Raw genomic sequence first — 54,126 nt, 5'->3', positions numbered from 1 at the left:
CGCCGTTTTTGCACCATCGGCGCGGCTTTTGTGCGCTTCTACCTGTGTGACACGTCACAGACGCCCCCTGTGATCAGCGCCGCCGTCGTGGTAAATCTTCACGACCGCCCGGCGAACACCACCCGAATGTTCGGCCGGGTGCGCCACCGAGCCGGCCGACCGCCGGCCAGGCACCGAGCGGGATGTGAGGCCCGCTCAGCTCCATCATCCGGGGGGATCGAGACCCGATCCGAGGCCGAGCGAAGGTCCGGATCGGCATGGAGAAAGGCGCACCACACATGACCTCTGCGCAGGTCGACACGGACAAGGCCCCCGAAGAGGGCTACGAGCGCGGTCTCAACAGCCGCCAGGTCCAGATGATCGCGATCGGCGGCGCCATCGGCGTCGGTCTCTTCCTGGGCGCCGGGGCCAACATCGCCAAGGCCGGCCCCAGCATCATCCTCATGTACGCCCTCGCGGGTGTGATCATCTTCTTCATCATGCGGGCGCTCGGCGAGCTGCTCCTGTACCGACCCGTCTCCGGCTCCTTCGCCGAGTACTCGCGCGAGTTCCTCGGTCCCTTCTTCGGTTACTTCACCGGCTGGACGTACTGGCTGATGTGGGTGGTCACCGGCATGGCGGAACTCACCGCCGCCGCCATCTACATCCACTACTGGTTCCCGGACATCCCGCAATGGGTCTCGGCCCTGGTCTTCCTGGTGCTGCTGTTCGTGGCCAACCTGATCTCGGTGAAGCTCTTCGGCGAGATCGAGTTCTGGTTCTCGATGGTCAAGGTCACCGCCATCATCGGCATGATCGTGATCGGCATCGGCGTCCTCACCTTCGGCTTCAGCCAGGCCGGCGACACCGCGGCCGTCTCCAACCTGTGGGAGTTCGACGGCTTCTTCCCCAAGGGCATCGGCTCGTCCCTGATGACCCTCCAGGGCGTCATGTTCGCCTACCTCGCCGTCGAGCTGGTCGGCGTCACCGCCGGTGAGTCCGAGAACCCGGAGAAGACCCTCCCCAAGGCGATCAACACCCTGCCCTGGCGCATCGCGCTCTTCTACGTCGGCGCCCTCACCGTCATCCTGGCGGTGGTCAAGTGGACCGAGTTCGCCGACGGCGTCAGCCCCTTCGTGGAGGCCTTCGCGGTCATCGGCATCCCGGCCGGCGCCGGAATCGTCAACTTCGTGGTGCTGACCGCAGCCCTGTCCTCCTGCAACTCCGGCATGTACTCCACGGGCCGGATGCTGCGCACCCTCGCGGACAACGGCGAGGCGCCCCGGGTCTTCAACAAGCTGTCCTCGACCAAGACCCCGGCCATCGGCATCGCCGTCTCGGTGGTCTTCATGGCCATCGGCGTGGTCCTGAACTACCTCGTCCCGGAGAAGGCCTTCGGCTACGTCACCTCCGTCGCCACCGCGGCCGGCATCTGGACCTGGCTGATGATCCTGATCAGCCACGTGCTGTACCGCCGGGGGGTCGTCGCGGGCCGGCTGCCCGCCTCCTCCTTCCCGGCGCCGGGCGGCTCGGTCTGCTCCTACGTCGCCATCGCCTTCCTCCTCTTCGTCACCTGCCTCATCGCCTACGACGCCGACGCCCGCGTCTGCCTGTACGTGATGGCCGGCTGGGCGGTCGCCCTCGGCATCGGCTGGGCGGTGCTCAAGAGCCGCAACCCGCAGATCACCGAGCGGCCCGGCGAGCCGGAGTTCGAGAAGATCGGCTGACGGACCCGTCGGCTGACAAACCCGTCGAACGCCGCTGACCAGCGCCTTCGCGCGCACTCCAGGACGTCCGGCCACCGGGGACGCTCGTGGCTTCCCCTACGGCCACCGCTCAGGATGTCCGGCATGTGGGCTCCTCCGTACCACCCACCGGTACGGGGGAGCCCGTCTGCTTATCCTGGCCGCATGCTGACCATCACACAGGCCCTGTACGACCAGATCGTCGCCCACGCGCGCGCCGACCACCCCGACGAGGCGTGCGGCGTGGTGGCCGGTCCCGTCGGCGAGGGCCGCCCCGAGCGGTTCATCCCCATGCTCAACGCCGCCCGCTCGCCCACCTTCTACGAGTTCGACTCGCAGGACCTCCTCAAGCTCTACCGCGAGATGGACGACCGCGACGAGGAGCCGGTGGTCATCTACCACTCGCACACCGCCACCGAGGCCCACCCCTCCCGCACCGACATCAGCTACGCCAACGAGCCCGGCGCCCACTACGTCCTCGTCTCCACCGCGGACACCGACGGCGCCGGTGAATTCCAGTTCCGCTCGTTCCGCATCGTGGAAGGTGAGGTCACGGAGGAGGAGGTCAAGGTCGTGGAGGCGTACTGATCCCGCACCTCGGACGGAAAGAGTCCACCAGGTGAGATCACACTCCGGATGCCGGACCGGGAATCGATACGATGAGCCCATGGTTCTTCTCGACGTGAGCGAAAAGGCGCCGGGCACGCTGCTCGTGGCGCGGCTGCACGTCGACCTGTGCAGGCTGAAAAGCGCCATCTGTTGATCTTCGTTGCCGCCGTACGGCCGTGCGCCGCGGCGTGCTGACGTGTGCCGCCGCGCGCCCTACGAACCCACGACATCCTTCCGACAGGAGCACTCAGCCATGGCCATCGAGGTCCGCATCCCGACCATCCTCCGCCAGTACACCGACGGCCAGAAGGCGGTGGAGGGCACCGGGGACACCCTCGCCAAGCTCTTCGCCGACCTCGAGACCCGGCACACGGGCATCCAGGCCCGCATCGTCGACGGCGACCAGCTGCGCCGCTTCGTCAACGTCTACCTGAACGACGAGGACGTCCGCTTCCTGGACGGCATCGACACCAAGCTGTCCGACGGCGACAGCATCACGATCCTGCCGGCCGTCGCCGGCGGTATGGCCTGATCGCCGATGCGTTACGACTCTCCGCTGGCCGCGGTGGGCAACACACCCCTGGTGCGCCTGCCGCGGCTGTCGCCGTCCGACGACGTCCGCATCTGGGCCAAGCTGGAGGACCGCAACCCGACCGGCTCGATCAAGGACCGCCCCGCGCTCCACATGATCGAGCAGGCGGAGAAGGACGGCCGCCTCACCAAGGGCTGCACGATCCTTGAGCCGACCAGCGGCAACACCGGCATCTCCCTGGCCATGGCCGCCAAGCTCAAGGGCTACCGCATCGTCTGCGTGATGCCCGAGAACACCTCGCAGGAACGGCGCGACCTGCTCGCCATGTGGGGCGCGGAGATCATCTCCTCCCCGGCCGCGGGCGGCTCCAACACCGCCGTCCGGGTCGCCAAGGAACTCTCCGCCGAGCACCCGGACTGGGTGATGCTCTACCAGTACGGCAACCCCGACAACGCCGGCGCCCACTACGCCGGCACCGGCCCGGAGATCCTCGCCGACCTGCCCTCGATCACGCACTTCGTCGCGGGCCTCGGCACCACCGGGACGCTGATGGGCGTCGGCCGCTACCTGCGCGAGCACAAGCCGGACGTGAAGATCGTCGCCGCCGAACCGCGCTACGACGACCTCGTGTACGGACTGCGCAACCTCGACGAGGGCTTCGTGCCCGAGCTGTACGACGCCTCCGTCCTCACCACCCGCTTCTCGGTGGGCTCCGCCGACGCGGTCACCCGCACCCGTGAGCTGCTCCAGCAGGAGGGCATCTTCGCGGGCGTCTCCACCGGCGCCGCCCTGCACGCCGCGATCGGCGTCGGCAGGAAGGCGGTCAAGGCGGGGGAGAGCGCGGACATCGTGTTCGTCGTCGCCGACGGCGGCTGGAAGTACCTGTCGACCGGCGTCTACACCGCCGAGACGACCGAGGCGGCCATCGAAACCCTGCACGGCCAGCTCTGGGCCTGACGGCTCCCTGCGCGCAACCGCCCCGCGACGCACGCGTCGCGGGGCGCTTCAGTTCCCGGGCCCGCCGGGCCCGTCCCGCCCGTCCGGCGGACGCCGCCCCCGGCCGCGGGGCCGCCGCCCCCGGCCCCAGCCGTCGACGACCGTGGCGACGAGCGCGAGCAGCACCACCGCCGCGAAGACGAGCCACCAGGACGTGCCCATACCGACGACGGTACCGGCGCGCGCCGCCGTCGCGCGCCCCTTCCAGGGCCCCGCACTCCCCGCTTCCAGCCGAACCGGTGATCCCGCAGGTGAGTTCGCCCACAACGGCCCCTGGTGGAGGAGCGACCGCAGGTTTTGCGCCTTACGCTCGACGGACCGCACGACCCCCGTCTCTCCACACGCGCCAGCGGAGGTTTCTGCTTCATGAAGCTCACCGTCGTCGGCTGCTCGGGGTCGTTCCCGTCCGCGGAATCGGCCTGCTCGAGCTACCTCGTCGAGGCCGACGGCTTCCGGCTGCTCCTCGACATGGGCAACGGTGCCCTCGGCGAGCTGCAGCGCCACTGCGGTCTCTACGACCTCGACGCGATCTTCCTCAGCCATCTGCACGCCGACCACTGCATCGACATGTGCGCCTATTTCGTGGCGCGCTACTACCGGCACGACGGCGGCCGCTGCGCCCCGCTCCCGGTCTACGGACCCGAGGGCACCGAGCACCGGCTGACCACCGCCTACGCCGACACCCCCTCGGCCTCCTCCATGAGCGAGGTGTTCGACTTCCACACGGTCAAGCCCTCCACCTTCGAGGCCGGCCCCTTCACCGTGCACACCGAGCGCGTCGCCCACCCCGTGGAGGCCTACGCCATCCGCGTCGAGCACGGCGGCCGTTCGCTGACGTACTCCGGCGACACGGGCGTCACCCCCGTGCTGGACGAACTCGCCCGCGACACCGACCTGTTCCTGTGCGAGGCCGCCTTCACGCACGGCAAGGAGAACATCCCCGACCTCCACCTCAACGGACGCGAGGCGGGCGAGAGCGCGGCCCGGGCCGGCGCCCGGCGCCTGGTGCTCACCCACATCCCCCCGTGGACCGACCCCGCGGTCAACCTGGCCGACGCGCGCGAGGTGTACGACGGGGCGGTGGAAGTGGCCACGGCGGGCGCGGTGTACGAGATCTGACCCCGCGACAGCCGCGACCCCGCGACAGCCGCGACCCCGCGACAGCCGCGACCCCGCGACGGCCGCGACACCGCGTCAGTCACGTCGGCCGCGACACGACGGAAAGGCCCCGGAACCTTCGCGGTTCCGGGGCCTTCGTCACGCCGTACGGCCGGGGCTCACGCCTTGGTGAGGTCCTCGACCTCCTCCTCGGGCTCGCGGCCCGGGGTCTTCAGGTTGAACTTGACGATCGCGAAGCGGAACGTCACGTAGTAGATCACCGCGAACACCAGACCGATCGGGATGATCAGCCATGGCTTGGTGGCGAGGTGCCAGTTCAGGGCGTAGTCGATGAAGCCGGCCGAGAAGTTGAAGCCGGCGTGCACACCCAGCCCCCACGTGACCGCCATCGAGATCGCGGTGAGCACCGCGTGCAGCACGTACAGGACCGGCGCGATGAACATGAACGAGAACTCGATCGGCTCGGTCACACCGGTGACGAACGAGGTCGCGGCCAGCGAGAGCATCATGCCGAGGACGGCCTTGCGGCGCTCCGGGCGGGCGGTGTGCGCCATGGCCAGCGCGGCGGCCGGCAGACCGAACATCATGATCGGGAAGAAGCCCGACTGGAAGATGCCGGCCGAGGGGTCACCGGCCAGGAAGCGGGTGATGTCACCGTGCACGACCTCACCGGCGGAGTTGGTGAAGTCACCGAGCTGGAACCAGGCCACCGTGTTCACGAACTGGTGCATGCCGACCGGGATCAGCGCGCGGTTCACGCCGCCGAACAGGGCCGCGCCGCCGGAGCCGAGGCCGGTCATCCACTCGCCGAAGTTGGAGATGCCGTCGCCGATGGGCTCCCAGACCAGACCGAAGAAGACACCCACGACGATGCCGACGAAGGCCATGATGATCGGCACCAGCCGGCGGCCGTTGAAGAAGCCCAGCCAGTCCACCAGCTTCTTGCGGTGGTACCGCTGCCACAGCACGGCGGCGAGCAGACCCATGATGATGCCGCCGAGCACACCCGGGTCGTTGTAGGTCGCGGCGACGTCCTCGCCGTTCTTGACCACCGCCTCGGTGACCGGGAAGGCCTCGAGCACCTTGCTGTAGACGAGGAAGCCGACCACCGCGGCCAGCGCGGTCGAGCCATCGGCCTTCTTGGCGAAGCCGATGGCCACGCCTATGCAGAACAGGATCGGCAGCGAGCCGGTGAGGGCACCACCCGCGTTGTTGAAGACGGCGGCGACCTTGTCCCAGCCGAGGCCGTCCTTGCCGAAGATGTCGTCCTGGCCGAGCCGGACCATGATGCCCGCCGCCGGAAGAACGGCGATCGGGAGCTGGAGGCTGCGTCCTACCTTCTGCAGCCCCTGGAAAAGACCGGATCCCCGCTTCTTTGCGGGGGCCGCCGTGTCGGTGGCGGTGCTCATGCTTCCTCCATCGGGTGGTGGTCTACACCACTCAGTGGTGTAGACCTGTTGTAGCACGATGAAGGCGGCGTAAGGAACCCGTGATTCCGCGACCGGGCCGCTACGCGCAGTACCCGCCCAAGTCCCCTGATCACAGGCGCCGGAGCGCGCGGAGAAGGCCCCCGGACCGACGGTCCGGGGGCCTTCGCGAGACCACTCCCAAAGGGTACGTGAGGAACGGGAGAGGTCTACACCTTGGTGACGTCCTCCACGTCTTCCTCGGGTTCCCGCCCCGGGGTCTTCAGATCGAACTTCGTGATCGCGAACCGGAAGACCACGTAGTACACCACCGCGAAGCACAGTCCGATCGGAATGATCAGCCACGGCTTGGTCGCCAGGTTCCAGTTGATGACGTAGTCGATCAGCCCCGCCGAGAAGCTGAACCCGTCCTTCACCCCCAGCGCCCACGTCACCGCCATCGACACACCCGTCAGCACCGCGTGCGCCGCGTACAGCAGCGGCGCGATGAACAGGAACGAGTACTCCAGCGGCTCGGTGATCCCGGTCACGAACGAGGTCAGCCCCACCGACAGCATCAGCCCGCCGACCTCCTTGCGGCGGTGCGGCTTGGCGCAGTGCGTGATCGCCAGCGCCGCCGCCGGCAGCGCGAACATCATGATCGGGAAGAAGCCGGTGGTGAACTGACCCGCCTCCGGGTCGCCCGCCAGGAACATGTTGATGTCGCCGTGCACCACCGTCCCGTCCGGCTTCGTGTACGAACCGAACTGGAACCACATCGGCACGTTCAGGAACTGGTGCAGACCGATCACCAGCAGCGCCCGGTTCGCCAGCCCGAACACGCCCGCGCCCCACGCGCCGATCCCGGTCATCCAGTCGCTGAAGCTCTCCAGCGCGTCACCGACCGGCGGCCACACCCACAGACACAGCGCCGCGAACACGATCGCCACGAACGCCATGATGATCGGCACCAGCCGGCGCCCGTTGAAGAAGCCCAGCCAGTCCACCAGCCTGGTCCGGTGGAAGCGCTGCCAGAAGTACGCCGTCAGCAACCCCATCACGATGCCGCCGAACACCCCCGGGTTCTGGAAGACGAACGCCGTCACCTCACCCGAACCGTCGGTCACCTGGCACCCGATCTGCGGGACGGCCTTCGACCCCTCCGGACAGTCCTCCGGGAACTGCCGCAGCACGTTGTAGTAGACGAGGAACCCCGCCACCGCCGCCAGCGCCGTCGAACCGTCGGCCTTCTTCGCCATCCCGATGGCCACGCCCACACAGAACAGCAGCGGCAGCCCCAGCGACCCGTCGAGCAGCGCACCGCCCGCGCCCGTCATCACCTTCGAGACGTTCGTCCAGCCGAGACCGTCGTCCCCGAACACGTCCGGCTGCCCCAGCCGGTTGAGGATGCCGGCGGCGGGCAGGACCGCGATGGGCAACTGCAGCGAGCGCCCCATCTTCTGCAACCCTTGGAACGCCGTGTTCCAGCGGGCGCGTGCGGGACTGACCGTGCTGTCGGCACTCATCCGGTCTCCATCCGGTCGCCGGTACACTGGTGTAGACCAGTTGACAGACGGCACCGCCGTCGTGACGCCATCATTCGGTACCCACCGCATGACCGCTCGCGAAGATGGGCCAACTGTGGGTTACTGCGACAAAGCGGTCCGGATCAGGGAGAAGGAACATGGCCAGCAAGGCTGAGAAGATCGTCGCCGGCCTCGGCGGCATCGACAACATCGACGAGGTCGAAGGCTGCATCACCCGCCTCCGCACCGAGGTCAAGGACGCTTCCAAGGTCGACGAAGCCGCCCTCAAGGCCGCCGGCGCCCACGGCGTCGTCAAGATGGGCACCGCCATCCAGGTCGTCGTCGGCACCGACGCCGACCCGATCGCCGCGGACATCGAAGACATGATGTGAGCCACCGGCTCACCGGCAAGGGGCCTTTCCCACTCCGGGACGGGCCCCTTCCCCATGGGCCGCTAGGCTCACCCGCATGTCACGAATCGACGGCCGCACCCCCCAGCAGCTCCGCCCCGTCACCATCGAACGCGGCTGGAGCAAGCACGCCGAAGGCTCCGTCCTCGTCTCCTTCGGCGACACCAAGGTCCTCTGCAACGCCTCGGTCACCGAAGGCGTCCCGCGCTGGCGCAAGGGCAGCGGTGAAGGCTGGGTCACCGCCGAGTACGCCATGCTCCCCCGCGCCACCAACACCCGCGGCGACCGCGAGTCCGTCAAGGGCCGCATCGGCGGCCGCACCCACGAGATCAGCCGGCTCATCGGCCGGTCCCTGCGCGCCGTCATCGACTACAAGGCGCTCGGCGAGAACACCGTCGTCCTGGACTGCGACGTCCTCCAGGCCGACGGCGGCACCCGCACCGCGGCCATCACCGGCGCCTACGTCGCCCTGGCCGACGCCATCGGCTGGGCCCAGGGCAGGAAGCTGATCAAGGCCAACCGCAAACCGCTCACCGGCACCGTCTCGGCCGTCTCCGTCGGCATCGTCGACGGCACCCCCCTCCTCGACCTGCGCTACGAGGAGGACGTCCGCGCCGACACCGACATGAACGTCGTCTGCACCGGCGACGGCCGCTTCGTCGAGGTCCAGGGCACCGCCGAGGCCGAGCCCTTCGCCCGCGACGAACTCAACACCCTGCTCGACCTCGCCGCCGGCGGCTGCACGGAGCTGGCCGAACTCCAGCGCAAGGCACTCGAAACGGTCCTCGAACGCTGAGCACCCGCACAAGGTAAAGAGAACGCCAAAGACCCTTCAAGGAAAGGCGGCCGCGCACGCAACTCGGCCGCCCGACGGCGCGTCCCTAGCAGTACAGCACCACGGGCGTACGGCAGCAGGCCTGCCGTACGCCCGACGCCGCACCGCACACGGGCCGCCCGGCCCTGTCCCAAGGGGAGGACCGAGACCCATGGCCGCGAGCCGCCACCGCAGCCTTCGCCGCACCGCCACCGCCGTCGCCACCGCGGCGGCCATCGCCCTGACGGCCGGCCTCACCACCGCCTGCGACGCCGTCGACAAGGCCCTCGACTGCGTACGCACGGCCGACGCGATAGCCGACAGCGTCACCGAACTCCAGCAGGCGGTGGAGAACACGGACGACCCCACCCAGTGGGAGGAGTCCCTCGACTCCATCGACAAGAACCTCGACAAGATCGGCGACCAGACCGACAACGCCGACGTCAACAAGGCCGTCGACGACCTCGGCAAGGCCGTGGACAACGTCCGCACCGCGGTGAAGGACGGCGACGAGACCCCCGACCTCAGCCCCGTCACCGACGCGGCGGGCGAACTGACGAAGGTCTGCACGCCGTAGGCAGGGCCCGGCCGGGCGGGGAGCGGGGTCCGGAATACTGGACGCCATGACCCGCCTCATCCTCGCCACCCGCAACGCCGGCAAGATCACCGAACTGAGGGCCATCCTCGCCGACGCGGGCCTGCCCCACGACCTCGTCGGCGCGGACGCCTACCCGCACATCCCCGACGTCAAGGAAACCGGCGTCACCTTCGCCGAGAACGCCCTGCTCAAGGCGCACGCCCTCGCCCAGGCCACCGGCCTGCCCGCCGTCGCCGACGACTCCGGCCTCTGCGTCGACGTCCTCAACGGCGCCCCGGGCATCTTCTCCGCCCGCTGGGTCGGCCGGCACGGCGACGACAAGGCCAACCTCGACCTGCTGCTCGCCCAGATCGGCGACATCGCCGACGAACACCGGGGCGCGTACTTCGCCTGCGCGGCGGCCCTGGCCCTGCCCGACGGCACGGAGCGGGTGGTCGAGGGCCAGCTGCGCGGCACCCTCCGCCACGAGCCCGCCGGCACGGGCGGCTTCGGCTACGACCCGATCCTCCAGCCGGACGGCGAGACCCGCACCTGCGCGGAACTGACGGCGGCCGAGAAAAACGCGATCAGCCACCGCGGCAAGGCCTTCCGGGCCCTGGTGCCGGTCGTGCGGGAGCTGCTCGGCTGAGCAGCGGAAAACGTACTGGTGCGGCCGGAGGGACTCGAACCCTCACGGGAGTTACCCCACTGGGACCTAAACCCAGCGTGACTGCCAATTCCACCACGGCCGCCCGGCGCTGCTGCCCGGCCATGCTACTGGTCGGGCAGCGCCGTCAGATCCCCAAGTCCTTGATGATCTTGGCTACGTGGCCCGTGGCGCGGACGTTGTAGAGGGCGCGTTCGACCTTGCCCTGTTCGTCGACGACGATGGTGGAGCGGATGACGCCCATGTAGGTGCGGCCGTAGTTCTTCTTCTCGCCGAAGGCGCCGTAGGCGTCGAGGACCTTCTTGTCCGGGTCGGCGAGGAGGGTGACCTTCAGGGACTCGGCCTCGCGGAACTTGGCCAGCTTCTCCGGCTTGTCGGGGGAGATGCCGATCACGTCGTAGCCGGCGCCGGTCAGCAGCTCCAGGTTGTCCGTGAAGTCGCAGGCCTGCTTCGTGCAGCCGGGGGTAAGCGCGGCGGGGTAGAAGTAGACGATGACCTTGCGGCCCTGGTGGTCGGAGAGGGACACCTCGTTGCCGTCGGCGTCCGGGAGGGTGAAGGCGGGGGCCGTGTCCCCGGGCTGGAGTCGCTCGCTCATCGATCCAGCGTAACGGGGGGTCCTGACAGTGCGGACGGGCAAGTAGCTGACAGACTGTCCGGGACAGCGTCAGAGCGGACTTCGGAGGCGTACGGTGGCGGACACGTCGGACATCAGGACCCCGGCGCAGATCGAGGCGGACATCAAGCGCCGCCGCGAGGTGCTGGCCGAGACGCTCGACGAGCTCGGGATGCGGGTGCACCCGAAGACGATCGTCGACGACGCGAAGGCCAAGGTCGCCGCCAGCGTCGATCACACGCTGGGGCGGGCCTACGTCCAGGTCAACCGCGTGGTGAGCGACGTGAAGGCGCAGTTCGTGGACGAGACCGGCGCCCCGCGGATGGAGCGTGTGGTGCCCGCCGCGCTGGTGGTGGTCGGGGTCGTGGGGCTGCTCGCCCTGGGCGGCACCCGGCGGCGCGGGCGCTGAGCGCGGGCAGGTAGGTTCAGGGCGTGAGCGCCAAGAGAAACGAGCACGGTCCCCAGGACGACAAGCTGCCCATCCGGATGCTGCACGACCGCGTGCTCGTGCGGCAGGACACCGGCGAGGGCGAGCGGCGTTCCGGGGGCGGCATCCTGATCCCCGCGACGGCGGCCGTCGGCAAGCGGCTGGCCTGGGCCGAGGTGGTCGCGGTCGGGCAGAACGTACGGACCGTGGAGCCGGGCGACCGGGTGCTGTACGACCCGGAGGACCGTGCCGAGGTCGAGGTGCGGGGCGTGGGCTACGTGCTGATGCGCGAGCGCGATCTGCACGCCGTGGCCGCGGACCGGTTCGAGGGGTCGGAGGACTCCACCGGGCTGTACCTCTGAATCACGGGTCCGTCTCGGACCGAAGGGGCTGGTGATCAAGGTCACCAGCCCCCTTCGCCTGTCTTTGCTACCTTGGGAAGCACCCCGACGAGACGCGCCGTACCGGGCTGAAGGAAAAGACGACGCACCACCGTTCAGTTCGTTCACGGAGGTGCCTGTCATGGCGTGGGTTCTGCTCGTCGTCGCCGGTCTGCTGGAGGTCGGCTGGTCGATCGGGATGAAGTACACCGAGGGTTTCACGCGGCTGTGGCCGAGCGTGTTCACCGGTGCCGGGATCGTCGCGAGCATGCTGCTGCTGTCGTACGCCGCCCGGACGCTGCCCATCGGTACCGCCTACGGCGTGTGGGTGGGCATCGGCGCGGCCGGGGCGGCGGTGCTCGGCATGGTGGTGCTGGGGGAGCCGGCGACCGCCGCCCGGATCTTCTTCATCTGTCTGCTGCTGGTCGCCGTGGTGGGGCTGAAGGCGACCTCCGGTCACTGACGCCGGGGTGTGACGGGGATGCCGGCGGCCGTGCCGACCGTGGTGCCCGTGCCGTCGCCGTCCCCGCCGCCCGCGCCCTCGGTGCCCCCGCCGCCCGGCCCCGTGCCGCCGTTCGAGGAGTCGTCCCCGCCCGAGTCGCCGCCGCCCGTGGGGCCGGGCTCGGTGCTGGGGCCACCGGTGGAGGGGGTGCCGCCGCCGGTGGACGGGGGGTCGGACTCGGTGCCGCCGTTGTCGCCGGGCGGGGTGCTGCTGCCGCCGGAGTCGCCGGGCGTCGCGGAGCCGGAGCCGTCCGTGTCGCCGGTGGAGTCCTCGTCCGCCTCGCCGCTGCCGCTCTCGTCGCCGTCGCCCGGTTCGTCCGAGGCGTCGCCGGAGGGGGGCGCGGTGACGTCGGCGCCGGCCTGGAGCTGGAGGTCGAAGTCGCTGACCGGTTCGCCCTCCAGGGCGTTGCGGGTGTACTGGCTCCAGATCTCGGCGGGGGCGCCGCCGCCGTTGATGCGGGCGAGGCCCATGGCGCCGTACAGGGACTTGTGGGCGGCCGTCTTCGGGTCCTGGCCCATGACGGCGACGACGGTGGCCAGGTCGGGGGTGTAGCCGGCGAACCAGGCGGCCGTGTCCTCCTCGGCGGTGCCGGTCTTGCCGGCCGCGGGGCGGCCGGCGGCCTGTGCGGCGGTGGCGGTGCCGTTCTGGACGACGCTGCGCAGGACGGACGTGGTGGTGTCGGCGGCCTCCCGGCTGACGGCCTGGTGCTCGCGCCGCTCCGGCAGTTCGACCTCCTGGCTGCCGTCCTTGGTGACCTTCTCGACCAGCGTGTAGGTGCTGTGCCTGCCGTGGTTGGCGAGGGTGGCGTAGGCCTCGGCCATGTCGAGGGGGCTGGCGGTGGCGACGCCGAGGGCGATGGAGGGGGAGGGGGTCAGTTCGGGCGTGTTCTTGGAGAGGCCGAGGTCGATCGCGGTCTGCTTGACCTTGTCGGAGCCGACGTCGACGGCCATCTGGGCGTACACGGCGTTGATGGACTTGTCGGTGGCCTCGCGGACGGTGACGTGGCCGTAGTCGCGGTGGTCCTCGTTCTCGGGGGCGTAGCGGCCGCCGCTCCAGCCCTGGACGGGGCGTTCGCTGGTGCCGTCGTAGCGCGTGTTCGGGTTGATCGTCTGGCCGCCCTGCGTCTCGGAGTGGTTCTCGACGGCGGCGGTGAACACGAAGGGCTTGAAGGTGGAGCCGACCTGGAAGTCGCGGCGGGTGGCGTTGGGCGTGTACTGCTTGACGTAGTCGATGCCGTTGTACATCGCGACGACCTTGCCGGTCTTCGGGTCGACGGAGGCGCCGCCGGCCCGGACGTAGGTGTCGACCTTGCGTTCCTTCTTGTCCAGCTGGGACATCAGCTTGTCGTCGACGGCCTTGACGAAGGCGTCCTGCTTGTCCTTCTGGAGGGTGGTGGTGATGCGGTACCCGCCGCGGCCCAGCTCCTCCTCGTCGACGATGCCGTTCTCGATCAGGTACTTCTTGACGATGTTGACGACGTAGCCGCGCTGCCCGGACATGCCGGTGGAGATCGTGGACTGCTTGGGCTTGGGGAACTTCGCGGCGGCCCGGTCGGAGGCGCTGAGCCAGCCCTTGTCGACCATGCCGTTCATCACGTAGTTCCAGCGGGCCTCGGCGGCGGGCCGGTTCTCGGGGTGGGCGACGACGTCGTACTGGCTGGGGGCGTTGAGCAGGGAGGCGAGGTAGGCGCCCTGGGCGGCGGTGAGGTCCTTGGCGTCGACGCCGAAGTAGGCCTGGGCGGCGGCCTGGATGCCGTAGGCGCCGCGGCCGAAGAAGCTGGTGTTGAGGTAGCCCTCCAGGATCTCGTTCTTGCTCTTCTCCCGGTCGAGCTTGATCGAGATGAAGAACTCCTTCACCTTGCGGGTGACGGTCTGCTCCTGGGCCAGGTAGTAGTTCTTGACGTACTGCTGGGTGATCGTGGAGCCGGACTGCTTGCCCTTGCCGGTGGCGGTGTTCCAGCCGGCCCGGACCATCGCCATGGGGTCGATGGCGGACTCGGAGTAGAAGTCGCGGTCCTCGGCGGCGAGAACGGCGTGCTGGGCGTCCTTGGAGATGCGGGCGAGTGAGACGCTCTCGCGGTTGACCTCGCCGTCGCGGGCGAGGACGCTGCCGTCGGCGTAGAGGTAGACGTTGGACTGCTTGGTGGCGAGCGCGTTGGCGGCCGGGATCTGGACGAGGTGGTAGCCGAGGAAGAAGCCGCCGACGATCAGCAGGAGGCCGACGACGACGGTGCTCAGCGCGATGCGCCAGGTCGGGATCAGGCGGCGCCATCCGGTGCGCTTGGGCCGCTTGGGCTTCTTCGCCTTCCCGGAGGCGTCCGGCGTTCCCGGTGCTCCCGGTTCCGCCGTGTGCCCCTCGCCGGCCGCCTGTGGCCCCCTGGAGGCCCAGCCCGGGCGCTGCGGCTGCTGCGGCTGCGGCTCGTCGCTCATCTCGTGCACGGACTCCTGTTTCGCTTCTGCTTCGCTTCGTACGGTTTTCGGAACGTCTGAGTTTCTTCTGAACAAGACTCTCGCACCGCGCGTTCCGTTCCCACTCGACGGCACACCCGTGAAATTCCGTGGCAGCAGTCCCCGTGGTCGCACTAGGCTCCTGCGCTTTGGTGCCGGTCGGACGGGGAGGGCAGTGCGTGTGGGCTCGTGGCGGTTGTACGTGGCCGTCGCGGCGGGCGGATTCCGACGGTACGCGACGTATCGGGCGGCGACCGCCGCCGGGGTGTTCACCAACACCGTCTTCGGACTGATCCTGGTGTACACCTATCTGGCCCTGTGGGACGAGAAACCGCAGCTCGGCGGGTACGACCAGGCGCAGGCCGTGACGTTCGTGTGGCTGGGGCAGGCGCTGCTGGCGGCGCTGGCGATCGGGGGCGGCGGGTTCGAGGACGAGTTGATGGAGCGCATCCGTTCGGGTGATGTCGCCGTCGATCTGTACCGTCCGGCGGATCTCCAGCTGTGGTGGCTGGCGGCGGACGTGGGCCGGGCGCTGTTCCAGCTGCTGGGCCGGGGCGTGGTGCCGTTCGTGTTCGGCTCGCTGTTCTTCCCGGTGGCGCTGCCGCGGGAGGTGTCCGTGTGGGCGGCGTTCCTGGTGACGCTGCTGCTGGCGATGCTGGTGGGTTTCGCGCTGCGCTATCTGGTGGCGCTCTCGGCGTTCTGGCTGCTCGACGGCACGGGGGTGACGCAGATGGCGTGGCTGGCGGGGCTGTTCTGCTCGGGGATGCTGCTGCCGCTGAACGTGTTCCCGGGGGCGCTCGGCGAGGTGGTGCGGGCGCTGCCGTGGTCGTCGCTGCTCCAGGCGCCGGCGGACGTGCTGCTCGGCGAGGCGGATCCGCTGGGGACGTATCTCTTCCAGGCGTCCTGGGCGGTGGCGCTGCTGGCGCTGGGCCGGCTGGCGCAGTCGGCGGCGACGCGACGGGTGGTGGTCCAGGGTGGCTGAGGCGACCGAGAGGACCGAGGCGACCGAGGTGACCGGGGCGGAGGCGCGGCGCGGGCGGGTCGTGGAGGGGGTGCGCGCGTACGGGCTGATCGCCGGGATGTGGATCAGGTCGACGATGGCGTACCGGACGTCCTTCGCGCTGACGACCTTCGGGAACTTCGCGATGACCGCGCTGGACTTCGTGGCGATCCTGCTGATGTTCTCCCGGGTCGACGCGCTGGGCGGCTGGCCGTTGCCCGAGGTGGCGTTCCTGTACGGCATGTCGGCGGTCTCCTTCGGGCTGGCGGACCTGGCGATCGGCTCGATGGAGCGGCTGGGCCGCCGGGTGCGGGACGGCACGCTGGACACCCTGCTGGTGCGTCCGGTGCCGGTGCTGGCGCAGGTCGCGGCGGACCGGTTCGGGCTGCGCCGTCTTGGCCGGGTGGTGCAGGGGCTGCTGGTGCTCGGGTACGCGCTGGCGGTCGTCGACGTCGACTGGACGGCGGCGCGGCTGCTGCTGGTGCCGGTGGCGCTGCTGAGCGGGGCCGGGATCTTCTGCGCGGTGTTCGTGGCGGCGGCGGCGTTCCAGTTCGTGGCGCAGGACGCCTCGGAGGTGTCCAACGCCTTCACCTACGGCGGTACGACGATGCTGCAGTACCCGCCGGCGGTGTTCGCGCTCGACCTGGTGCGCGGGGCGACGTTCGTGGTGCCGCTGGCGTTCGTGAACTGGCTGCCGGCGAGCTTCGTGCTGGGGCGGCCGTATCCGCTGGATCTGCCCGGGTGGGTGGCGTTCACGCCGCCGCTGGTGGCCGCGGCCTGCTGTGCGCTGGCGGGGCTGGCCTGGCGGGCGGGTCTGCGTTCGTACCGGAGCACGGGGAGCTGACTGAGATGGCGGAGATGGCGAAGACGACGCGGACGACGCAGGCGGACCCGGTGACCGGGGCGGAGGCCTCGGCCTTCATCGAACTGGACGGCGTCGAGAAGGTCTTCGACGTGCGCAAGAAGACCGGCTTCCTGAAGCGGGAGCGGCGGCAGGTGCGGGCGGTGGACGGGCTGTCGTTCACGGTGTCGCGCGGCGAGATGGTCGGCTACATCGGCCCGAACGGCGCCGGGAAGTCCACGACGATCAAGATGCTCACCGGCATCCTGACGCCCAGCGGCGGCCGGCTGCGGGTGGCCGGCATCGACCCGTCCCGGGAGCGGACCCGGCTGGCGCACCGCATCGGGGTGGTCTTCGGGCAGCGCACGACGCTGTGGTGGGACCTGCCGCTGATCGACTCCTACCGCCTGATGCACCGCATGTACCGGATCCCGGACGCCCGTTACCGCGAGAACCTGGACCGCTGCGTCGAACTCCTCCAGCTCGCCGAGCTGCTGGACGTCCCGGTGCGGCAACTCTCGCTCGGCCAGCGGATGCGCGGCGACATCGCGGCGGCGCTGCTGCACGACCCGGAGGTGCTGTACCTGGACGAGCCGACGATCGGCCTGGACGTGGTCTCCAAGGCCAAGGTGCGGGGGTTCCTGCGGGACTTGAACGCCGAGTGCGGCACGACGGTGCTGCTGACCACGCACGACCTCCAGGACATCGAGCAGCTCTGCTCGCGCGTGATGGTCATCGACCACGGGCGGCTGATGTACGACGGCGCCCTGGACGGACTGCACGAGGCGGGGGAGAGCGAACGCACCCTGGTGGTGGACCTGGAACGGGAGTTGCCGCCGATCGACGCGCCGGAGCCGGCGCGGGTGGTGCGGGTGGAGGGGCCGCGGCAGTGGCTGGCGTTCCCGGCGTCGGCGTCGGCGGCCGGGCTGGTGGCGCGGATCGCGGCCGAGTATCCGCTGGTGGACCTGTCGGTGCGGGAGCCGGACATCGAGTCGGTGATCGCGAAGATGTACGCGGAACGCGCGGGCGCGTAGTGTCCGGCGCGGTGACCTCGTAGGCTGCTGTACATGACCGACGACGCCCCGGAACTCCGCGCCTCCGACGCCGACCGTGAACGAGTCGCCGAGGTCCTGCGCGACGCCCTCGCCGAGGGCCGCCTCGACATGACCGAGTTCGAGGAGCGGCTGGAGGCCACCTACAGCGCCCGGACGTACGGGGAGCTGGCGCCGATCACCCGTGACCTGCCGGTCGGCGAGGTGGCCGCGGCGCCGCGGGTGTCGATGACCAAGGAGCCCGCGCGCAGCGGCGGCTGGGCGGGCCGGATCACCGGCGGCGAGGGCTCGTCGACCTGGGCGGTCGCCGTGATGTCCGGCTTCCAGCGCAAGGGGCGCTGGACGGTGCCGAGGCGGTTCAACTCCTTCGCGTTCTGGGGCGGCGGCGACATCGACCTGCGCGAGGCGGACTTCGCGGCCGGCGAGGTCGTGATCAACTGCGTCGCGATCATGGGCGGGATGAACGTGATCGTGCCGCCCGGTGTCGAGGTGGTCGTGCGCGGCATCGGCTTCATGGGCGGCTTCGACCACCGCGAGGAGGGCGTACCCGGAGACCCGGGCGCCCCGCGCGTGGTCGTGACGGGCTTCGCCTTCTGGGGCGGCGTCGGCGTCGAGCGCAAGGTGACGCGGGCGGAGCGGCAGCGGCTGAAGGAGGAGCGCCGGCAGGAGAAGCTGGAGCGCAAGGCCGCGCAGCGGGAGCTGCGCTCCTCGGTCCGGGAGGACGTGGCGGACGCGCACCGCAGGATGCTGGAGGGCCACCGGGACCTGGTGCGCGAGCACCACGAGGCCCGCCGCGAGCAGCGCGAACTGCGCCGCGAGGACCGTGAGCTGCGCCGTGACGACCGCGACCGCCGCAGGCGCGGCGAGGACTGACGGGGCTACGCCGCCACCGGCGCCGCGCCCTTCAGCGTGTCCAGGTCCAGGACCTGGCCCATGCGCGCGTACCCCTTGTCGCTGGGGTGCAGGTGGTCGCCGCTGTCGTAGTCGGAGCGCAGGCTGCGCGGGTCGTACGGGTCGCGCAGGGCCTTGTCGAAGTCGACGACCGCGTCGAAGACCCGGCCGGAGCGGATCTCCTCGTTGATCTCCTGCCGCATCGTCTCGCGGGCCTTGGTGTAGCCGCGGTGGCCGCCGAACGGCATGATCGTCGCGCCCACGACCCGCAGTCCCCGGGCGTGCGCCCGGTCGGTCAGGGTGCGCAGGCCGGTGAGGATGCCGTCGCGGTCGGCCAGTTCCGGACTGTTCAGGATGTCGTTGACGCCGAGGACGACGACCACGGCCTTGACGTTGGTGCGTTCCAGCACATCGCGTTGGAAGCGGCTCAGCCCGCTCGGGTTGTCGGCCGGGCGGCCCGACCTGCTGGTCAGGATGCGGTTGCCGCTGATGCCCTCGTTCACCACGCTGTAGCGGGGCGTGTCCCGGCCGGTGCCGGCCGCCTCGTGCAGGCGCGCGGCCAGGACGTCGGTCCAGCGGTGGTTGGCGTCCATCTCGGCGCCGAGGCCGTCGGTGATCGAGTCGCCGAAGGCCACCAGGGTGCCGTCGGCCTCGTGGCTCAGCACGTCCAGCGCGGTCAGGTAGCGCCAGTACGGCGTGGGCGTGGTGTACGCGACGGCGGTGACGTCCGCCGTGCGGTCGCCGTCGGCCAGGTAGCTGGTCTGCCGGGCCTGCGGGTGGTAGGTCACCGGCCCGGACGGGACCGGGGAGTACGTGGTGACCAGGACGTTCGCCCCGTAGGGGATGGCGATGCGGGCGGTGTCGCTCATCACCTGGCCGCCCGCCGGGATGATCACCCGGGTGCTGCCGCCGAAGGTCAGCCGGCGCATGGTGTCGGCGATCGCGGCGGCCGTGTCGGGCCCGGCGGCCAGGGCGATCGAGGCGTGCGTGACGGTCAGCGGCGACTGGCCGTACAGGTTGGACAGGGTGATCCGCGCGCTGGTGCCGCCGACCGAGGTGTGCACGACGTTGCGCACCGAGCGGCCCGCCATGCCGGTCGTCTCGGTGCCCGGCTCGGCCGCGGCCGGTGCGGTGGCCCAGGCGCCCACCCAGGCGCCGGTGGAGGCGGGGGCGGCGTCACCGCGCGGGAGACGGCCTCCGGCCTGCAGCGTGTGGCCCATGGTGCCGTCGTCCGCGGACGCTCCGGCGTATATGGCCGCGGAGATCGCCACTATCAGGGTGACGATCGCCGCGAGCAGGGCACGGTGCTTGGTGGGAGGCGCCCCCGCACCCCCGTCACGACCCCGGGTCATGCTGTGCTGTTCTCCTCGGGCGAGGGGAGCCCCGAGGCTCCGGTCCGATGAACCCATGATGCGTCATGGGCGGGGGAAAGGCCGCGGGAGCCCCGGGCGTTCCCCCTTCCGGGACAGACGCCGGGAACTTGTGTTCCGTTCCGGGAGTCGGTCAGGAAGGGACAATGTGTGAGGGACGTATCAGCGAACGGTGGAGCGGATGGAACGCACGAAGGCGGAACTTCCCGAAGGCACGGGGGGCACGGGTGGTTCCGGGGGCGTCGGCGCGGGCGCGGGGGCGGGCACCGGTGGTGCGGCCGCGGGGGCGGTCCGCGACCGCGCGATGACGTCCTTCAGCCCGGCCGACGAGGAAAAGCGCCGCGGCGTGCGCCGGATGAAGCTCACCGCCACCGGACTGCTGCTCTTCGTCGCCCTGGTCTACGTGCTGGCCGAGTGGGCCTCCCACCGGGGCGCGGGCGCCTGGGCGGGCTATGTGTCGGCCGCCGCCGAGGCCGGCATGGTCGGCGCGCTCGCCGACTGGTTCGCGGTCACCGCCCTCTTCCGCCACCCGCTGGGCATCCCCATCCCGCACACCGCGATCATCCCGAAGAAGAAGGACCAGCTCGGCGTCTCGCTGGGCGAGTTCGTCGGGGAGAACTTCCTCTCCGAGGCCGTCGTGCGCCAGCGGCTGCGCGCCGTCGGCATCGGCAGCCGCCTCGGCGCCTGGCTGGCCGTGCCCGAGCACGCCGACCGGGTGACGGCCGAGCTGTCCGCCGCCCTGCGCGGCGCCCTGACCGTGCTGCGCGACTCCGACGTCCAGGCGGTGGTCGGGGAGGCGATCACCCGCCGGGCCGACGCCCAGGAGATCGCGCCCGGCATCGGCAAGATGCTGGACCGGGTCGTCTCCGACGGCGGCCACAAACGCGCCGTGGACCTGATCGTCTCCCGCGCCCACGACTGGCTGATCCTGCACGGCGACTCCGTGATGGACGCCGTACAGGGCGGGGCACCCGGCTGGACCCCCCGGTTCGTCGACCGGAAGATCGGTGACCGGGTCTACAAGGAGCTGCTGCGCTTCGTCACCGAGATGCGCGACATGCCCGCCCACCCCGCGCGCGGCGCCCTGGACCGCTTCCTCACCGACTTCGCCGCCGACCTCCAGTCCGACACGGAGACCCGGGCGCGGGTGGAGCGGCTGAAGACCGAGGTGCTGGGCCGCGGCGAGGTCCAGGACCTGATCGCGTCCGCCTGGACGGCCGTACGGTCCATGATCGTCTCGGCGGCGGAGGACGAGCGCAGCGAACTGCGCCTCAGGGTGCGCGCCTCGCTGCTCTCCCTGGGCTCCCGGATGGCCTCGGACGCCAAGGTGCAGGGCAAGGTCGACCGCTGGGTGGAGAGCGCCGCGGTGTACGTCGTCACCACCTACCGCAAGGAGATCACCTCCCTGATCACCGACACGGTGGCGAGCTGGGACGCCGAGCACACCACGAAGAAGATCGAGGCGAACATCGGCCGCGACCTCCAGTTCATCCGCATCAACGGCACCGTCGTCGGCTCCCTGGCCGGGCTGCTGATCTACACGGTCTCCCGGGTCCTGGGGGCGTAGTACCGCCTTCTGCGGGCACCCCCCATGCCATGACAGGAGACTCGTCGGCCCCGGTGCCCGCCTCCACCGGTACGGTCACCACCGCCGTCCCGGCCCGCCTGGACCGCCTGCCGTGGTCGCGCTGGCACTGGATGATCGTGATCGGCCTGGGCACCGTCTGGATCCTGGACGGCCTGGAGGTCACGATCGTCGGCAACGTCGCCGGACGCATCGCCGAGGACGGCAGCGGCCTGGACATCAGCTCCGCCCAGATCACCGGCCTCGCCGCCGCCCTGTACGTGGCGGGTGCCTGCTCCGGCGCGCTGTTCTTCGGCTGGCTGACCGACCGCCACGGCCGCAAGAAGCTGTTCATGATCACCTTGGTGGTCTATCTGGCGGCCACCGCGCTGACCGCGGTCTCCTTCGAGTCCTGGTGGTTCTTCCTCTTCCGCTTCCTCACCGGCTTCGGCATCGGCGGCGAGTACGCGGCGATCAACTCCGCGATCGACGAGCTGATCCCCTCCACCTACCGCGGCCGGGTCGACCTCATCATCAACGGCAGCTACTGGCTGGGCGCGATCGGCGGCGCCCTGCTGTCGATCGTGATGCTGGACACCGACATCTTCGCCAAGGACCTCGGCTGGCGGCTCAGTTTCGCCCTCGGGGTGGTCCTGGGCCTGGTGGTGCTGCTGGTGCGGCGCCATGTGCCGGAGAGCCCACGCTGGCAGTTCATCCACGGGCAGGGCGAGAAGGCGGACGCCCTCGTCTCCTCCGTCGAACAGGAGATCGAACGGGAGAAGGGTGAGAAGCTGCCGCCGCCGGCCGGTGAGATCACCATCCACCAGCGCAAGTCCATCGGCTTCGGCCTGATCGCCAAGACCGTCTTCGGCCGCTACCCGCGCCGCGCGATCCTCGGCCTGTCCCTCTTCATCGGCCAGGCCTTCCTCTACAACGCGATCACCTTCGGCTTCGGCACCATCCTCATCACCTTCTTCGACGTGCCGACCGGCTCCACCGGCTACTACTTCGCCGTCATCGCCGCCGGGAACTTCTGCGGCCCGCTGCTGCTCGGCCACCTCTTCGACACCGTCGGCCGCCGGATCATGATCTCCGGCACCTATCTCCTCTCCGGCCTGCTGCTCTTCGGCACGGCGTGGCTCTTCGACCGGGGCTCGCTCACGGCGACGACCATGACGGCCTGCTGGTGCGTGGTGCTGTTCTTCGCCTCGGCGGGCGCCTCCAGCGCGTACCTGACCGTCTCCGAGATCTTCCCGATGGAGACCCGGGCCATGGCCATCGCCTTCTTCTACGCCCTGGGCACCGCCGCCGGCGGCATCAGCGGCCCGCTGCTCTTCGCCGACCTGACCGAGTCGGGCGTGGTCGGCGACACGGTCCTCGCCTTCCAGATCGGCGCCGGGCTGATGTGCGCGGCCGGCCTGGTCGCGGCGTTCCTCGCGGTGAAGGCGGAACGCCGCTCGCTGGAGGACATCGCCGAGCCGCTGTCGACGGCGGCACCGGAAGCGCCCGGAACGGCGGACTCCGGGACGCGGACCGCGTAGCGTCGCATCCGCCCGCCCGACCGGCACAGACGTCGAGGAGTCCCCGATGAGCATCCGCAGGATCGTCCCCAACATCCACGTCGAGGCCGAGGAGCAGTGGAACACGAGCCGTGAGTTCTACGGCCTGCTCGGCTTCGAGGAGGTCATGGACATGGGCTGGGTGACGACCCTGGCCTCCCCGTCCAACCCCACCGCCCAGATCAGCCTCTTCACCGAGGAGCGCACCGCACCCGTCGTCCCCGACCTGAGCGTCGAGGTCGAGGACGTCGACGCGGTCTACGACCAGGTGGTCGCGTCGGGCGCCGAGATCCTGCGGGAGCCGCGGGACGAGGAGTGGGGCGTACGGCGCTTCTTCGTGCGCGACCCCAACGGCCGGGTGATCAACGTGCTCACCCACCACTCCTGACCGGCGCCGCAGCCGTTCAGGCGCGCCGGTCGGCGACCGCCCACGAGGCCAGGGCCACGGCGCCCGCCACCCCGAACACCGCGGGCCAGGCGCCCACCTTCTTGGCCAGCGGGTGCGAACCGGCGAAGCCGGCGACGTACGCCGCCGTCAGCGCGCCCGCGGCCCTGCCGCCCGCCCGCGCCCGCCACTGCTGCGCGGCGGCGGCCCCGGCGACGGCGAGCACGGCCCCGCCGAGCTGCCGCTTCTTCGTCCAGCGGGCCACGCCGTACCCGCCGACGAGACCGCTCGCGGCGACCACCGCGCTGGGAACCTTCGCCATCTCTGCCTCCTGCTGCGACTGCGGCCGGACCGGCTCCGGCCGTACCGAGGTGTCGGGACCGAGGCTAATCCCCGCCTCTTTCGGCCGAACATCGAGCCCTGATCGTGACGCTCGCGGGTATCCGCCCCGTTGGGGAGACGAGCACCCCGAGGAGAGCGATGACCACGCAGCGTTCCGGCACGTACGACCCGCCGCGCCCCCGGACGGTCACGGTGGACGGCGCCCGCGTCGCCTGCTGGGAGTCCGGGCCGCCGGACGCCGAGCCCGTACTGCTCCTGCACGGCTACCCCGCCGACCACCGCAGCTGGCGCCACCAGGTCCCGCCCCTGTCCGCCCGGCACCGGGTCGTCACGCCGGACCTGCTCGGCTGGGGCGCGTCCGACCGCCCCCTGCACCTGTCCTTCGACTACGACACGGAGGTCGCCCGGCTCGGCCGGCTCCTCGACGCGCTGGAGCTGGACGCGGTGAACCTGGTCGGCCACGACTACGGCGGCTTCCTCTCCCTCGGCTTCGCCGAGCGGCATCCCGGCCGGGTCCGCAGGCTGGCGCTCCTCAACAGCCGCGCGCACGCCACCTTCACCCGCCGCTGGTACGCTGTGTTCAGCCTGCTCGGCCTCTTCGGACGCAACCCCCTGCTCCGCCGCCCGGCGCTGCACCTGCCCTACGCCGCCCTGCACCGCCGGTCCTTCGCGCCGCTGGTGCGCGCCGGGCGCCTGGAGGCGCAGGTCCTGGACGGCTACGTCGACTGGATGACCACGCCCGACGGACGCCGCTGGCTGCTCCACTACTTCGGCGAGTACCGCACCCCGGCCCGCCCCGAACTGCGCCGCCGTCTGCGCGACATCAGCTGCCCGACGGCGGTGATCTGGGGCCGCGCGGACCCGTATCTGAGCCCGGCGATCGCGACCGAGCTGGCCGGGACCGTGCCCCGCGCCGAGCTGACGATGCTGGACGACGCCGGGCACTGGGTGATGGACGAACGCCCGGCCGCCGTGAGCGGGGCACTGGGCCGACTGCTGGAACGCACCACCGCCAGCGGGTGAGACGCAGGTCACAAGCGGGTCGCACCCGGGCCTGTCACATCGCGCCGCCGGCATCCGTCGTAGCTGTGTAAGGCCAAGAAGCCGGACACCGGACAGACAACGACGGAGGACCCATCATGGAAGCGCGTCTCAACCTCTTCACCAACCCGCTCGCCGGCAAGCTGCTGCGGCACATCAACTCCGCGGGCAAGGCCGTGAGCGACTCGTCGCTGCCGGACGCGACCCAGGAGCTGGTCAAGATCCGCGCCAGCCAGATCAACGGCTGCGGCTTCTGCCTCGACATGCACACCAAGGACGCCGCGAAGGCGGGCGAGACCTCGCTGCGCCTGAACCTGATCGCCGCCTGGCGGGAGGCCAAGGTGTTCACCGACGCCGAGCGCGCCGCCCTGGAGCTGACCGAGCAGGGCACCCGCATCGCCGACGGGAGCGGCGTCACCGACGAGGTCTGGGCGAACGCGGCGAAGCACTACGACGAGGAGCAGCTCACCGCCCTGGTCGGGCTGATCGCCGTCATCAACACCTACAACCGCCTGAACGTGATCACCCAGCAGCCGGCCGGCGACTACGAGCCGGGGATGTTCGGCTGAGGCCGGCACCGCCCCGGCTCGTGGTCCCGGGCTGCCCGGTCCCGTCGCCCGCCGCTCAGCCGGCGTGCAGCAGGACCGGGAGCCGCTGGTGGCCGTTGCTGATCAGCGAGGGCACCGGCGGCAGCTCCTCGGCCGGATCGGCGAGGCGGATGTCCGGGAAGCGGCCGAAGAGGCTCTCCAGTGCGAGGGTCACCTCCATCCGGGCCAGCGGCGCGCCCAGGCAGAAGTGGACGCCGTGGCCGAAGGCGAGGTGCTCCTTGAGCGTGCGGGTGGCGTCGAAGGTGTCGGCGTCCTGGTGCCAGTCCGGGTGGCGGTTGGCGGCGGCGTACGAGGCGAGGATCGCCTCCCCGCGGGCGATGGTCCGCCCGTCCGGCAGGGGGATGTCCGTGACCGCGTACCGCAGCGGGAGGTGCTTGACCGCCGGTTCGTGGCGCAGCGTCTCCTCCACCACGTCCCCCCAGGTGACCTCGCCCTTGCGGACCAGCGCCAGCTGGTCGGGCCGGGTCAGCAGGGTGTGCACGGCCTGGTCGATGACGTTGACGGTGGTCTCGTACCCGGCGCTGATCATCAGCAGCAGGGTGTCGCGCAGCTCCTCGGGGGAGAGCCGGTCGCCGTCCCACTCGTCGTCCCGCGCGGCGATGAGCAGGGACGTCATGTCGTCGCCCGGCGTGCCGCGCTTGGCCGCGATGAGCTGGTCGAGCACCTCGTACAGACGCGCGGTGTTGGCCTGCGCCTCGGCCTGGTCCAGGGTGGTGTCGAAGACGCCGTCCACCAGGGCGCGGAAGCCCTCGCGCCGGTCCTCCGGCACGCCCATGAGGTGACCGATCACCGCGATGGGCAGCGGGTAGGCCAGCTCCTGCCGCAGGTCCACCGGCTCACCGGCGGGAAGCTCCGCGAGCCGGTCGACGAGCCCGGTCACCATGGCCGCGACGGCCGGCCGCATCGCCTCGATCCGGCGGGCGCTGAAGGCGGGCGCCACCAGGCGGCGCAGCTTGCGGTGATTGGGGCCGTACGCGGTGAACATGTTCTCCACCGCCACCCACAGCGCCAGCGGCCAGGTGGCGACGACCTCGCCGAACGCGGGCCAGTGCGCCCGGGCGTCCTTGGAGACGTCGGGGCTGGTCAGCAACTGCTTCAGCAGGACGGGATCGCTGACCGACCAGGCCGGTACCCCGAGGACGTCCACCCGGGTGGCCGGGCCGCCCTCCCGCAGGGCGCGGTGCTCGGCGTGGTGAGCGGCGCCGGTGGGGTCGAGGACGAGGGCGGGCTGCTGGGTCGCCATGGCCTGGCTCCTTAGTGTGCGGCGGGCTGTGCGTCGGTGTGCGCGGCGGGGAAGGTGACGGGCAGGGATTCGAGCGCGCGGTGGAACGGGCCCGGGCGCCAGGTCAGTTCGTCGAGGGGCCGGGCCAGGTCCGTCTCCGGCAGCGCGTCCAGCAGGTGGGTGACCGCGGTCTCGGCGATGAGGTAGGCGTGCGAGCGGGCGGGGCAGGTGTGCGGGCCGGCGCTCCAGGCCAGGTGGGCGCGGTTGCCGCCGAGCCGTCCGGCGGGCACGCCCTCGGTGAGGGCCGGGTCGTTGTTGGCGGCCGCCATCGAGATCACCACCGGCTGGTCGGCGGGCAGCAGCACGCCCTCCACGTCGATGGGGTAGGGCGGGTAGGAGATGCAGTAGTTCGCCATCGGCGGGTCGGTGTAGAGGACGGCGTCGAGCGCGTCGCGCACCGTGGACAGGCCGGCGTGCAGATCCGCGGAGAACTCCTCGTCGGTGAGGATCTTCAGGATGGTGTTGCTGATCAGGTTGGTCATGGGTTCGATCCCGGCGCCGTACAGCGTGACGAGCTGGTGGCTCATCTCCTCGTCGCTCAGCTCGACGGGGTGCAGGGCCAGCCGGGAGGTGATGTCGTCGCCCGGGTGGGTCCGCCGCAGGGTCACGAGGTCGGACACGGCCCGGGCGAGGATCACGTTGCCCTGCTCGGCGTTGGTGGTGTCGAAGATCTTCGCCATGCCGTCGGCGATGCGCTGCCCGATCTCGTCCGGGCAGCCGAGCAGCGCGCTCAGCACCCGGAAGGCGATGGGGAAGGAGTACTGGGTGAGCAGGTCCGCCGAGCCGGTGGCGCGGAACCCGTCGATGGCGCCGTCGGCGACCCGCTCGACGAGGGCGCGCAGCCCGTGCTGGTCGACCTGGTCGATGGCGTGGGTGTTCGCCGCCCGGTAGCGGGCGTGCTCGGCGCCGCCCGAGCGCAGCGCGTTGGGCCGCCACTCCATCATCGGCCGCACCGGGCAGGTCGCCGGGATCAGCTTCTCCCAGGCGCGGGGGTCGGCCGGGAAGTGCAGCGGGTCGTTGAGGATGCGGCGGGCCTGGTAGTAGCCGATCACCAGGGTCGCGGGGACGCCGGGCGCCAGGTCCACCGGGACCAGCGGGCCGTGGGTGCGGCGCATGCTCCGGTAGGCGGCGTGCGGGTCGGCGGCGAACTCCGGGGCGTACAGGGCGATCCGGCCCGACGGACCGGCCGGTGCGGTCTCGGCGGAGGGCAACGTCATCGGCGGGACTCCAGGAGGGCGGCTGAACGGTGCTCGGAGAGGTACTCCGTGAGCGTGATCAGGGCGTGCAGGGAGGAGGTGCGGTCGCGGGCGTCGCAGTACGTCAGCGGGGTGGCCGGGTCCAGGGCCAGCGCCTCGCGCAGCTCGGCCTCGGGGTAACTCGGGGACCCTGGGAAGGTGTTGATGGCGACGGCGTACGGGATGCCCGCACTGTCCAGCAGCCCGAGGGCGTCGTGGGAGGCGTCCAGGTCGCGGGTGTCGGCCAGGACCAGGCAGCCGAGGGCGCCCTCGGCCAGGTCCTCCCACAGCGGCTGGAAGCGGGACTGCCCCGGCAGCCCGAACAGGTACAGCGCGATCCGGCCGCCGGCCATGTGGATGCGGCCGAAGTCCATCGCCACGGTGGTCGTCGTCTTGTGCGGGGTGCCGCGCAGGTCGTCCACACCGGCGCTGGCCTGCGTGATCGGCTCCTCCATCCGCAGCGGCCGCACCTCCGAGACGCTGCCGATCAGGGTCGTCTTGCCGACGCCGAAGCCGCCCGCGACCACGATCTTGGCCGACCGGGTCACCGTGGCGGGGACGTAGGTGACGGACCGGTCGGCCCGGTCGGCGCCTTCGGCCCCGGTGGACTCGTCGGTCCGGTCGGTCCGGTCGGCCCGGTCAGACAAGGGAGCGAAGTCCACGGAGTACCTCCTGCAGCAGGTCGAAGTCGGGCTGGTCGTCGATCGCGGCGACCGGGCTGGAGAGGTGGCCGGAGTCCATCAGCGAGGAGACGAGGATCCGCACCGTGGAGGGCGGCAGCTCCAGCGCGGCGGCGATGTCGGCGACGGCCAGACCGCCGTCCGCACCCGCGAACAGCCGCATCACCCGGCGGGCGTCCGGGCCGAGGGTGTCCGTGGGACCGGTCGCGGCGATGACCACGCTCTCCAGGCGCACGTCCTCGCGCGCGCGGATCCGGCCCTGGGTGCGGACGTAGGGCCGGACCATGTCGGGATCGCGCCGCGGCCCGCTCATACCGGTGAGCCGCCGTCCGCGACCGGCACGCGCTCCTCCGTGGCCAGCTCGTGTCCCACCCGGGTGGCCAGCCGCACCATGTGGTGGGAGATCAGCCCGACGTCGGCGTCGGGGCCGGTCGTGCACACCGAGAGCATGGTGTTCTTCGCGGCGGTCGTCGTCAGGCCGATGCAGCCGACCGACTCGATCAGCAGCTGCCGCATCCCCGCGCCGCCGGTGAACTCGTCCCAGGCCTTGCCCGCCGCGCGCAGCGCCGCCGTCAGCGCGGCGAACTTCTCCCCGTCGTCCTGGCCGATCGTCTGGGTACGGGCCTTCAGCAGTCCGTCGCTGCTCATCAGCACGGCGTACCGGACGCCCTCGACGCTGCCGAGTTCCTGGTCCAGCAGCCAGCCCAGGCTGTTGGTGTGTGTGTCTTGCACGATCAGTGTCCTTCGTCGTCAGCGGCGTCGTGGGGGGCGGGGTGGGCGGCGGAGGTGCGGATGGCGTCGGCGGAGGCCGGCGCGGGCTGCTCCCCCTCCCGGCCGCGCCGGGTGCCGGCCGCCCAGGCGGCGGCGACGGCGGGGCGGCCGGGCCCGGTGTCCTCGGGGGCGGCGGGGCGGCGCGCCGGGGCGGGCGCGGGGGAGCGCCGGCGGACGGTCAGGCCGCTGGCGGTGGTGGCGGGGGCCGTCGCGGGGGCGGGGGAGGACCCGACGGGCTCGGGTACGGGTACGGCCGCGGGCGTCGCCGGGGCCGGTTCGGGGTCGGGCGCGGCGGGAGCCGTGGTCACCGCCGGGGCCGTGGCCTCTTCCGTGGCCTCTTCCGCGGCCGGGTCCGCCGCCCTCGCCGCCGGCTTCGGCGGCAGCGACCGGGCCACCGACTGCGGCACCGGCTGGGCCGAACCCGGGTCGACGATCAGGTTCTTCGGCAGGACGACCATGGCCCGGGTCCCCTGGTAGATGTTGGGCGCGGTCAGCTCGACGCGGAAGCCGTAGTTCTCCGCCAGCAGGGACGCCACCCGCAGTCCGGTCTGGGGGTGGGCGCCCAGGCGGGTGATGTCGTCGCGCTGTTCGCCGGACATCACGTCGCTGGCCCACAGCAGCCGCTCGTCGTCCATGCGCAGTCCGGCGTCGTCCACGATCAGGAAGCAGGCGTGGTGCCCCTGCTCCAGCGAGACGTGGACGCTGGCGGCGGGCGGCGAGTAGCGCAGCGCGTTGTCCAGCAGTACGGCGAGCGCGTGCACGACCGCCTCCACGGCACGGCCCTCGACCACCACGGACCCCATCTCGGGGTGCTTGACCCGCTCGTACCCCTCGATCCGGCCCATGGCCGCGCGCACGATGTCGGTCAGGGTGGTGGCCGGCCAGCGCCGGGAGAGCTTGTCCCCGGCGAGCACGGAGTACCCCGACGCCGTGAGCAGCATCTGCTGCGCGAGGTGGTCGATCTCCACGAGCGTCGCGTACGCCTCGTCCGAGATGTGCCGCCGCACGCCCTGGCTGACGGCCCGGCCCAGCCGCGCCGACCGGGCCACGATGTTGTTGGCGAAGCCGCGCACGGCGGCCCGGGCCACGCCGACGGACTCGCGCCGTACCTGGGCGAGCTGCCGCTCGGTGTCCTGGCGCACCTGGTCGGCGGCGTGGGCCGTGGCCCGTTCGGCGGCCGCCCGCTCCCGGGTCCGTACGTCCTCCACCGCCGCGGCGACCGCGCCGGGTACGGCGCGCAGCCGTTCGGCGAGCGGGGTCCCGTCGAGCTGCGCGGGTACGGGCAGCACGCCGGCGGGGCCCACGTCGCCCGGCCCGCCCTTGGCCACCGCCGGGATCACGGCGGTGGCGAGGTGTCCCACGCACTGCTCGGCCGCGACGAGCTGCAGGGTGAGCCGGTCCGCGTGCTCGCGCAGCTGCTCGGCCCGGCGCCGGGCCTGCTCGCCCTTGCGCCGGAAGTACCCCGCGGCCCCGACTCCGGCCACCGCCAGCACGGCGGCGGCGGCGATTATCAGTTCAGTCATCAGGTCCTCACGGATCGGAAGCCGTCGGTCGGGCTCTCAGCAGGCCGGAGCGGACCGGTGTCTTTCACGGTCACCCCGTGCCGCGGAGCCGGCAGCGATGCGGAGGACGGCGAAGGCGCACGACATGGATCTCCCGGGAACAGGCGAGGGCCGGTACGAAGCAGGGTGGAGCAGGGGGCGCCGATGACGCGGACTCGAAACAGCACGGGACCGCGCGCGTCCCGAGGCGTCTCGAACTCCCGTATCCACGACCGGCGTTCGACGTACGGATGGGACCATACCGCTTGTGCTCACGTTGTGCTCACGCGTCGTGTCGACCTCGTGACCATGATCCGGCGCCGTCGGGGGTTTGACGCGAAAAATGCCCGGATGACGGCCGAACCCCCTTGGCTGAAAAGGGAGTTGGCCTGGCGGGCGGAGCCCTGGTAAAGGCTCGGGCGGACGCCCGGGTGAGGGCCCGGCGCAGGCTCAGCCGCCGTCGGCGAGGCGCTTCAGCCACTCGCCCAGCAGCCGCTGCTCCGCCTCGCTGAGCGCCGTCTGCTCGGGGAGGGCGGCCCGCAGCGCACGGGCGGCGCCCGCCGGACCGGCGTCCCGCACGGCCGGGCGCTCGTGGGTGACGGCGGTGACCATGGACTCGCGCAGGGCGGTGAACAGGGCCGGGTCGCGCCGGTCCTCGGGCAGGGACAGCCAGGTGAGCACCGCGCCGCGCGCCGTGGCGTGGATGATCTGGGCCCCCAGCTCCTCGTCCACGCGGAGCCAGCCGCCGGCGGCCAGCCGCCGCATGCGGCCCATCAGGATCTCCAGGCCGGCCTTGAAGGCGGCCGATCCCGTCCGCGCGGGTTCGGTGTACATCAGCGTGAACAGTGCGGGATTGGCCAGACCGAACTCGACGGCGAGGTCCCAGCCGTTGCGCAGGTCCTCGATGGGGTCCGGCGGGTCCGGATCGACGTGCTTGGTGGCGAGGAAGCGCGCGAAGCCGTACTCGGCGACCGCGTCGAGCAGCCCGTCCTTGTCGCCGAACAGCCGGTAGATGGCCGGTGCCTGCAGCCCCGCGGCCTCGGCGACCGCGCGCGTGGTGACGGCGTCGCGCCCGCCGCGGGTCAGCAGACCGATGGCGGCCTCGATGACCCGCTGCCGGGTCTGGTCGGAACGAGAGGACATGTATCGACGATATCGCAGCCGTGTACTCATCGGAATTATCGGTGTTACTGTGAAAGTGGTTCCACTGGAAACATCGTTGGAAACATCGCTGGGTCCGTCACCGGGACCGTCGTCGGAAACACCACGAGTACTGGAGCGAGTCATGATCATCGTGACCGGAGCAACCGGAAAGCTGGGCCGCCGGATCGTCGAGCACCTGCTCACCCGCGTGCCCGCGGCGCAGGTCGGCGTCAGCGTCCGCGACCCCGGCGGTCCGCACGCCCGGACCTTCGCCGCCCAGGGGGTCCGGGTGCGCAGGGGCGACTTCACGGACGCCGAGAGCCTCGCCCACGCCTTCGAGGGCGCCACCCAGGTCCTCGTCGTCTCCGTGGACAAACTGGGCGAGGAGTGCGTCAAGCAGCACCGCACCGCGATCGAGGCGGCCGTCACGGCGGGCGCCCGCCGCGTCCTCTACACCAGCCAGATGGGCACCGGTGCGGCATCCCACTTCCAGGCCTGCCGGGACCACGCCGCCACCGAGGAGATCCTGCGCGGCTGCTCAGTCCCCTTCACCTCACTGCGCAACGGCTTCTACGCCGCCAGCGCCACGGGCTTCCTCGGCCACGCCCTGGAGACCGGCGAGATCCTGCTCCCCGCGGACGGCCCGGTCGCCTGGACCACGCACGCCGACCTCGCCGAGGCGACGGCCGCCGTACTGGCCGACGAGGGCCGGTTCGAGGGCCCCACCCCGCCCCTCACCGCCTCGCGGGCGCTGACCTTCGACGACATCGCGGCCCTGGCGTCCGAGCTGACGGGCCGGCCGTTCACGAGGAGCGTCGCGTCCGAGGGGGCCTTCCGCGACCAGCTGGTGGCCCAGGGCGTCCCCGCGCCCTACGCCGACCAGTTCCTGGGCATCTTCGCCGCCGCCCGCGCCGGTGAGTTCGCCACGACCGACCCGACGCTGGCCGCGCTGCTGGGCCGGGAGCCGGCCGGCATGCGCGAGGTGCTGGCCGAGGCGCTGCGGGAGGCGCCGGGCGAGCGTCCGTCCGACGGCTGACCGGGCCGACCCGGCGGTCCGGTCAGCCGAACGGGGCGGGACCAGGGGGCCGGTATCGCCTGCGCCCCCTGCTCCCGCCCCGCCGCGTCGTCAACTGGAGGCGAGCTGGTCGGTGATCTCCTTGATCACGTCGGCCTTCTCGGCCGGGTTCATGAGCCGCGCCTCCCACTCGGCCGGATCCAGCTTGTGGTCCGTGGGACCGGCCTTGATCAGGATCAGCAGTTGCAGGGCGGAGGCGCGCAGGGCGGGATCGGTGCCCTCGCGGGAGACCATGTTGTAGAGCTTGTGCGCCGCCAGCTGGCGCTTGTACCTCGTGATCTTCTTCCAGAACTTCATGGCGTGCACCAGCGAATCCCCGGTGCCCTTGGCGGTCGGTATCGGCTCGCCCTCCGGCGTGTACAGCTCGGGGTGGTGGGCCTCTTGGAACCGCCCGTAGGCCGCGCTGCCTCCCTTGTAGGCGGCGGTGGTGAGGACCAGGCCCGCCCCCACCGCGGCGGTGATCCAGCCCGCGGGGTTGGACGCCAGGCCCACGGTGGCGGCGATGGCCACGGTCGCGACGCCGCCCGCTCCCTTGAGGCCCTCGCCCATGACGCCGCCCCCCATTTCCTTGACCACCTTGCTGACCTGCCTGCTCTTCGCGAGGTCCGTGGCGAAGTTCAGGTCCTCCAGGTCCCGCGCGAGGCTGAGGAAGTCGGCCTTGGCCCGGGCCTCGATCAGCGCCGTCGCCTCGTACGCGGCCCCGGCGGTCCTGAGGCCCGCCGCCCACTCCTCCTCCGTACGGCCTTCGCGGTCGTTCCTCGCCCGCTCCACGGCCTCGCGGGCGAAACTGGCGTTGAGCTCGGCGGTGTTGGCCTCGGCCTCCAGCCGGAGCAGCCGTTGGGACTGGGCGGCGTTGTGCTTCTGGAGCTTCCTCAGACCGTGGATCTTCGCGATCGCACCCTTGGACTTGAAGGCGGCCCGGATGCTCTTGGCCACGCCGGCGACGCCGCTGAGCACACCGCTCGCCTCGGCGGCGGCCACGGTGCTTCCCACACCCTGCAGCTTGACCGCTTCCTTGGCGATGGTGCCGGCGTTGGCGCCCGTACTGGCGACGCTCATGCCCGCGTCGGTCGCCTTGGTCTTGGCCTTCTTGTGAGCGTTGTGGTAGCCGGCTCCGTTCTCCTTGCTCAGGGCGGTCCTCAGGTTCCTGAACGCATCCGCGACGCTGGCCGCGCCGGAGAAGAGCTCGGTGAGGCCGCTCAGCGATGCGCCGGAGACGCCCACGGCGGAGGCGTCGTGGGTCTGGGCGGCAGCCTGCGCGGCGGCGGCGGTGTCGGTCTTCGGGGCGGCGGCCGCCGCGGCGGTGGCGTCCTGGCCGAGGCCCGCGGCGGTGGGGGCCTGGACGCCCTTGCCCAGGGCGTCCGTGGGGTCGAGGAGCCTCTTGCCGTGGTCCGCGTTCTCGGCGACTGCCTTCAGGCGGTCGGCCCTGGCCTCCGAGCGGGCGTCGGCGGCGGCGCGTTCGTCGTCGCCTCTCTCGTCGGTGCGTTCCCAGGAGCCGGTGTCGACCTCCACGTGCCGGATGCCGGATTCGGAGCCGCGTCGGGTCAGGTCGGCGGTGCCGGGGTCGGGGCGGGTGTCGGCGTCGGAGGCGCGTCGGGTGCGGCCCGAGGGGGCGAAGCGGGCCTCGAGTTCGGCGATGCGCCTGTCTCTGGCCGCGCGTTCCTCGGGCGTGAGCGTGACCTCCTCCACGGTGGCGCGTGCGTCTTCCGCCTCCTCGACGGGGGTGTGTGCCGTCTCTTCCTCGACGGCGGTGTGTGCTTCCTCCACGGCGGGCGGTCGTGTCGCTTCTTCGAGGCGGCGGCGTCGATCCGCCTCGGCGGCTGCTTCCGCCTCGCGGCGGCGCCGGTCTTCTTCCGCTGCCGCTGCTTTGGCTGCCGCGATGCGCTCGCGGGCTTCGGCCTCGGCCGCTTCCGCCTCCGCGCGACGTTGCCTCTCCCTTTCCGCTGCGGCTGCGGCTGCCTCCGCTTCTTCACGCAGGCGTGCTGCTCTGGCGGCTGCTTCCGCGGCCTCGCGTCGGGCGGTGGTGGCCTGTGCCTGGAGGGCGGGGTCGATGTCCATGCCGTGGGTGCCGGACTCGGAGCCGCGTCGGGTGAGGCCTGTGGGGGCGGGCTGGGTGTCGGCGTCGGAGGCGCGTCGGGTGCGGCCGGAGGGGGTGAATCCGGCTGCGAGGGCTTCTCGTCTGGCGGTGGTGGCCTGTGCCTGGAGGGCGGGGTCGACCTCCATGCCGTGGGTGCCGGACTCGGAGCCACGTCGGGCGAGAACGCCGGGGCCGGGGCGGGTGCCGGTGTCGGAGGCGCGTCGGGTGCGGCCGGAGGGGGTGAATCCGGCCGCGAGGGCTTCTCGTCTGGCGGTGGTGGCCTGTGCTTGCAGGGCGGGGTCGACCTCCATGCCCTGGGTGCCGGACTCGGAGCCGCGCCGGGCGAGACCGGCGGGGCCGCGCCGGGCGCCGGGCGCCGAGCCGGGGCGGGCTGGGTCGGTCCCCGGGGTCCGTTCCAGGGTCCGGCCCCTGGCGCGCTGCACCGTGGCGGCGGCCGCCTGGTTGCCGGCCCGGGACTGGAGCCCGAGGAGGGCCTGTTCCGCCGAGGTCCGGGACCCGGAGGAACTCCCCGCCCGGCCTTCCTCCCGACGCTCCCGGGCCGATGTCAGGGCGGCTACGGAGGGCCGTTCGGAGGTGCGGTGGACAGGGGCGCTCATGGACATACCTCTCCTGCGGCCGGACCGGGCCACGCGAAGGTAGCCGGGCACGGCGAACAGCAGGGGTGCGGCGGGGAAACACTTCGCGGACGCCGCGGAACGCGTCCGCGGGCGACCGGCGGGGAGCGGACCCGGCGCCGGTGCGACGCCGTCTCACCACATCTGCGCGGATCGCTCCCGTGTGGTCGCTCTCACACCGGATTGGGCGATCGAAACGCTGCCGTTCTCTAATGGCGGGCGTATGGTGGGTAGCGATACGAAACAGTTTCGTTTCGACTTGAACGTCTCCCGAACCAAGAACCAAGGACTGGAGAACGTCCCCATGTCCCAAGTGACAACAGAGTCGGCCGCGCCTCCGATCCACCGGCACGGCTCTCCCGCAGACGGAGCCCCGTCCGGTCGCCGTTGGTGGATCCTCGCCATGATCGGGCTCGCCCAGCTCATGGTCGTACTGGACGCGACCATCGTGAACATCGCCCTGCCGTCCGCCCAGGCCGACCTCGGCTTCTCCGACGGCAACCGCACCTGGATCGTCACCGCCTACTCACTCGCCTTCGGCAGCCTCCTGCTGCTGGGCGGCCGGATCGCCGACCTGTTCGGTCGCAAGCCGGCCTTCCTGGTGGGCGTCGGCGGATTCGCGATCGCCTCGGCGATAGCGGGCGCCGCCACGAACTTCGAGATGCTCGTCACCGGCCGCGCCCTGCAGGGCCTGTTCGGCGCACTGCTGGCCCCGGCCGCCCTCTCCCTGCTCACCACCACGTTCACGGACGCCAAGGAGCGGGCGAAGGCCTTCGGCATCTTCGGTGCCATCGCGGGCTCCGGCGCGGCCGTCGGCCTGCTGCTGGGCGGCGTACTCACCGAGTACCTGAACTGGCGCTGGACCCTGTACGTCAACCTCTTCATCGCGGCGGTCGCGATCGTCGGCGGCTGGCTGCTGCTCCAGAAGACGGAGCGCGAGCGCGGCGCCAAGCTTGACGTCCCCGGCACCGTACTGGTCACCGCCGGCCTGTTCAGCATCGTCTACGGCTTCTCCAACGCCGAGTCGCACGACTGGAGTTCGCCGCTGTCGTGGGGCTTCCTGGCCGCCGGTGGCGTACTGCTGGCCGTCTTCGCCCGGTGGCAGACCCGGGCCGCGCATCCGCTGCTGCCGCTGCGGGTGCTCCTGGACCGCGACCGCGGCGCGTCCTTCGTGTCGATGCTGGTCGCCAGCGCCGGGATGTTCGGCGTGTTCCTGTTCCTCACCTACTACCTGCAGCTCACCCTGGGCTTCTCCGCGATCCAGACCGGTGTGGCGTTCCTGCCGATGGTGGCGACGCTGATGCTGTCGGCGACCCTGTCCACCACCTTCATCCTGTCGTTCGTCGGACCGAAGATCGTCGTCCCCGTGGGCATGGCGCTCGCGGCCGGCGGCATGTTCTGGCTGACGGCCCTGGGCCTGGACAGCTCGTACGCCGCCAACGTGCTGCCGCCGCTCCTGGTCTCCGGCCTCGGCATCGGCCTGATCATGGCCCCGGCCATGAGCCTGGCCACCAGCGGAGTGGCCACCGAGGACGCCGGCGTCGCGGGCGCCACCGTCAACACGATGCAGCAGATCGGCGGCTCGATCGGCACGCCCCTGCTCAACACCCTCGCCGCCAGCGCCGCCACGTCCTACCTCGTCGGCCGGGACCCGACCAACAAGCTGGTCCAGGCCCAGGCGTCGATGGAGTCCTACTCCACGAGCTTCCTGTGGTCGGCCGCCTTCTTCGCCGTGGGCGGGCTGATCGCGGCGCTGCTCTACCGGCCCGGCGTCCCCGCGGCGGCGGGCCCCGACGCCGCCCCCACGGTCCACATGTAGGCGGCATGTGGAGGCTCGCACCCACCTGTGGGGACGGGGCGGCTGCGAGCGACCGGCCCGGCACTCTCGACGAGTGCCGGGCCCGTTCCCTTGCGGGCGGCGCGCCTGGCCGTCTGTCTGTGCCCGCCTCTCAGCGAGCGGGGACCGGCCCGTCCGACGGCCGCCAGTCCCGCCTGAGCAGCCCGTACACCCAGGAGTCGGACACCTCGCCGTCCACGACGCAGTCCTCCCGCAGGGTCCCCTCACGCACGAAGCCCAGCTTCTCCAGCACCTGGGCGGACGCCGCGTTGCGGGTATCGGCCTCGGCCTGGACCCGGTTCAGGTCGAGCGTGTCGAAGGCCCACGTCAGCAGGGCGTGCGCGGCCTCCGTCGCGTAGCCGTGGCCCCACATCGGCTCGTCGAGGCAGTACCCCAGGGACGCGCTGCGGTAGACCGGGTTCCACTCGGCCAGTCCGCACCAGCCGACGAAGGCTCCGTCGGAAGCCCGCTCGATGGCCACCCGCGCCCCGGTCCCCTCCTCCGCCATCCTCCGGCACACCGCGACGAAACGCTCCCCGCGGGCCCGCTCCGTCCACGCCGGGGAATCCCAGTACCGCATCACGCGGGCACTGCTGTGCATGGGGAAGAGAAGCTCCGCGTCACCGTCGCCGAACGGCCGCAGCCGCAGACGCGTGGTGTGGAGGGTGGGGGTCGCCAGAGTCATGTGCGCCATCCTGCGCCCCGACGGGGCGGGCGGGACACCGAATTTCCGCCCCGGCCATTCCCAGGCCCTGGCCCGAGGCCCGGCCGACCGGCCCTCGGGCCCTCGGACCCTCGGGTGGTCCCTCGTGGAGCGCCCCACCGATGCCCTGCGGTAGCTGGACACGGTTACCGCGTCCACTCGTACGCGTGGTCAGCGACGAATGCGGCGAAGGTGCGCGGCGGACGGCCGGTCAGTTCGAGCACCGCAGTGCTGACCTGGTCCTCGCGTCCCTCCTTGATCCCACGCTCGACGGCGGCAAGGGCGGCAGCGAACTCGGCCGGCATGCCGGCGGCACGGTAGGCGGCAGCCTGCTCCTCCTCCGTAATGGGCTCCACCCGAACCCGGCGGCCGGTCCGCGCGGTGATGATCTGCGCGGCCTGTGGGTAGCTCATCCCGTGCGGCCCGGTGATCAGGTAGTCGCTTCGAGCGTCCACCCCCGGGTCAGCCAACAGCGCGGCAGCGGCGGCCGCGATGTCCCGCGCGTCGACCCACCCCAGTCTGCCGTCACCGGCAGCGGTGCGGATCTCACCGTGTCGATGGATGTGCTCGGCCAGGGGGTGCGGGCGCAGAAAGTTCTGCATGAAGCCGGACGCGCGGAGTACGACACCTCCGGGCCGAGCCCGGACCCGAGCGGCCAGCTCCGCAGCGCCGGGTGCGTTCGGCAGCACAATGGCGGAACCGAGCATCACGAGGCGCTGGACACCGGCCCGCTGCGCCTGGTGCAGGAATGGCTCGACCAGCGGCAGCGGGTCCACACTCTCCACCGGCGGAAGCAGGAAGACCCGGTCCGTCCCGTCGAGCGCGGGTCCGAATGTGGTCGGGTCGTTCCAGTCGAAGCGGACTGCGTCAGGATCGGCTGCGGCCGGGTTCCGGCCGGCGGCCCGTGCCCGCACACCAGCGCCGCGGAGCAGTTGCACCAGCGCCTTGCCCGTCTTGCCGGTCCCTCCGGTCACGAGCACTCCGGGCATCAGGGGTGGTTCCTTTCGAGCGAGTCGATCAGCCCGGCGAGACCCCCGGCAGCAGCGGCCGCCGACAGCGGGCTCCAGTAATCCCGGTACAGGGCGATCAGCCCGTCGCGGACCGTGAGAACCACGATGTAGTCCAGGCGGTAGGGCTGGGACGTGGCCACGGTGAGGCCGGTGGCCGTCCACTCCACCACGGCGGTGTCCGCCTGATCCGTGGGCCGCACGGTCAGCGCGGCCACCTCCTTCATGTCCATCAGATCCGGATAGTGCGCGAGGTAGGCACGTACCTCCTCACGTCCGCGCAGCACACGAGGGGAACTCCCGGCCGCGAAAGGGAATTCAGCAATTCCGTCTGGCGCCCACAGCTCTGCCACGGCATTCATGTCCTTGGCCAGCATCAGATCGAGCATGCGGCGGAAAATCTCTTCAGGGGTCCTGGACACCGTTTCTCCTCGTAGTCAACAGACCGGCCAGGCCACCCTGCACAGCACGATCACGGGCGTGGAACGGCCGGCCGAGCCCCGGACTGACAGTGCGAGGCTCGGCCGTTCCCTCCGTGGCAGCATGGAAGAGTGAGCAGTCAGGAACTCGCAGATTTTCTCCGCCGCCGCCGCGAGAGCCTGCGACCAGAAGACGTGCGGGCCGAAGCGGTACTTCCACCCGGCCGCCGCGCCCGTCGCACACCCGGCCTGCGGCGCGAAGAGGTGGCCGCCCTGGCGCAGATGTCGGTGAGCTACTACGAACGACTGGAACGGGCACGGGCACCCAGGCCCTCACCCCAGGTGCTGTCCGCGCTGGCGACGGCTCTCCAGCTCACCGAAGCAGAGCGTGACCATCTGGCCCGCCTGGCCGGACAAGTGCTGCCGACGGAGCACGGCGGCACGCCGCAGGACGTACCCGCGGAAGCCCGAGAGCTGCTCGGCCGACTCGACGGCATCCCCGCCTACATCGTCAACGACCGGCAGGACATCGTCGCCTGGAACGCGGCAGCGGCAGCCCTGATCACAGACTTCTCCCGTCTCACACCCGACGAGCGCAACCTCACGCGCATCTCGACGAGGCTCCGTGGCACCCTCTGCACCGGCGCCCCCGGTTCGGAGTCCGGTTTCTCCAAGCAGGTTGCCGCTCAATTGCGCGCGGCCAGCGTTCTTCACCCCTCGGACAACGTGCTCGCAGAGCTGGTCAACGAGTTCGCCGCCCACGATCTGGATTTCGCGAGCAGTTGGCGAAAGCACGCCGTGCGCCCCATACCCAGCGTGCGAAAGAACCTCCATCACCCCACACTGGGCGAGCTGGAAATCGACCGGCAGACGCTCAGCCTGCCCGGCTCGGGTTTCTCCTTCGTGATGTACACGGCAGAAGCCGGCAGCCCCAGCGCCGCTGCGCTGAAGAGCCTTTGAGGCTCGGCCGCGCGGGTCGAACCTGCGGCGCACCGATGGCCGCCGGTGTGGGGCCATGACGTCTGCGAGCTGCCGCGGTCGGCTGGATGAGTTAATCCACCAGTCCCCCCAGCCCCCAGTCCCCCCAGTCCCCCCAGTCTCCGGCGGCGGCCGATCAGTACCCCCGAGGCAGTTGCAGCCGCAGGCCGTGTGCGGGCAGCAGCCGTTGCCCCTTGCCGTCCACCCGCAGGGTGTACGTCTCCGGGCCCGGACGCCCCGCGGCGTCGAAGGCGTCGATGACCTGCTCGATCAGGCTCCACAACTTCAGCGGGCCTCCTTCCCGGACCTCCCACGCCCCGCCCTCGGGAGCGAGCGTGGCGACAGCCCCGGAGACCACGTCGATGAGGTGCAGCACCCCGCCGACGGTGACCATCTGCGCGTCCGGTACGGCACTCTGGGCGAGGAACCGCAGGTGGAAGGCCTCCTCGGTCGCGACCGTGATCCGCTCCGGGGCATGCCGCACAGACCGGGACCGCACCTCGTGCAGCCCTGCGGCCCAGTCCGCGGGATTGCCGTACGCCGGTGCCGCATGGGTCCGGGCGGGCATGAAGGAGATGCTGCCGGGCAGCAAGGGTCCCTCGGCGGTGCCGTCCCCGGCGACGGTGAGCAGGACGCGGGCGTTGCCGTAGAGCCACCCCGACAGGGGAAGCAGGACCTTTCCACCGGGGCGCGTCTGCCTGAGCAGAGCGGGCGGCACGGACCGGAAGGAACAGGCGGCCACGATCCGGTCGAACCACGCCTCGGGCCAGTACCCGTACAACCCGTCGGCCCGGGCGAGAGTCGGCGTGTAGCCGCAGCCGTAGAGCGCGTCGGCCGCTGTCCTCAGCCGCACGGGGTCGACCTCGACGCTGGTCACGTGTGACGAGCCCAGCCGTTCGCAGGCGAGCGCGGTCGAGTACCCCGCCCCCGTCCCGATCTCCAGGACCGTGTGCCCCTCGGAGACATCGGCGTCCGACCACATGCGCAGGACGAGCGAGGGAAGCGTTGACGACGACGTCGGCGCCCCTCCGTGCCGGACGGCCGGCCGTTCCCAGTCGGTCTCCTCGCCGTCGAACTGGGTGATCAGCGTGGCGTCCGAGTACGCGGCGGCGAGCCACCGCCCGTAGTCGAGTTCCGACGTCACCGGCTCCCACACCGTGAGGCCCTGCGCGCCGGGTGCGTCGGCGGGGAGGTAGAAGCCGGGCACGAAGGCGTGGCGGGGCACCTTGCCCGCGGCTGCGAGCCAGGCCGGGTGCATGGGGACTCCGGCACCGGCACTGGGATCGGCACCGGCGAGGCCCTTCACCATGGCCGCGCGCAGTGCATCCGCGTCGTTGTCGAGGTCCGTAGGCAGAGTCATGAGCTGCTGCTGGTCCCTTCCGTGCTCAGAATGTCGGCGAAGGCTTCGGTGATCGCGGGAGCGTCCGGCAGCCAGCCCCACTGCCCGTTGGGATTGCACTCGATCGCCCACCAGTCGTCCGGAGAACTTCCGTCACCGGTGAGCGCGAAGTCGAAGCACCCGAAGACCAGACCGGCGGCGGCCAGGTAGCCGTGCAGGGCGTCCTCGACGACCGCGGGGACGGCGACCGGGGCGTGGACCAGGTCGTTCCAGTCACCGCACCGCCAGTCGACGGCACCGCGCGGGCCAGTGATCCGCTGGGCGAAGACGCGCCTGCCGACCACGGTGACCCGTACGTCGCCGTCCTTCGGCACCTCGGCCTGGAACAGATGCGCCGTCACCGCGAGCGAGTCGTCGAAGTCCTCGCTGCGCACGCGTTGGGTCCAGATCGCACCGGCACGGCCGTCCTCCCCGGGCGGCAGCCCACGGAAGGTCTTGCAGACGACGGACGGATGCGTCCGGGCGAACTGCCGTGCGGCTGCGGCGTCGTTGGTGACGAGGGTCGCGGGAACCCGTAACCCCAGCTCGACGAACTTCTGGAGCTGCCCCGGCTTGAACTCCGCGCGGGCCACGGCCGCCGGGTGGTTGACGTACCGGGCGGAACGCAGACTGCGCAGAACGCCGCCCAGCCCGTGCCGCGCCTCGCCGGTCGCGTAGTCCCGCTCCTGCCGCGGCAACCTCGCGAATCGGTCCCGGTAGGGAGTAGGGCGTCGATGGTAGACGGCTCCGATCTCCCGCAGGTCCACCTCCCGGCTCTCCGTACGCAGCGGTCCGCTCCAGGCAGGCTCACCGGGTCCGATGCGGAAGGCGAAGGCCAGTCGTGGCCCGATGTCAGCGGGGTCCACCCGAACGACGGGCACCCCGCGCTCGTTCAGCGCGGCGACGACCCAGTCGGCGGTCACGTCCTCCAGGGCCGTGACCACCAGAACGGTACGGGCCATCGTTCAGTCCGATTCGTAGTCGGTCGTCGTGTCGTCCTGCGCCTGGGGCTGAGGCTGCTGCCCGTCCCCACCGCCGGACACGGACGCGGTACCGCTCGTCCGCGAGGTCCCGTGCTTCCCCATCTCGACCACCCGGCCGACGGCGTCGGTGTACCGGGCGGTCTGGGTGGCGGCGTCCAGGGTGACGGAGGCGTAGGGGGCGGGGGAGACCGGCAAGCGGTCGGTGACCAGCCGTAGAGCCCAGGGGGCGTGGAGGGAAACGGCGGGGCTCGGAGCCCGCTCCCCGTCCAGTGATTCCGAGAGTTCCGTGAGTGCCATGCCGACCAAGCTAGGAACGTCTGCGAGTGCCCCTCAACGAACGTGTGGGAACTTGCGCGTGGTCACCCGAGCGAGTCGATCGCCGAGGTGATCAGTGTGCGTGCGGGTGCGCCGTAGACCGCCGAGTCGGCGAGGGCGGCGAAGGTTCGTGCGTACATGCCGACCTCGTGCGGCTGTGTGATGGTCAGGAAGGCGGAGACCAATTCGACGTTCACTTGGGCGTCGTCGAAGACCCAGAAGTCCTCGACCGGCCACAGCGCCGTACGGTCCGTGCACAGCGGGATCACGCCCAGGCTGACGTTGGGGAGCGTGGCCAGTGACAGTAGGTGCCCCAACTGCCCCGCCATGGTCTCCGGCCCGCCGATCAGGTGTCGAAGTGTGCTCTCCTCCAGGACGACGGCGAATCGGCGTGCGCCCTCGTACAGGACGCGCTGCTTGTCCACGCGAACATCGATGGCCGCCTCAAGGTCGTCGGGTAGCGCGCGGCGGTCGCGGATCGACATCAGAAGTGCCCGGATGTACGCGGGTGTCTGAAACGGTCCGGGGATGAGCCACGACGAGTACGCCCGGAAGTGCCGAGTTCGCTCCCACAGGGGAATGACCGACTCCTGGGCGCGACGCAGTCCGGAACGCTCCATCCGTCGCCACTCGACGTAAGAACCGTCGATGTTGCGTGCCGTGGCGATCAGGTCGGCCGTCAGATCGTCGGCGGCACAGTGCAGCGTGTACACGCGCAGATCGGCGTCGGAGGGTGGCGTACGCCCGTTCTCGATGCGGCTGCACTTGCTCTCGTGCCAACCGGCCCTGGAGGCAAGTTCACGCGCGGTGAGACCCGAGTCCTTCCGGATCTCGCGCAATCGCTTGCCCAGGGACTCTCGGGCCTGCCGGATGCTGGATGACGAAGACATGGAGCGGGGCGGGTAACGGTCGCTGTCAGGTCGGCCGGTACTCCTCATGGGGGATCGCTCGTTCCCAGACGGCGGAGAAGGCGGAGGAGCAGAGGCCGACGACGGTCTGGTCCGTCACCAGTTCCTCACCGGTCATGGTCCCGTCCCCGGCGAAGTGGTTGAACAGAACAGCGGTGTCGTCGAAGAGCCAGAAGTCATTCCCCGGCAGAGCGAGGCCCGAAGCCCGCCTGCGCGGTAGCCAGCGGACGTCTTCACCGGCCTTGACGTTGTGCCCTGCGGTCAGCTCGTACTCGTAGCGTGTGTAGGAGGACAACGGCTCGGAGACGATGCGGGCGCGTTGCACGGCCACGCCGCGGGCCACCGTCGAGGAGACGAGCTCGACCCACCAGGGCCAGCGCTCCGCCGGGTCGAAGCGGTGGCCTGCTGACCACTCGCGATAGTCCTCGTCGAGGCCGTAGGCATCGCGCATCTCCAGGTGATACGCGCTGTGCCGGGCTGAACGGAAGAGCTCCTCAAACGTCGGCTGCGGCACCGCCGCTCACCTCCGGGAAGAACCGCATCATGCGCCGGGGGAACTCGATCACCGTTTCGTGCCCGGGGATGTCCAATTGAGCCAGGCGCGCGGTGTCCGTGACCCGCCAGCCCTGCAGGATGTAGTTCCCGGTTTCGTCGTCGAGGTACACGGTCGGAGACCCGTTGTTCGGACTCTCGGGGTCCTTGCCCAGGCGGTGCAACGCCATGATGCCCTCCGGCGGCATTGGTGTCGGTCGAGGTGACCAGGTTTGCGTGGTCGCTACTCCGTGTGCCATGTACTTGCACGAACTTCTACGGCCGCGCCTCCCCGGGCCTTGCTGGCTCCCGCGCCCCGGATTTCAGCCGGAGCGTCCAGCGAGGCATGCCGGGCTCCATCTCTCTGCCTTCTCCGTGTGAGCGGGAAGCAGAGGTACCTGCCTGGCTCCGCTCAAGGAGACTGCTGCCCATCGTGGCGTAGTGCGGCGATGAATCGGAGCCAGGTCGTCTGATTCACGTGGAGTACGGGCCCGTCGACGTCCTTGGAGTCGCGCACCAACGCACCACTTGAGACGTACGCGCATTCAACGCATTCAGTGCCACTCCCCCCGCTGAACGAGGACTTGAACCAGTGGGGTTCCGAGTTGGTCGCTATCAAGGCTCACTCCTTGCTGACCCGATCGATGAGGGCGACCGAGGACTCGAGGTCGAGCGCCTGGGCGCTGAGGTAGTCGAAGGCCAACCTATAGCGCTCCAGTTCCTCCGGCTTTTCCATGAACACCCCGCCACCGAGAAGGTCCACGTACACGACGTCCAGTTCACGGGCTTGGCCACGAAGCGTGACGAAGCTTCCGACCGCGGCCGCGTGGGCTCCGAGAGAGAAGGGGAGGACTTGCACGGTGATGTGCGGTCGCTCGGCGCAGGCCAGCAGGTGTGTCAGCTGTTCTCGCATGACCTCGCGGCCCCCGACCTGGCGGCGGATCGCCGCTTCGTCGATCACACACCAGATGTGCGGGGGCTCGTCGCGCTCGAGCAACTCCTGGCGCTTCATGCGGATGTCGACCATGTGCTGGACTTCGCGTTCGTCGCACTGCACCTCTGAAGCACGGTGGACCGCCTCCGCGTAGGCGCGGGTCTGGAGAAGGCCTGGGATGTACATGCACGCGTAGTGGTCCTCGCGTACAACCTCGTCTTCCAAGGTCAACATCAAGTTCATGGAATCCGGGATGGGGTCTGCGAGCGAGCGCCACCACCCCTGGATCTTGGCGCCCTTCGCCAACTCGACCAGTGCGAGCCGCTCTTCGTCCGTGGCGGCGTACTCACGGCACAAGGCGTCCACGGCCGGCCACTTGACGGTGCCCTCCTTCGTTTCGTAGCGGCTCAAGGTCGCCTTCGAAATGCCGACGCGAGCCCCCGCCTCTTCGAGGGTCAGCCCTTGGCGTTCCCGAAGTCGTCGCAGATCGGCGCCCAGTTGGCGCCTACGGGTGGTGGGTCCGACTGCCATGTCCTCAGCCCTTCGCGTTGGTCGGGTAGATCGTGGTGCTCCGCAAGCGGTGGCGGCAAGACGGTGTGCGCTGGGGGCGCGTGAAGCGGCTGTGGGCCCCCGTTGATGCGACGTGAGAGTTCCATTTTGAGAGTTCCAATGCCACTCTGTGTGTCGATGGAAGCACAGTGAGGCGTCGACGAAGGGTTCGGGCAGGACATGGATTACGTGCTATGGAAGCCGATGCAGCCGTGGAGACTGCCGTTTCTGGCTGTGGTCGATCAGGTGGGCGCTCTCCGGCGCGCGTTGCGCGTCCATCTGGGCCACTGGGGGTTACACGAGCTGACGGAGGACGCCGAGCTCTGCGCCGGTGAACTCGTCGCCAATGTCATCAAGCATGTCGGACCGGAGACGCCGGCCACCCTCGTCGCTTCATACGGCGGCGCGCACCTGCGCATCGAGGTACACGACCCCGATACTCGCGCCCTCCCGAGGCTCAGGCGCGAGAACCCGAACGGGGAGGCGGGCCGGGGAATCGCTCTGGTCGACGCCTTGAGTGATCGTTGGGGCGTGGAACTTGCCGGTGACCACAAGGTGACGTGGTGCGAGTTCCGTGTGGCCGAAACCGGGACTACGCCGCAGCACCTGCCGACGCCCCGATTGGCCCGGGCCGCGGACGTGATGAGTCTCTACAGCGGTGCAAGGGCGACGCGGGCGCCGGAGGGTCGGGGCCGCTTGGCGGCGGCTCGGGCGGAGGATGCCGCCATCAACGCCATCACCGACCTCCTCCATTGGTTCTGCGCGCAAGGGTGGGACGTGGACGACGCGCTGGACCGGGCGCAGTCGCGCTTCGAGGCGGAGTGCGAAGCGCGACTGCTCTGAACCTTCCCGGTCACGGCTGACGTGCGTCGATCAACTCGCCTGGATTGCCGCCGAGTACGACCACACGTCGGCCGGGAGCGGATGAGCGAGGTGCCAGGTGATCGCCATCGGCTTGCTGCCCGTGTGCTCCACGTACGTTGCCGGGCCCAGAAGCATCCACGGCTGGGATTTGCCCGTGTCCGTGGTCGAGTAGCGGCGCATGAACAGCAAGACGTGGGAGCCGCGACCGGAGTGCTGCTGGTAGCGCCTTCCCGTGGCGGAATCGGGGGAGGTGGAGTTCTGGGACTCCCAGTGGAAGAGGTGCGGACTGATCGCGTAGTCCTTGTACCGGACGGTGGGTGAGAAGTCCTTCTCGTCCTTCTCCAGGGTGATCAGCAGCGCGTCTGTCTGGAACTCCTCCGCCCACTGCACGCCCTGGGCGAAAGATCTCGGCATCTGACCGCCGAACCGGGCGATGCCGAGGGCGGCCAGTATCTCGGACCGGTTGTACGAGCTGTGGACCTTCAGCGGCACGGTGTCGAGGCCGTCGGGCAGCGGAATCGGGACATGGTCGGCTCGGTCGATGACGTATGACAGCACCTGCCGGAGCTCGTCCCGCAGGGCATGCTGCCGACGTAGCGCCGCAAGGCCCTCCGTGTAGCTGGTGAAGCCGCCCGCGTTGTCCCACAGGTTGAAGAACAGCATGCGGGCGTAGGCCTGGCCGGTCCGGTCGAGCTCCTCGTACGCAGGGGCGTCGTCCGCCAGAAGGCTCAGGTAGGCCTGCGCGCGCTCCGGGTCGTCCACGTGGAGGAAGGCATGGACCCGCTTGAGCAGCGTCTCCTCGCCCGGGGCAGCCGGTTCGGCGGCCAGGCCGGCACGACGCAGGACGAGGGTCCAGGAGTTGCCGTTCTTGTACAGCTCCTTGATCTCTCGGCGGCTCTCTCGGAGGTAGTCGGCGAGGAGGGGAGTGCTGTACTCCTTGACCTCCTTCACCAGCGTCTTCACCGTGGCGGCCAATTGGGTCCTGATGTTGTCGAGGACCAGGTTCTTGGCCTTGCCCTCCAGGATGATCTGGCAGCCCGAGGGCAATTGCGGAAAGCCGCGCTCGATGTGCTCGACCAGCCGGTTGCGCGACAGGTTGGTCATGGCCCGGAACTGCTCCTCGAAGCGGAACTCCGCTCGGTGCTGTCCGATGAAGTCCAGGACCGTGAGTACCGGCTTCGTGTCGGTACGCCGAAGTCCCCGCCCCAGTTGCTGGAGGAAGACGGTGGCGCTGTTCGTAGGCCGCAGCAAGAGCAGCGTGTCCACGTCCGGGATGTCCAGTCCCTCGTTGAACAGGTCCACCGAGAAGATGACCTGGAGCTTGCCGTCCTGGAGATCACGCAGGGCTTGAGCACGCACCTCGGATGACGAGTCGCTGTCGAGGGACGCGGCCTGAAAACCGGCCTTGCGGAAGTATTCGGCCATGAAGTGGGCGTGCGCCTTGGTGACGCAGAAGCCGAGTGCACGCATGGTGCCGGGGTCGGCAACCTTGTCCCGGACCTGCTTGACGATGATGCGTGCTCGCGCGTCGTTGCCCGTGAGTAGATTGCCGAGCTCCTGATCGGCGTACGAGCCCTTCTGCCAGCCGAGATTCGTGAGGTCGGTCCCGTCAGGGATGCCGAAGTAGTGGAAGGGAGACAGCAGGTCGTTCTCCAGGGCCTCCCAAAGCCTCATCTCGGCGGCGATACGGCCGTCGAAGAATTCGTCCTGGACATTGCGCCCGTCCATCCGCTCCGGGGTGGCGGTGAGTCCCAGCAACTCCTTCGGCGTGAAGTGTTCGATCACCCGGCGGTACGTACTGGCCGTGGCGTGGTGGAACTCGTCGATGACGATGACGTCGAAGTGGTCCGGCGCCAGCTGCTCCAGCCTCTGGACGTTGAGTGACTGGACGCTGGCGAAGACGTGGGTCCACTCCTGTGGATCGGCCCCGCCGTACAGCAACTCGCCGAACGAGGCGTCGTCCAGCACTTCGCGATACGTACGCAAGGACTGCTTGAGGATCTCCTTGCGATGGGCCACGAACAGCAGCTTCGGTCGGCCGGTGGTCGCCTGCCTGCTCAGCTCCCGATAGTCGAGAGCCGCCATCACGGTTTTCCCCGTGCCGGTCGCCGCAACCAGCAGATTGCGGTGCCGTCCGCGGATCTCGCGCTCCGCGTTCAGGCGCTCCAACATGTCCCGCTGGTGTGGGAAGGGACGTACCTGAAGACCGGAAAGCTTGACCTCGAAGTCGGTGGCCGAAGCCGTCCCACCCGCCCGGGCCAGCGCCGCGTCGAGGCGCTGGCCGTCCTCATCAGGGTCGTACGTCTCGAAGGCGACGTCGTTCCAGTACGCGTCGAAGGTGGCCTCGAACTTGTCCATCACCGCCGGTGTGGCCACCGACGACAGTCGTACGTTCCACTCCAGGCCGTCGAGCAGTGCCGCACGGGAGAGGTTCGAGCTGCCGACGTACGCCGTGTCGAATCCGGTCGCGCGCCGGAACAGCCACGCCTTGGCGTGCAGCCGGGTCGAGCGGGTCTCGTAGTTCACCTTCACGGTGGCGCCGAATTCGCGCACGAGTCGGTCGAGCGCACGCCGGTCCGTGGCGCCCATGTACGTCGTGGTGATGATCCGGATCGGGACGCCCCGTTCCTTGGCTGCGAGGAGTGAGTCCTCAAGCACGCGGATGCCGTACCACTTCACGAAGGCGCAGAGCAGGTCGATCCGATCCGCCGTGGCCAACTCGGCCCGCAACTCGGAACCCAGGTTGAGGTCCTCGGGGGAGTTGGTGAGCAGCGACGTCTCGGAGAGCGGCGTGAGCGGGCGGATCGCGTAGGCGCCCGGAGCCTCCTGCTCCGCCAGAGCCAGCAACTGCCTGGGACCCTCGACGATGGCGCTGACCGGCTCAGCGCCGCTCTGCTCGCCCACCTCCGCCGCCAGGGACTCAAGGATGCGGTTGGCGAAGGGGACGCGGTCTTGGGGCCGGAGCTGGTTGAGGTGGTGGGCCACTATGTCACCCACGTGGCGGGCCAGCACATGGGGTGACGATTCTGCACCGACCTCGGCGTCGATGGCCTTCCAGCCTGCGGCCTCGAAACGCTCCAGTTGACCGCGCACACGATCCGTCACCAGCTGCTCGTAGACCCCCGCCACCGGCTGCTGCGGACTTCCCGGCTGCTTCACCCCGACCCCTTTCCCCACCACGGTGTTGTGGAGGCAGTTCTAGCAGGAGGCACTGACACGAGGCGTCCGGGCGGTCCCGGCGGCAGGGTGGTCCGGGTTGGTAATCTGCCGAAATGGACGAGGTGTTGGACGAAGGACCGTTCTTCCACGGTACGAAGGCCGATCTGCGGCCCGGCGACCACCTCACCGCCGGTTTCCCTTCGAACTACCGGCCCGAGATCCTGATGAACCACGTCTACTTCACGGCGTTGCGCGACGGCGCGGGCCTCGCCGCCGAGCTTGCCGCCGGGGACGGGGAACCGCGGGTGTACCTGGTCGAGCCGACCGGGGAGTTCGAGAACGACCCGAACGTGACCGACAAGAAGTTCCCCGGCAATCCCACCCGCTCCTACCGCAGCACAGAACCGCTCCGGGTCGTCGGCGAAGTCACCGACTGGACGCGGCAGACGCCCGAAGCGCTCCGTACGTGGCGAGAGCGGCTGGCGGCGATGCGTCTGGAAGGGCGCGCCGAGATCATCAATTGACCTGGGTCCCAGCGTCCCCGGGTTCCAGGCCCTCACGGGTTCGAGGCTTGTTCTGCCTGGTATCTTGCTTTGCATGGAACCAGGTGATCCGACCAAGCAGGCCCGCGCAGCCGCCCAGCTGCGCAAGGGTGTGCTGGAGTACTGCGTACTCGCCCTGATGCGGGACCGCCCGCGTTACGGCGTGGAGCTCCTGCACGCGCTGGAGGAGTCCGGGGCGCTGGCCACCAGTCAGGGCACGGTCTACCCGCTGCTCTCCCGGCTCCGCCGCGAGGACCTGGTCACCACCACCTGGCAGGAGTCCGCCTCCGGCCCGCCCCGTCGTTACTACGCGCTCACCGCGACCGGCCGGGCTGCGCTGGACGAGTTCACCCACGTCTGGCCCGGCTTCCGCGACGCCGTCGACGGGTTCCTGACCGCCGCCCCGCAGCCCTCCGCCGGAGATCCCGCATGAAGACCCCCACGTCCCCCACGTCCCCCACGTCCCCCGCCGGTCCCGTGCGCGACTACCTGCTCGCCGTCGAGCGCGAGGCCGCCGCGCTCCCCGCCGACCGCCGGCAGGAGCTGCTCGCCGACCTCGCCGAGCACATCGACGTGACGCGCGCCGAACGGCCCGGCGTCGCGCCCGGCGAGATCCTGGCGGAGCTGGGGGACCCCCGTACGATCGCGGCGACGGCGCTGGCCGAGGCCGGGAGCGGTGGGGCCGAGGCTCCGGCCCCCGGCGGCGCGGTCCCGTCCGTGCGGCGCGGCAGGGTGCATCCGCTGGTGCCGCTGCTGATGCTGGCCCTGCCCTACCTCGTCACGACGTTTCTCCCCGATGTCCCCGGCCTGGCGCTCTGCAGCGGTCTGGTCCGGATCGCCGGCGGAGTCCTGCTGTGCACCTCGGTGCACTGGGCGCCGGTCCGGAAGGTCGTCGGCGTGGTGCTGAGCCTCGTCGCGCCGACCGTCGCCGGGATCGTCTGGCGGGAGACCACCGTCGCCCCGGCGGGCGACACCCCGGCCCTGGTCGCCAACCTGGTGGTGCTCGCGGTCGTGGCCGCCACGTCGGTCTGGCTCTGGCGGACCCGCCGCGCCTGAGCGCGGCCGGGCGGCACGCTCAGCCCCGCTCCCCACCCCCCAGGAACCCCGTCAAGCCGTCCAGCAGCATCCCGCTGCCCTGCTCCGCGCCGTCCCGCTCCTCCGCCGTGTCGCAGGTCTGGCGGAGGGTGATCACGGTGTTGCGAGGGCCCTGCTCCGCCAGTTCGACGGTCATCGTCGCCGGGTCCGGGCGGCCCGGGACGTCCATGCCGATGGTCAGGGCGCGGTGCTCGGCGACCTCGATGTAGGAGCCGGTCAACGGGAACTCCGCGCCCTCCGGCGTGCGCATCGTGGCCTTCCAGGCGCCGCCGGGGCGGACGTCCATCTCGACGGTGCCGGGGACGGCGTAGGCCCACTGGGCGTACTGGTCGGGGGTGGTCCAGGCCTGCCAGACCTGGGCCACGGGGGCGTCCAGGGTGCGGGTCAGGGTGTAGGGGAAGCCGTTCTCGGGCGCGGTGGGCGTCTGGTCGGTGCTCATGTCGGCGTCGCTCCTCGGGTCGGTTCGGCCGACGCCTCCCGTACCGCGTCGGCCTCTCGCACCGGTAGACGCCCGGCGGCCCCCGATCTCATCGGTCCGCCGCGACGGCTCATTCCGCCCCGTGGCACTCGCCGTACGGCCGTCCCGACCCGCACCAGCACGCCGCCCCGCGCTGCGGCGGCCACGCGACCGCGAGGCCTCGGGCCGCCAGGGTCGTCGCGTACTGGGGCAGCAGGGCCGGGTCGGCCGGGGACGTGCCCTCCGACGCGGCGAAGGCCTCGTAGGAGGGGACCGTGCCCGGGACCACGCCCAGGTTCGGGGTGCCGGACGCCGCCAGCTCGCGCAGGGCCGCCTCTATCGTCGCCAGGTGCTCCTCGTAGGAGGGGTACTCGGCGGCGAGGTCCGGGTACGCCTCGGTCAGTTCCGCCAGTTCGCCGGCCGGCCAGTGCAGCATGGCCACCGGGAAGGGGCGGGACAGGGCCTGGCGGTAGGCGCCCAGCTCGGCGCGCAGCCGGGAGATCTCCGCCTCCAGGTCCGCCGGGTTGTCCGAGCCCAGGGACCAGACCCGCTTCGGGTCGTGCAGCTCGTCCAGGGAGACCGGCATCGAGTGCAGGGTGTCGGCCAGGGCGTCCCAGTCGTCGTGGGGCAGGCCCAGCATGCGGCGGACGCGGTGGCGGCCGTAGAGGAGCGGGTGGGTGGAGTACGGCGGTTCCGGCACGTCCGTCAGGAGCAGGCGGGCGCCCTGCGTGAATGTCTCGTGCGCCGCCTCCAGCTCGTCGTGGGACTCCAGCGCCTCGGCGACGATCACCCAGGGCGCCGGGTCCCGCGGCGACGCCGCACGCACGCCGTCGATGATCGCCCTGGCCTCCGCCTCGTGGTCGTACTCCCAGAGGTTCGACGCCTTCAGGGCGCGGACCAGGGACGGGTTGTCCAGGGGGACGGACGCCTCGGAGGACAGCAGGCGGTCGTACAGCTTGGTCGCGGCGGGGCGGTCGCCGGACAGTTCCAGGTGGGCGGCGGCGCGCAGCAGCAGGGCCTCGGTGTCCTCGGGGTAGAGGCCGGCGGTCCGTTCCAGGCGGGCCGCCTCGGCGGCGTGGTCGACGTTTTCGGCGGGCGTGTCGGGGCGCATGGGGGACACCGTACTGCCGTGAGGTGACGAGGGTCAGCCACCCCGGGGGCGGAGGAGGGGCAGCGGGCCGCCGGTCCGGTGCGTGCCGCTCAGTGCCGTTGGCGCAGCGTCCCCACCAGTACCGCCGCCACCACGGCCAGCCCCGCCGACACCCACAGCGCCACGTCCGTGCCCGCCCCGGGGCTCCCCGCCGACGTGGCGATCGCGATCGTCAGGGCGACCCCGGCGCACGAGCCGATGTAGCGGAACGTCTGCTGCGCGCCCGAGCCCATCGCCGCGCGGGCGGCCGGTACCGACTCCACCGCGAGCAGCGGCAGCGCGGCGTTCAGCAGGCCGCTGCCGACGCCCGCCACCACCAGGCCGGGCAGCAGCCGCGGCCAGGAGCCCGCGCCGACCGCGCCGAGCATGGTCAGGACGCCGACCGCGTGCAGGGCGAACCCGACGGCCAACTGGTGGCGCGCGGAGACGCGGTGGGCGATACGGCGGGCCTGGAGCGCCACCGCGAAGGCGAGGCC

Annotated in this window: 59 protein-coding genes, 1 tRNA gene and 1 riboswitch (1 of these 61 running past the window's edge); of the genes, 29 read left to right on the top strand and 31 right to left on the bottom strand. The window is 70.9% G+C overall.

The genetic code is table 11. The annotated features are described in order from the left end of the window. The first annotated feature begins 278 nt into the window (after positions 1-278). From K7854_RS03075 to K7854_RS03060, 5 genes are all read left to right on the top strand, one after another. A complete protein-coding gene (locus K7854_RS03075) occupies positions 279-1,706 on the top strand; it encodes an amino acid permease (protein WP_226024777.1) in 1,428 nt (475 codons plus the stop codon). A gap of 183 nt (positions 1,707-1,889) precedes the next feature. Further along, complete coding sequence (locus K7854_RS03070) at positions 1,890-2,312, top strand: M67 family metallopeptidase (protein ID WP_226024776.1); 423 nt, start codon at positions 1,890-1,892, stop codon at positions 2,310-2,312. 79 nt (positions 2,313-2,391) lie between these two features. Further along, the gene (locus K7854_RS37785) at positions 2,392-2,487 is read left to right on the top strand and encodes a putative leader peptide (protein ID WP_309546867.1); all 96 of its coding nucleotides are present in this window, start codon (positions 2,392-2,394) and stop codon (positions 2,485-2,487) included. A gap of 99 nt (positions 2,488-2,586) precedes the next feature. Further along, entirely contained in the window at positions 2,587-2,865 is a 279-nt protein-coding gene (locus tag K7854_RS03065) for a MoaD/ThiS family protein (protein ID WP_226024775.1), read from the top strand. Positions 2,866-2,871: 6 nt separating this feature from the next. Further along, positions 2,872-3,822 (top strand): PLP-dependent cysteine synthase family protein, encoded by a 951-nt coding sequence (locus tag K7854_RS03060; RefSeq protein WP_226024774.1) that lies wholly within the window; start codon positions 2,872-2,874, stop codon positions 3,820-3,822. A 48-nt stretch (positions 3,823-3,870) separates the two neighbouring features. On the opposite strand, the gene K7854_RS03055 is transcribed toward K7854_RS03060, so the two are convergent. Further along, positions 3,871-4,023 (bottom strand): hypothetical protein, encoded by a 153-nt coding sequence (locus K7854_RS03055; RefSeq protein ID WP_345606807.1) that lies wholly within the window; start codon positions 4,021-4,023, stop codon positions 3,871-3,873. Between the two features lie 204 nt (positions 4,024-4,227). Between K7854_RS03055 and K7854_RS03050 the strand changes: the two genes are divergently transcribed. After that, entirely contained in the window at positions 4,228-4,980 is a 753-nt protein-coding gene (locus K7854_RS03050) for an MBL fold metallo-hydrolase (RefSeq protein ID WP_226024773.1), read from the top strand. 158 nt (positions 4,981-5,138) lie between these two features. Here the strand turns inward: K7854_RS03050 and K7854_RS03045 are convergent, their stop codons facing one another. Both K7854_RS03045 and K7854_RS03040 read right to left on the bottom strand, forming a co-directional pair. Next, positions 5,139-6,389 (bottom strand): PTS transporter subunit EIIC, encoded by a 1,251-nt coding sequence (locus K7854_RS03045; RefSeq protein WP_226024772.1) that lies wholly within the window; start codon positions 6,387-6,389, stop codon positions 5,139-5,141. 227 nt (positions 6,390-6,616) lie between these two features. Beyond that, the gene (locus K7854_RS03040) at positions 6,617-7,912 is read right to left on the bottom strand and encodes a PTS transporter subunit EIIC (protein ID WP_226024771.1); all 1,296 of its coding nucleotides are present in this window, start codon (positions 7,910-7,912) and stop codon (positions 6,617-6,619) included. Positions 7,913-8,070: 158 nt separating this feature from the next. Between K7854_RS03040 and K7854_RS03035 the strand changes: the two genes are divergently transcribed. From K7854_RS03035 to rdgB, 4 genes are all read left to right on the top strand, one after another. Next, complete coding sequence (locus K7854_RS03035) at positions 8,071-8,304, top strand: PTS sugar transporter subunit IIB (protein ID WP_226024770.1); 234 nt, start codon at positions 8,071-8,073, stop codon at positions 8,302-8,304. A gap of 76 nt (positions 8,305-8,380) precedes the next feature. After that, on the top strand, positions 8,381-9,118 hold the full coding sequence (gene rph, locus K7854_RS03030) for a ribonuclease PH (RefSeq protein WP_226024769.1): 738 nt from the start codon (positions 8,381-8,383) through the stop codon (positions 9,116-9,118). Between the two features lie 190 nt (positions 9,119-9,308). Beyond that, the gene (locus tag K7854_RS03025; protein ID WP_226024768.1) at positions 9,309-9,713 is read left to right on the top strand and encodes a hypothetical protein; all 405 of its coding nucleotides are present in this window, start codon (positions 9,309-9,311) and stop codon (positions 9,711-9,713) included. 46 nt (positions 9,714-9,759) lie between these two features. Then, a complete protein-coding gene (gene rdgB, locus K7854_RS03020; RefSeq protein ID WP_226024767.1) occupies positions 9,760-10,362 on the top strand; it encodes an RdgB/HAM1 family non-canonical purine NTP pyrophosphatase in 603 nt (200 codons plus the stop codon). A 16-nt stretch (positions 10,363-10,378) separates the two neighbouring features. On the opposite strand, the gene K7854_RS03015 is transcribed toward rdgB, so the two are convergent. Both K7854_RS03015 and bcp read right to left on the bottom strand, forming a co-directional pair. Further along, a tRNA-Leu gene (locus K7854_RS03015) sits at positions 10,379-10,465 on the bottom strand. 42 nt (positions 10,466-10,507) lie between these two features. Next, positions 10,508-10,975, bottom strand: a complete 468-nt coding sequence (gene bcp / locus K7854_RS03010) for a thioredoxin-dependent thiol peroxidase (protein WP_226024766.1) — start codon at positions 10,973-10,975, stop codon at positions 10,508-10,510. A 94-nt stretch (positions 10,976-11,069) separates the two neighbouring features. Here bcp and K7854_RS03005 point away from each other — a divergent pair, with 94 nt between their 5' ends. From K7854_RS03005 to K7854_RS02995, 3 genes are all read left to right on the top strand, one after another. Then, entirely contained in the window at positions 11,070-11,402 is a 333-nt protein-coding gene (locus tag K7854_RS03005) for a DUF3618 domain-containing protein (protein WP_226024765.1), read from the top strand. 23 nt (positions 11,403-11,425) lie between these two features. After that, positions 11,426-11,782 (top strand): GroES family chaperonin, encoded by a 357-nt coding sequence (locus K7854_RS03000; protein WP_003975911.1) that lies wholly within the window; start codon positions 11,426-11,428, stop codon positions 11,780-11,782. 61 nt (positions 11,783-11,843) lie between these two features. Beyond that, positions 11,844-11,911: riboswitch (guanidine-III (ykkC-III) riboswitch) on the top strand. Positions 11,912-11,942: 31 nt separating this feature from the next. Beyond that, complete coding sequence (locus K7854_RS02995) at positions 11,943-12,263, top strand: DMT family transporter (RefSeq protein ID WP_133885480.1); 321 nt, start codon at positions 11,943-11,945, stop codon at positions 12,261-12,263. On the opposite strand, the gene K7854_RS02990 is transcribed toward K7854_RS02995, so the two are convergent. Next, the gene (locus K7854_RS02990) at positions 12,257-14,731 is read right to left on the bottom strand and encodes a transglycosylase domain-containing protein (RefSeq protein ID WP_226024764.1); all 2,475 of its coding nucleotides are present in this window, start codon (positions 14,729-14,731) and stop codon (positions 12,257-12,259) included. The genes K7854_RS02995 and K7854_RS02990 overlap by 7 nt on opposite strands. 193 nt (positions 14,732-14,924) lie before the next feature. Between K7854_RS02990 and K7854_RS02985 the strand changes: the two genes are divergently transcribed. The 4 genes from K7854_RS02985 to K7854_RS02970 are packed head-to-tail and all read left to right on the top strand — an operon-like array spanning position 14,925 to position 18,515. Continuing rightward, positions 14,925-15,731, top strand: coding sequence for an ABC transporter permease (locus K7854_RS02985; RefSeq protein WP_226024763.1), 807 nt, complete (start codon positions 14,925-14,927; stop codon positions 15,729-15,731). Then, complete coding sequence (locus K7854_RS02980; RefSeq protein WP_372480988.1) at positions 15,724-16,593, top strand: ABC transporter permease; 870 nt, start codon at positions 15,724-15,726, stop codon at positions 16,591-16,593. The genes K7854_RS02985 and K7854_RS02980 overlap by 8 nt, the downstream gene beginning before the upstream one ends. A gap of 14 nt (positions 16,594-16,607) precedes the next feature. Beyond that, positions 16,608-17,624: an ABC transporter ATP-binding protein gene (locus tag K7854_RS02975; RefSeq protein WP_226024762.1), complete on the top strand. Its 1,017-nt coding sequence runs from the start codon at positions 16,608-16,610 to the stop codon at positions 17,622-17,624. A gap of 33 nt (positions 17,625-17,657) precedes the next feature. Further along, a complete protein-coding gene (locus K7854_RS02970; protein WP_226024761.1) occupies positions 17,658-18,515 on the top strand; it encodes a DUF1707 SHOCT-like domain-containing protein in 858 nt (285 codons plus the stop codon). Positions 18,516-18,520: 5 nt separating this feature from the next. On the opposite strand, the gene K7854_RS02965 is transcribed toward K7854_RS02970, so the two are convergent. Next, positions 18,521-19,885 carry an SGNH/GDSL hydrolase family protein gene (locus tag K7854_RS02965; RefSeq protein ID WP_226024760.1) on the bottom strand — a complete coding sequence of 455 codons (1,365 nt, stop codon included), beginning with the start codon at positions 19,883-19,885 and terminating at the stop codon, positions 18,521-18,523. A gap of 199 nt (positions 19,886-20,084) precedes the next feature. Here K7854_RS02965 and K7854_RS02960 point away from each other — a divergent pair, with 199 nt between their 5' ends. From K7854_RS02960 to K7854_RS02950, 3 genes are read left to right on the top strand one after another with little or no spacing between them, the layout of a single operon-like run. Beyond that, positions 20,085-21,470: a DUF445 domain-containing protein gene (locus K7854_RS02960; RefSeq protein ID WP_372480987.1), complete on the top strand. Its 1,386-nt coding sequence runs from the start codon at positions 20,085-20,087 to the stop codon at positions 21,468-21,470. Between the two features lie 29 nt (positions 21,471-21,499). Further along, a complete protein-coding gene (locus tag K7854_RS02955; RefSeq protein WP_226024759.1) occupies positions 21,500-23,008 on the top strand; it encodes an MFS transporter in 1,509 nt (502 codons plus the stop codon). 46 nt (positions 23,009-23,054) lie between these two features. Continuing rightward, the gene (locus K7854_RS02950) at positions 23,055-23,414 is read left to right on the top strand and encodes a VOC family protein (protein ID WP_226024758.1); all 360 of its coding nucleotides are present in this window, start codon (positions 23,055-23,057) and stop codon (positions 23,412-23,414) included. A gap of 16 nt (positions 23,415-23,430) precedes the next feature. On the opposite strand, the gene K7854_RS02945 is transcribed toward K7854_RS02950, so the two are convergent. Further along, positions 23,431-23,733: a hypothetical protein gene (locus tag K7854_RS02945; RefSeq protein WP_226024757.1), complete on the bottom strand. Its 303-nt coding sequence runs from the start codon at positions 23,731-23,733 to the stop codon at positions 23,431-23,433. Positions 23,734-23,891: 158 nt separating this feature from the next. On the opposite strand from K7854_RS02945, the gene K7854_RS02940 reads away from it, so the two are divergent. Both K7854_RS02940 and K7854_RS02935 read left to right on the top strand, forming a co-directional pair. Continuing rightward, positions 23,892-24,776, top strand: coding sequence for an alpha/beta fold hydrolase (locus K7854_RS02940; protein WP_226024756.1), 885 nt, complete (start codon positions 23,892-23,894; stop codon positions 24,774-24,776). A gap of 116 nt (positions 24,777-24,892) precedes the next feature. Further along, entirely contained in the window at positions 24,893-25,363 is a 471-nt protein-coding gene (locus tag K7854_RS02935; protein ID WP_226024755.1) for a carboxymuconolactone decarboxylase family protein, read from the top strand. Positions 25,364-25,418: 55 nt separating this feature from the next. Here K7854_RS02935 and K7854_RS02930 read toward each other — a convergent pair whose 3' ends face one another. The 7 genes from K7854_RS02930 to K7854_RS02900 form a co-directional block, all read right to left on the bottom strand. Continuing rightward, positions 25,419-26,645 (bottom strand): cytochrome P450 family protein, encoded by a 1,227-nt coding sequence (locus K7854_RS02930; protein ID WP_226024754.1) that lies wholly within the window; start codon positions 26,643-26,645, stop codon positions 25,419-25,421. Positions 26,646-26,656: 11 nt separating this feature from the next. Then, a complete protein-coding gene (locus tag K7854_RS02925; protein ID WP_226024753.1) occupies positions 26,657-27,901 on the bottom strand; it encodes a cytochrome P450 in 1,245 nt (414 codons plus the stop codon). Beyond that, positions 27,898-28,467 carry a GTP-binding protein gene (locus tag K7854_RS02920; RefSeq protein ID WP_226024868.1) on the bottom strand — a complete coding sequence of 190 codons (570 nt, stop codon included), beginning with the start codon at positions 28,465-28,467 and terminating at the stop codon, positions 27,898-27,900. Before K7854_RS02920 ends, K7854_RS02925 begins: the two co-directional genes overlap by 4 nt. Before the next feature lie 91 nt (positions 28,468-28,558). Then, on the bottom strand, positions 28,559-28,912 hold the full coding sequence (locus K7854_RS02915; RefSeq protein WP_087809117.1) for a DUF742 domain-containing protein: 354 nt from the start codon (positions 28,910-28,912) through the stop codon (positions 28,559-28,561). After that, positions 28,909-29,331: a roadblock/LC7 domain-containing protein gene (locus K7854_RS02910; protein ID WP_087809118.1), complete on the bottom strand. Its 423-nt coding sequence runs from the start codon at positions 29,329-29,331 to the stop codon at positions 28,909-28,911. The genes K7854_RS02915 and K7854_RS02910 overlap by 4 nt, the downstream gene beginning before the upstream one ends. 2 nt (positions 29,332-29,333) lie before the next feature. Further along, a complete protein-coding gene (locus K7854_RS02905; RefSeq protein ID WP_226024752.1) occupies positions 29,334-30,893 on the bottom strand; it encodes an ATP-binding protein in 1,560 nt (519 codons plus the stop codon). 468 nt (positions 30,894-31,361) lie between these two features. Beyond that, positions 31,362-32,054, bottom strand: a complete 693-nt coding sequence (locus tag K7854_RS02900) for a TetR/AcrR family transcriptional regulator (protein WP_226024751.1) — start codon at positions 32,052-32,054, stop codon at positions 31,362-31,364. Between the two features lie 142 nt (positions 32,055-32,196). Here K7854_RS02900 and K7854_RS02895 point away from each other — a divergent pair, with 142 nt between their 5' ends. Then, positions 32,197-33,090 carry an SDR family oxidoreductase gene (locus tag K7854_RS02895; RefSeq protein WP_226024750.1) on the top strand — a complete coding sequence of 298 codons (894 nt, stop codon included), beginning with the start codon at positions 32,197-32,199 and terminating at the stop codon, positions 33,088-33,090. A gap of 90 nt (positions 33,091-33,180) precedes the next feature. Here the strand turns inward: K7854_RS02895 and K7854_RS02890 are convergent, their stop codons facing one another. Then, positions 33,181-35,823, bottom strand: a complete 2,643-nt coding sequence (locus K7854_RS02890) for a hypothetical protein (protein WP_226024749.1) — start codon at positions 35,821-35,823, stop codon at positions 33,181-33,183. A gap of 322 nt (positions 35,824-36,145) precedes the next feature. Between K7854_RS02890 and K7854_RS02885 the strand changes: the two genes are divergently transcribed. Then, positions 36,146-37,660 (top strand): MFS transporter, encoded by a 1,515-nt coding sequence (locus tag K7854_RS02885; RefSeq protein ID WP_226024748.1) that lies wholly within the window; start codon positions 36,146-36,148, stop codon positions 37,658-37,660. A 130-nt stretch (positions 37,661-37,790) separates the two neighbouring features. On the opposite strand, the gene K7854_RS02880 is transcribed toward K7854_RS02885, so the two are convergent. From K7854_RS02880 to K7854_RS02870, 3 genes are all read right to left on the bottom strand, one after another. Beyond that, positions 37,791-38,363, bottom strand: a complete 573-nt coding sequence (locus tag K7854_RS02880; protein WP_226024747.1) for a GNAT family N-acetyltransferase — start codon at positions 38,361-38,363, stop codon at positions 37,791-37,793. A 164-nt stretch (positions 38,364-38,527) separates the two neighbouring features. Further along, positions 38,528-39,370 carry an NAD(P)H-binding protein gene (locus K7854_RS02875; RefSeq protein ID WP_226024746.1) on the bottom strand — a complete coding sequence of 281 codons (843 nt, stop codon included), beginning with the start codon at positions 39,368-39,370 and terminating at the stop codon, positions 38,528-38,530. After that, a complete protein-coding gene (locus K7854_RS02870; RefSeq protein ID WP_226024867.1) occupies positions 39,370-39,777 on the bottom strand; it encodes a nuclear transport factor 2 family protein in 408 nt (135 codons plus the stop codon). Before K7854_RS02870 ends, K7854_RS02875 begins: the two co-directional genes overlap by 1 nt. A 162-nt stretch (positions 39,778-39,939) precedes the next feature. On the opposite strand from K7854_RS02870, the gene K7854_RS02865 reads away from it, so the two are divergent. Further along, positions 39,940-40,767, top strand: coding sequence for a helix-turn-helix transcriptional regulator (locus tag K7854_RS02865; RefSeq protein WP_226024745.1), 828 nt, complete (start codon positions 39,940-39,942; stop codon positions 40,765-40,767). 154 nt (positions 40,768-40,921) lie between these two features. On the opposite strand, the gene tgmC is transcribed toward K7854_RS02865, so the two are convergent. The 8 genes from tgmC to K7854_RS02825 all read right to left on the bottom strand — a co-directional run bounded on the left by tgmC (position 40,922) and on the right by K7854_RS02825 (position 46,365). Continuing rightward, positions 40,922-42,145, bottom strand: coding sequence for an ATP-grasp peptide maturase system methyltransferase (tgmC, locus tag K7854_RS02860; RefSeq protein ID WP_226024744.1), 1,224 nt, complete (start codon positions 42,143-42,145; stop codon positions 40,922-40,924). Then, positions 42,142-43,125 (bottom strand): ATP-grasp ribosomal peptide maturase, encoded by a 984-nt coding sequence (gene tgmB, locus K7854_RS02855; protein ID WP_226024743.1) that lies wholly within the window; start codon positions 43,123-43,125, stop codon positions 42,142-42,144. The genes tgmC and tgmB overlap by 4 nt, the downstream gene beginning before the upstream one ends. A 3-nt stretch (positions 43,126-43,128) precedes the next feature. Further along, positions 43,129-43,443 carry a putative ATP-grasp-modified RiPP gene (gene tgmA, locus K7854_RS02850; RefSeq protein WP_226024742.1) on the bottom strand — a complete coding sequence of 105 codons (315 nt, stop codon included), beginning with the start codon at positions 43,441-43,443 and terminating at the stop codon, positions 43,129-43,131. Between the two features lie 62 nt (positions 43,444-43,505). Next, on the bottom strand, positions 43,506-44,351 hold the full coding sequence (locus tag K7854_RS02845; RefSeq protein WP_226024866.1) for a helix-turn-helix domain-containing protein: 846 nt from the start codon (positions 44,349-44,351) through the stop codon (positions 43,506-43,508). 25 nt (positions 44,352-44,376) lie between these two features. Next, positions 44,377-44,820, bottom strand: coding sequence for a DUF6879 family protein (locus K7854_RS02840; protein WP_264086860.1), 444 nt, complete (start codon positions 44,818-44,820; stop codon positions 44,377-44,379). 43 nt (positions 44,821-44,863) lie between these two features. Next, the gene (locus K7854_RS02835) at positions 44,864-45,091 is read right to left on the bottom strand and encodes a hypothetical protein (protein ID WP_226024740.1); all 228 of its coding nucleotides are present in this window, start codon (positions 45,089-45,091) and stop codon (positions 44,864-44,866) included. A 221-nt stretch (positions 45,092-45,312) separates the two neighbouring features. Further along, the gene (locus K7854_RS02830; protein ID WP_264086842.1) at positions 45,313-45,519 is read right to left on the bottom strand and encodes a DUF397 domain-containing protein; all 207 of its coding nucleotides are present in this window, start codon (positions 45,517-45,519) and stop codon (positions 45,313-45,315) included. Positions 45,520-45,522: 3 nt separating this feature from the next. Further along, positions 45,523-46,365 (bottom strand): helix-turn-helix domain-containing protein, encoded by an 843-nt coding sequence (locus tag K7854_RS02825; protein ID WP_226024739.1) that lies wholly within the window; start codon positions 46,363-46,365, stop codon positions 45,523-45,525. Positions 46,366-46,563: 198 nt separating this feature from the next. Here K7854_RS02825 and K7854_RS02820 point away from each other — a divergent pair, with 198 nt between their 5' ends. Further along, positions 46,564-47,226: an ATP-binding protein gene (locus K7854_RS02820; RefSeq protein ID WP_226024738.1), complete on the top strand. Its 663-nt coding sequence runs from the start codon at positions 46,564-46,566 to the stop codon at positions 47,224-47,226. A gap of 30 nt (positions 47,227-47,256) precedes the next feature. On the opposite strand, the gene K7854_RS02815 is transcribed toward K7854_RS02820, so the two are convergent. Next, positions 47,257-50,406 (bottom strand): DEAD/DEAH box helicase, encoded by a 3,150-nt coding sequence (locus K7854_RS02815; RefSeq protein WP_226024737.1) that lies wholly within the window; start codon positions 50,404-50,406, stop codon positions 47,257-47,259. 113 nt (positions 50,407-50,519) lie between these two features. On the opposite strand from K7854_RS02815, the gene arr reads away from it, so the two are divergent. The 3 genes from arr to K7854_RS02800 all read left to right on the top strand — a co-directional run bounded on the left by arr (position 50,520) and on the right by K7854_RS02800 (position 52,004). Then, positions 50,520-50,930, top strand: a complete 411-nt coding sequence (gene arr, locus K7854_RS02810) for an NAD(+)--rifampin ADP-ribosyltransferase (protein ID WP_226024736.1) — start codon at positions 50,520-50,522, stop codon at positions 50,928-50,930. Between the two features lie 73 nt (positions 50,931-51,003). Continuing rightward, a complete protein-coding gene (locus K7854_RS02805; RefSeq protein WP_226024735.1) occupies positions 51,004-51,381 on the top strand; it encodes a PadR family transcriptional regulator in 378 nt (125 codons plus the stop codon). Then, positions 51,378-52,004, top strand: coding sequence for an HAAS signaling domain-containing protein (locus K7854_RS02800; protein ID WP_226024734.1), 627 nt, complete (start codon positions 51,378-51,380; stop codon positions 52,002-52,004). Before K7854_RS02805 ends, K7854_RS02800 begins: the two co-directional genes overlap by 4 nt. A 19-nt stretch (positions 52,005-52,023) precedes the next feature. Here K7854_RS02800 and K7854_RS02795 read toward each other — a convergent pair whose 3' ends face one another. The 3 genes from K7854_RS02795 to K7854_RS02785 form a co-directional block, all read right to left on the bottom strand. Next, the gene (locus tag K7854_RS02795) at positions 52,024-52,482 is read right to left on the bottom strand and encodes an SRPBCC family protein (protein WP_226024733.1); all 459 of its coding nucleotides are present in this window, start codon (positions 52,480-52,482) and stop codon (positions 52,024-52,026) included. Between the two features lie 109 nt (positions 52,483-52,591). After that, entirely contained in the window at positions 52,592-53,611 is a 1,020-nt protein-coding gene (locus K7854_RS02790; protein WP_226024732.1) for an SEC-C domain-containing protein, read from the bottom strand. 89 nt (positions 53,612-53,700) lie between these two features. Further along, positions 53,701-54,126: the 3' end of an MFS transporter gene (locus K7854_RS02785; protein ID WP_226024731.1), read on the bottom strand. Its footprint extends 1,017 nt past the window's final position; the window shows 426 of its 1,443 coding nt (coding positions 1,018-1,443); its start codon lies beyond the right edge, outside the window; its stop codon occupies positions 53,701-53,703.

The sequence above is a fragment of the Streptomyces hyderabadensis genome (genome assembly GCF_020404845.1).
Classification (GTDB): Bacteria; Actinomycetota; Actinomycetes; order Streptomycetales; family Streptomycetaceae; genus Streptomyces; species Streptomyces hyderabadensis.
This window is presented reverse-complemented; position numbering and strand designations above follow the sequence as displayed.

Bases quoted from the DNA above. Each gene is read 5' to 3' on its own strand.
- K7854_RS03075 (WP_226024777.1), top strand. From the start codon at position 279: ATGACCTCTGCGCAGGTCGACACGGACAAGGCCCCCGAAGAGGGCTAC.
- K7854_RS03070 (WP_226024776.1), top strand. From the start codon at position 1,890: ATGCTGACCATCACACAGGCCCTGTACGACCAGATCGTCGCCCACGCG.
- K7854_RS37785 (WP_309546867.1), top strand. From the start codon at position 2,392: ATGGTTCTTCTCGACGTGAGCGAAAAGGCGCCGGGCACGCTGCTCGTG.
- K7854_RS03065 (WP_226024775.1), top strand. From the start codon at position 2,587: ATGGCCATCGAGGTCCGCATCCCGACCATCCTCCGCCAGTACACCGAC.
- K7854_RS03060 (WP_226024774.1), top strand. From the start codon at position 2,872: ATGCGTTACGACTCTCCGCTGGCCGCGGTGGGCAACACACCCCTGGTG.
- K7854_RS03055 (WP_345606807.1), bottom strand. From the start codon at position 4,023: ATGGGCACGTCCTGGTGGCTCGTCTTCGCGGCGGTGGTGCTGCTCGCG.
- K7854_RS03050 (WP_226024773.1), top strand. From the start codon at position 4,228: ATGAAGCTCACCGTCGTCGGCTGCTCGGGGTCGTTCCCGTCCGCGGAA.
- K7854_RS03045 (WP_226024772.1), bottom strand. From the start codon at position 6,389: ATGAGCACCGCCACCGACACGGCGGCCCCCGCAAAGAAGCGGGGATCC.
- K7854_RS03040 (WP_226024771.1), bottom strand. From the start codon at position 7,912: ATGAGTGCCGACAGCACGGTCAGTCCCGCACGCGCCCGCTGGAACACG.
- K7854_RS03035 (WP_226024770.1), top strand. From the start codon at position 8,071: ATGGCCAGCAAGGCTGAGAAGATCGTCGCCGGCCTCGGCGGCATCGAC.
- rph (WP_226024769.1), top strand. From the start codon at position 8,381: ATGTCACGAATCGACGGCCGCACCCCCCAGCAGCTCCGCCCCGTCACC.
- K7854_RS03025 (WP_226024768.1), top strand. From the start codon at position 9,309: ATGGCCGCGAGCCGCCACCGCAGCCTTCGCCGCACCGCCACCGCCGTC.
- rdgB (WP_226024767.1), top strand. From the start codon at position 9,760: ATGACCCGCCTCATCCTCGCCACCCGCAACGCCGGCAAGATCACCGAA.
- bcp (WP_226024766.1), bottom strand. From the start codon at position 10,975: ATGAGCGAGCGACTCCAGCCCGGGGACACGGCCCCCGCCTTCACCCTC.
- K7854_RS02995 (WP_133885480.1), top strand. From the start codon at position 11,943: ATGGCGTGGGTTCTGCTCGTCGTCGCCGGTCTGCTGGAGGTCGGCTGG.
- K7854_RS02990 (WP_226024764.1), bottom strand. From the start codon at position 14,731: ATGAGCGACGAGCCGCAGCCGCAGCAGCCGCAGCGCCCGGGCTGGGCC.
- K7854_RS02975 (WP_226024762.1), top strand. From the start codon at position 16,608: ATGGCGAAGACGACGCGGACGACGCAGGCGGACCCGGTGACCGGGGCG.
- K7854_RS02970 (WP_226024761.1), top strand. From the start codon at position 17,658: ATGACCGACGACGCCCCGGAACTCCGCGCCTCCGACGCCGACCGTGAA.
- K7854_RS02965 (WP_226024760.1), bottom strand. From the start codon at position 19,885: ATGACCCGGGGTCGTGACGGGGGTGCGGGGGCGCCTCCCACCAAGCAC.
- K7854_RS02960 (WP_372480987.1), top strand. From the start codon at position 20,085: ATGGAACGCACGAAGGCGGAACTTCCCGAAGGCACGGGGGGCACGGGT.
- K7854_RS02955 (WP_226024759.1), top strand. From the start codon at position 21,500: ATGACAGGAGACTCGTCGGCCCCGGTGCCCGCCTCCACCGGTACGGTC.
- K7854_RS02950 (WP_226024758.1), top strand. From the start codon at position 23,055: ATGAGCATCCGCAGGATCGTCCCCAACATCCACGTCGAGGCCGAGGAG.
- K7854_RS02945 (WP_226024757.1), bottom strand. From the start codon at position 23,733: ATGGCGAAGGTTCCCAGCGCGGTGGTCGCCGCGAGCGGTCTCGTCGGC.
- K7854_RS02940 (WP_226024756.1), top strand. From the start codon at position 23,892: ATGACCACGCAGCGTTCCGGCACGTACGACCCGCCGCGCCCCCGGACG.
- K7854_RS02935 (WP_226024755.1), top strand. From the start codon at position 24,893: ATGGAAGCGCGTCTCAACCTCTTCACCAACCCGCTCGCCGGCAAGCTG.
- K7854_RS02930 (WP_226024754.1), bottom strand. From the start codon at position 26,645: ATGGCGACCCAGCAGCCCGCCCTCGTCCTCGACCCCACCGGCGCCGCT.
- K7854_RS02925 (WP_226024753.1), bottom strand. From the start codon at position 27,901: ATGACGTTGCCCTCCGCCGAGACCGCACCGGCCGGTCCGTCGGGCCGG.
- K7854_RS02915 (WP_087809117.1), bottom strand. From the start codon at position 28,912: ATGAGCGGGCCGCGGCGCGATCCCGACATGGTCCGGCCCTACGTCCGC.
- K7854_RS02905 (WP_226024752.1), bottom strand. From the start codon at position 30,893: ATGACTGAACTGATAATCGCCGCCGCCGCCGTGCTGGCGGTGGCCGGA.
- K7854_RS02900 (WP_226024751.1), bottom strand. From the start codon at position 32,054: ATGTCCTCTCGTTCCGACCAGACCCGGCAGCGGGTCATCGAGGCCGCC.
- K7854_RS02895 (WP_226024750.1), top strand. From the start codon at position 32,197: ATGATCATCGTGACCGGAGCAACCGGAAAGCTGGGCCGCCGGATCGTC.
- K7854_RS02890 (WP_226024749.1), bottom strand. From the start codon at position 35,823: ATGAGCGCCCCTGTCCACCGCACCTCCGAACGGCCCTCCGTAGCCGCC.
- K7854_RS02885 (WP_226024748.1), top strand. From the start codon at position 36,146: ATGTCCCAAGTGACAACAGAGTCGGCCGCGCCTCCGATCCACCGGCAC.
- K7854_RS02880 (WP_226024747.1), bottom strand. From the start codon at position 38,363: ATGACTCTGGCGACCCCCACCCTCCACACCACGCGTCTGCGGCTGCGG.
- K7854_RS02875 (WP_226024746.1), bottom strand. From the start codon at position 39,370: ATGCCCGGAGTGCTCGTGACCGGAGGGACCGGCAAGACGGGCAAGGCG.
- K7854_RS02870 (WP_226024867.1), bottom strand. From the start codon at position 39,777: ATGCTCGATCTGATGCTGGCCAAGGACATGAATGCCGTGGCAGAGCTG.
- tgmC (WP_226024744.1), bottom strand. From the start codon at position 42,145: ATGACTCTGCCTACGGACCTCGACAACGACGCGGATGCACTGCGCGCG.
- tgmB (WP_226024743.1), bottom strand. From the start codon at position 43,125: ATGGCCCGTACCGTTCTGGTGGTCACGGCCCTGGAGGACGTGACCGCC.
- tgmA (WP_226024742.1), bottom strand. From the start codon at position 43,443: ATGGCACTCACGGAACTCTCGGAATCACTGGACGGGGAGCGGGCTCCG.
- K7854_RS02845 (WP_226024866.1), bottom strand. From the start codon at position 44,351: ATGTCTTCGTCATCCAGCATCCGGCAGGCCCGAGAGTCCCTGGGCAAG.
- K7854_RS02840 (WP_264086860.1), bottom strand. From the start codon at position 44,820: ATGCGCGATGCCTACGGCCTCGACGAGGACTATCGCGAGTGGTCAGCA.
- K7854_RS02835 (WP_226024740.1), bottom strand. From the start codon at position 45,091: ATGGCGTTGCACCGCCTGGGCAAGGACCCCGAGAGTCCGAACAACGGG.
- K7854_RS02825 (WP_226024739.1), bottom strand. From the start codon at position 46,365: ATGGCAGTCGGACCCACCACCCGTAGGCGCCAACTGGGCGCCGATCTG.
- K7854_RS02820 (WP_226024738.1), top strand. From the start codon at position 46,564: ATGGATTACGTGCTATGGAAGCCGATGCAGCCGTGGAGACTGCCGTTT.
- arr (WP_226024736.1), top strand. From the start codon at position 50,520: ATGGACGAGGTGTTGGACGAAGGACCGTTCTTCCACGGTACGAAGGCC.
- K7854_RS02805 (WP_226024735.1), top strand. From the start codon at position 51,004: ATGGAACCAGGTGATCCGACCAAGCAGGCCCGCGCAGCCGCCCAGCTG.
- K7854_RS02800 (WP_226024734.1), top strand. From the start codon at position 51,378: ATGAAGACCCCCACGTCCCCCACGTCCCCCACGTCCCCCGCCGGTCCC.
- K7854_RS02795 (WP_226024733.1), bottom strand. From the start codon at position 52,482: ATGAGCACCGACCAGACGCCCACCGCGCCCGAGAACGGCTTCCCCTAC.
- K7854_RS02790 (WP_226024732.1), bottom strand. From the start codon at position 53,611: ATGCGCCCCGACACGCCCGCCGAAAACGTCGACCACGCCGCCGAGGCG.